The following is a 44,595-nucleotide window of genomic DNA, read 5'->3' on the forward strand; positions in this document are numbered from 1 at the left end:
CGTGATGACCACGCTGCGGCAGCGGTCGAGCAACGCCGTCGCCGCGGTCGCCGCCTCGGCGGGCGTGCCGATCGTGAGGCCCGTCAGGTCGTGCGCCTCGGCCTCGTTGACGATGAGCGGGTCGCACAGGGCGAGCAGCGCATCCGGAACCTCACGGCTGGGGGAGAGGTTGAGCACCGTGCGCCCGCCGAGCTCGTCGATCGTCTCGGCCGCCGTCACGACCGCCGCGAGCGGGATCTCGAGCTGCGCGAGCAGCACGGTGCCTCGCCCGGCGATCGCGCGGATGCCGGCCTCGACCTCGTGGGCGTTGACGCGTGCGTTCGCTCCCGCCGCGACCACGATCGTGTTCTCGCCGTCGCGCGAGACGGTGATGAGGGCGATGCCCGTGGGAGCGTCGTCGACGACCGCGACGCTCGAGACGTCGACACCGCCCGCGCCCAAGGCGTCGAGCATCGAGCGGCCGTTGCCGTCGTCGCCGACCGCGCCGAGGAACACGGGCATCGCGCCGGCGCGCGCCGCCGCGAGCGCCTGGTTCGCGCCCTTGCCGCCCGTCGCGATGACGAGCTCGTCGCCCAGCAGCGTCTCGCCCGGCAGCGGGTGCCGGTCGACGAGCACGGTGTAGTCGGTGTTGGCCGACCCGAGAACGATGAGCGAAGCGGTCATGCCTCCATCGTGGCAGAGCGCCCGGGCCGGGCACCCGCCTAGGCTGGCAATCGTGAGCACCGCATCCGTCGCCGCGTCTATCGCCGTCGCCCAGTTCGGGCCTGTCGCCGACCGCGCCGCGAACCTGACCGCGATGCGCAGCCTTGCGCTGCACGCCGTCGAGCAAGGCGCGGGTCTCGTCGTGTTCCCCGAGTACTCGTCGTACTTCTCGCCCACGATGGGCCCCGACTGGCTCGCCGCCGCCGAACCGCTCGACGGCACCTTCGTCGAGGGCCTCGGCGATCTCGCGAGCGAGACGGGGGCGATCCTTGTCGCCGGGCTCATCGAGGTCGGCGCGACCAGAACCGACCGCTTTCGCAACACCGTCGTCGCCGTCGCGCCCGGCGGCGCGCTGCTCGCTGTCTCGCGCAAGTTGCACCTCTACGACGCGTTCGGCGCGACCGAGTCGGCGTGGGCCGAGGCGGGCGCGCTCGAGCCGCCGCAGCTGTTCGATGCGGTGGGGCTGCGCGTGGGCATCCAGACCTGTTACGACCTGCGGTTTCCCGAAGTGACCCGCCGCCTCGTCGACGCGGGCGCCGAGCTCGTGCTCGTACCGAGCGAGTGGGTCGCCGGCCTCGGCAAGGTGCACGCCTGGACGACTCTGCTCACCGCGCGGGCGATCGAGAACACCATGTACGTCGCGGCCGCCGACCACACTCCGCCCATCGGCGTCGGTCACAGCATGATCATCGACGCCCGCGGCGAGGTGCTCGCCTCGATCGAGACGGCGACGGATGCGGTGGTCGCCCCGGTCTCGCGCGATCACCTCGACGAGGTGCGCCGCATCAATCCCGCCCTGCAGCTGCGCCGGTTCGGAGTCGTGCCCCTCTAGCGGCGCAGCCCCTGCAGCCGCCGCACGCCCTCGGCGATCACGGCGTCGGGCTTGCAGAACGCGAAGCGCAGGGCGCTCGCGCTGACCGCGCTGCCGAAGGCGCTCAGCGGAATGGCCACGACGCCCGGATCGACCGCGAGGGCGCGAGCGCTCTCGGCGGCATCGCCGAGGCCGAGCGCAGCGCCGTCGACGACGATGAAGTACGAGCCCGCGGTCGGGGCGATCGTGAAGCCCGCGTCGACGAGCCCGGTTGCGAGCAGGTCGCGCCGGCGCTGCATCGTCGACCGCAGCCCGTCGAAGAAGTCGTCATCGAGCCGCAGGCCGCGGGCCACCGCGCCCTGGAAGGGTGCTCCGTTGACGTAGGTGAGCCACTGCTTCACGCCGAGCACGGCCTCGATGAGCGCGGCGGGGCCGGTGACCCAGCCGATCTTCCACCCGGTCACGCTAAAGGTCTTCGCGGCGCTCGACACCGTGAGCGTGCGCTCGGCCGCCCCGGCGAACGACGCCGTCGGCCGATGGCGTGCTCCGTCGTAGACGAGGTGCTCGTAGACCTCGTCGCTCACGATCACGGCGTCGTGGCGCACGGCCGCGGCCACGATGCGCTCGACATGCTCGGGGGCGAGGATCGACCCGGTGGGGTTGTGCGGCGAATTGAGCACGATCACGCGCGTTCGGTCGGTGATCGCCGCGTCGATCGCCGCGGCGCTCGGCTGAAAGCCGGGCTCGCTCAGCGGGATGGTCACGTGCCGCGCCCCGCTTAGCCCGATGACGGCCGCGTAGGCGTCGTAGAACGGCTCGAGCGTCACGACCTCGTCGCCCGGGCCGGCCAGGGCGAGAAGGCTCGCGGCGATGGCTTCGGTCGCCCCCGCCGTGACGAGCACCTGCGTCGCCGGGTCGAGCGACAAGCCGTAGAAGCGCTGCTGGTGCTCGGCGATCGCTGCCCGCAGCTCGGCCGTGCCGCGCCCCGGCGGGTACTGGTTGACGCCCGCGCGGATCGCCTCGACGGCGGCCTCGAGCACGACACTCGGTCCGTCGTCGTCAGGAAAGGCCTGCCCCAGGTTGACGGCGTCGTGCTCGAGCGCAAGCGCCGACATCTCGGCGAAGATCGTGGGGCGCACCGTGCCGTCGGCACCGATGAGGCCGGCCGAGCGCGCAGTGCGCATCCACGGGGCGTCGGTGCTCACGGGGCCAGCGTACCGGCGGCCGTCGACCGATCGAACGGGCTCAGTCGTCTTCGCGCGGCACGGTGAGCTTTGTCGCCCAGTCGAAGAACACGGCCTTGCCCGGCGAGGTGTCGACCACGTCGGTGTCGACGCCGCGCGACAGCAGAGTGGCGAGACCCTCGATGATGATGCCGAGATCGTCGTGCGGCGCCGTCAGGGCGAGCCCGGCCGAGCAGGCCGAGAGCACGCTCGACACCGTGCGGGCATCCACGTCGTCGCGCACCATGCCGGCCGCCTGCAATGCCTCGATGAGCTCGCCGCGAATGCCGATCGTGGGTGTGTAGGCGAAGCTGTGCGAGTTGCGCATGATCGAGTTGAGCGCTTCGCGGTCGATCACGAACAGTGTCTTCGCCAGGGGGCGCTCGTAGACCGCGCTGAGAATGTAGGTGTACATGCGCGAGAGCAGGCCGCCGCGCGGGTCGCGATCGATGTTCTGCACGATGAGCCCGTACATGCCCTGAAACTCGCGGTTGAGCATGGCGACCATCGCGTCGTTCGCGGTCGGGAACATCTCGGCGACCTCGTCGAGCGTCGTGCCGCAGCGCGAAGCGATCGAGGCGAGCGTGACGGCTGCGTAGCCGTCGTTCATGATGATGTCGCCGGCGGCATCGAGGATGGCCGTGACATCGGTCACAGGGGGCTGCGTCATTCGGGAGCCCTCGGGATCGGTGGTCGTCGGTCTCTCTGCGAGTCTATGTGGCGGACAGACGAATCTGTGTACCCCCTTCGGGGCCCACGCTCGGCAGCGTCGATGTGGAGAAACGGCACGGGATGCGGCGCGCATGCCTACCGTGACGGGCATGATCCGACGCCTCGCCCTCGTCGCGCTGCCGCTCGCCCTCGTCGCCGGCGCCCTGACTGCCTGCACCGAGTCGACCCGCATCCCGCCCGCCGAGCCGACCGCCGACGTCGCGCCGCTCTTCGCGACGGACGAGGAGGCCCTCGCCGCGGCGACGGCGGCGTACGAGGAGTTTCTTCGAGTGTCGAGCATGATCCTCCAAGATGGCGGCGCTGATCCTGAACGCTTGCGCCCGCTCGTGTCTGATGAAGTGTTCGAGTCCGAAGCGGAGGGCTTCGAGGTCTTCGCTACCAACGGCTATAGAGCCATCGGCGAATCGACGCTGGTGGATGTCCGCCTCCAGCAGCACATCAGTGGAGCACCAGGGTCGGCAGAAGTTCAGATCTACGCGTGCGTATTTGTCGGCGATGTCGAGGTCGTCGACGAGTCCGGAGCCAACGTCGTCAGCAGTGACCGCGTGGACTACTTGGCATATGAGGCAATTCTTGTTTCAGAGCCGGCGGGCAACTTGATCGTCGAGGACGAATTGACCTGGCCCGTTGGTGACCTATGCGACGCCTAACACTCCTTGTCGTGATGGTCTTGGGATTGAGCATTGCGGGACCTTCGGCTCCAGCATTCGCTGCAGACTCCTGCGACAAAGGGTCGGCGGTGCTCGGCGGGTGCCCCGACGTGCGCGGCGAGGTCGGCGACGGGGCGGCGATCATCGATGGAGAGCTCACCAACGGCGGCGGCCCAGGCTCGGGCAGCGGGGGTGGGGGAGGCGGAGCATCCGGACCCCCCGGATCGGTCGAGATGCCGATGCCCTGCGACGAGGTCTTTGCCGGCTACTGCTACGGCGAGGGCCAGCCGAAGCCCGTCGACGCCGAGCCGGGCGTGCCCGCCGTGACCTGGAGCGACATCGCGATCTTCCGCCCGCGACCCCCGACGCAGTTCATGCAGCCGGACGGCTGGATGGTCGTCGGGTTGCCCACGAACTTCGTGGCCCGCACCGAGCCGCACATCGTGTCGGGCACGCTGCTCGGCGCCCCGGCCGACGTGCGTTTCACTCCCGTCGGCTATCGCTGGAGGTACGGCGACGGATCAGCGGTGCGGCGCACGACCACCGGAGCGACGTGGGCGGCGCTGGGGCTGCGCGAGTTCGACGCGACACCCACGAGCCATGTGTACGACGCGCCGGGCACCTACGTCATCGAGCTCGACGTCGAGTTCACTGCTGAGTACCGCTTCGCGGGCGGGGCGTGGCGGTCGCTCGCGGGGGTCATCGTGCTGCCCGCCAACGACCTGATCGCGACCGCGGGAGACGCGGTGACGGTGCTCGTCGATCGCGACTGCACGGAAGGGGCGGTAGGCCCCGGCTGCTGAACGCCGAGTCGGCGACCGACCGAGAGAGGCTTGGGCGAAGCGTCGGGCCGCGCTCAGGCGGGGCAAATAGAATGCACAGGTTTGCGGAGGACGCTGACAGCGCCGAAAGGAGCACCTCCCGATGACCACCACGCCTGAGAACCACGAGGCCCCCGAGACCACCCCGCTCGACAGCGCGCCCGCGCCCGAGCCGGCAGCGGCACAGGCCGAGCCAGCGGCCCCGCATGCGGAGCCCGCGCCGCCCGCGCCGAGCCCGCAGGCCGCCGCCCCGCGCGCCAAGAGCTCGATGGCTCCGCTGCTCGGCATGCTCACCGTCGGCGCCCTCATCGGCGGGGTCGCGGGCGGCGGAGTCGTCGCGGCCGTGCTCGCGAGCGACGCCGCGCCCGTCGTCGGCACCCCCGCCGCGCCGACCTCGATCACCGTCAACGACCCCGACGACGCCACGCTCGTCACGGGCGTCGTCGCCAAGGCCATGCCGGCCGTCGTGACCCTCACGGTCGCGGGCGGCGGGTCGTCGGGCAACGGCTCAGGCGTGATCCTGAGCGACGACGGCTACGTGCTGACCAACAACCACGTCGCGACGCTCGAAGGCGCCACGAGCAGCCCGAGCATTCGCGTCACCCTCGCCGACGGCCGCATCTTCGATGCCGAGCTCGTCGGCAGCGACCCCATCGCCGACCTCGCGGTCGTCAAGCTCGAGGGTGCCGAAGGCCTGCCGACCATCGAGTTCGCCGACTCCGACGCGCTCAACGTGGGCGACCGCACGGTCGTCATCGGCGCGCCGCTCGGTCTCGCCGGCTCGGTGTCGAACGGCATCGTCTCGGCGCTCAACCGCTCGATCACGGTGCGCTCATCGGCCGTGCCCGACCAGCAGGTCGAGCAGCAGCCCGACGACAGCACCGATGCCCCCTTCGACTTCTGGGACTTCGACGTTCCGGGCGCCGAGGGCACCGACCCGCGGCCCATCTCGAGCGGCACGGTCTCGCTGCCCGTGATCCAGACCGACGCGGCGATCAACCCCGGCAACTCGGGCGGTGCCCTGCTCGACGACGAGGGCCGACTGATCGGCATCGTCGTCGCCATCGCGACGGCGGGCGGCAGCGGCGGCCAGTCGGGCAGCATCGGCGTCGGCTTCTCGATTCCGTCGAACTTCGCCCAGCGCGTCGCCACCGAGCTCATCGAGAACGGCACGGCCTCGCACGGCCTGCTCGGCGCGACCGTCACCGACTCGATCAACGACGCCGAGAGCACCGTCGTGGGCGCCCTCATCGACAGCGTCGTGCCGGGGGGTGCCGCCGAGCAGGCGGGCCTGCGCTCGGGCGACGTCATCACCGTCTTCAACGGCGTGCCGATCGCCGGCAGCGTCGACCTCACCGCGCAGGTGCGCGTGCTGCCCGCGGGCGCGAGCGCGACCCTCACCTACGTGCGGGGCGGCTCGGCGCAAGACGTCACGGTCTCGCTCGGCGAGCTGCAGTAGCGCCCCGGCCCATACCTGCCAGGCGCTAGCCTCGCAGGTATGGGCCAGCCTGCACCGACGCACCCCGGCGTCAGCTTCGTCATGCCGGTGTACAACGAGGCGGCCTACATCGACGACGCGATCGCCAGCGTGCTCGCCCAGCAGTACACCGGCGAGCGCGAGCTCGTCGTCGTGCTCGGCCCCTCGACCGATGGCACGACCGAACGGGTGCAGGCGCGGGCGGTGCAGGATGCCCGCATCCGCATCGTCGAGAACCCCCAGCTGTCGATTCCGCTGGGCCTCAATCTCGGCATCCGTGCCGCTGCCCACGACGTGATCGTGCGGGTCGACGCGCACACCGAGCTCGAACCGCACTACACGGCGACAGGGGTCGCGACACTGCTGCGCACCGGTGCCGCGAGCGTCGGCGGCCTCATGGTCGCCACGGGTCGGGGGCGGCTGCAGTCTGCGGTCGCGCGGGCCTACAACCACCGCCTCGGGCTGGGGGGCGGCGCGTACCATGGCGCAGCATCCGAGGGCCCCGCCGAGAGCGCGTACCTGGGCATCATGCGGCGCGAGGCGCTCGTGGCGGTGGGGCTCTACGACGAAGGGCTCAAGCGCGGCGAAGACTGGGAGCTCAACCTGCGCCTGCGCGACGCCGGGCACCTGGTGTGGCTCGACCCGGCGCTGCGCGTGACCTACTGGCCGCGATCGACCTGGGCGAGGCTCGCCCGCCAGTTTCGTGCCACCGGCATCTGGCGCGGCGAGCTCGTTCGGCGGCTCGGCGGGCGCAACCCGGTGCGCTACTTCGCCCCGCCCGCCCTCGTCGTCTCGCTCGCGCTCAGCGCCGTGCTGCTGGTGCTGCAGCTGACGGGCATCGTCGCGGGCCTGCCGAGCTTGCTGCTGTCGGTCGTGCACCTCGGCCCCGCGCTTTACCTGCTCGTGCTGCTCGCCCTGCTCGTGGTGCCGTCGAGCGGGCAGCGGTTCGCCGACCGTCTCACGTTCGCGGGAGTCATCGCCGTCATGCACTTGAGCTGGGGCACGGGGTTCGTGCGCGGCTTCGTGCTCGGCGCGCGCGACGCCGTCGACACCTCGCGCATCGAGTCGTAGGGCGGGTCAGCCCCCCTCGAGCTTCCCCTCGGCGATGATGCGCGCGACCACCCGCTCGGCGGCCCGACCGTCGTCGAGCGCCGTGAAGCGCTGCCGCCAGGCCGCGAGCGCGGGGGATTGCGCCGCCGTATCCGGCGCGGCGGCACGCCGGGCGAGTTCGGCGATGAGCCCCGCGCGACTGTCGGTCACCGGCACGGGTGCCTCGGCGAGCAGGTCGAAGTAGAAGCCGCGCAGCTCGCGCTCGTAGTGCTCGCGGTCGGGCGCGAAGAGCACGAGCGGCGTATCGGTGGCCGTGATGTCGAACATGAGCGAGCTGTAGTCGGTCACGACGACGTCGGCGGCCAGCAGCAGCTCGGCCATGTCGGGGTAGGTCGTCACATCGATGAGACCGTCGACGGCGAGGTTGCGACCGTGCCGCAGCGTGCGGCTGTGCCCGCGCACGAGCACGACGTGCTCGCCGGGCAGTTCGGCGAGCGCGCTCGGCAGGCTCGGCAGGTCGAGGTAGTCGACGATCTCGCGGGCATCGTCGCGCCACGTCGGCGCGTAGAGCACGGCGCGCTGCTCGGGCCGCAGCCCCAGGCGCGCACGCACCGCCCGGCGCATCGCCGGGTCTGCCCAGACCAGCACGTCGTTGCGCGGGTAGCCCTCCACCCACAGCGCACCCCGGAACGCGTAGGCGCGGCGCAGAATCTTCGCCGCGTAGTCGTTCTGCGCCAGCAGCACCGTCCACCGGCGGCTCTCGCGACGCACGGCGATGCGCGTGCGCAGGCCCACGCCCTCGCGGTCGAGCGCGAGCCGCTTGAGCATCGTGCCATGCCAGGTCTGCAGCACGGTCTGGTGGGGGCGAGGCATCCACCGCTTGCGCAGCCAGTCGTTCACGACGAGCAGGCGGGCATCGGCTCGCACGCGCCACCACTCGGCCGAGCCTTCAACGATCGCGATTGCGCCCTCCGGCACGGCGATCGAGCGGTCGACGACCGACCAGTAGCGGGTGACATCGGGACGCACGCGCGCGAGTTCGCGGTCGATCGCGAGCGGGTTGCACGCGACCGTCTGGCTGTAGAAGCTCTCGAAGAACACTGCGTTCTCAGGGGTTGCCGGGCGGCGGCGGTACTCGGCTTCGAGGCGCTTCTGGGCGGATGCTCCGCGCTCGTCGTCGGCCAGTGGGGCCGCGACGCGCAGCACGAGGGTGCCCGCGTCGGCGCGCAGCTCGGCCCGCAGCAGCGGCGAGCGGAACCCGGGGTCGAGCTCGGCCGCCACCACCGCGCGTGCGCTCGCGTTCACGTCGCCCTCGAGGGTCACCTCGAGCCGGTAGTCGTCGCTGCGCGGCGGCAGCCCCTCGGCCCCCCAGCGGTCGTCGAACAGCGAGGCGCCCGCCGTGAACTCGTCGCGCGCCTGCGAGACGTCGAGCTCGATCGTCTGCCGCGGGCCCACGAGTGCGAGGTGCGCGATGCGGGCGGGTGCGGTGCCGCGCAGGCTGACGGCGTGATCGTCGAGCTCGGCGGCGGTGATGACGAGGCGTCGCCGGGCGGCCGGGGGCGCAAGGACGGCGGGCGCGGTCGGTGCCTCGCCGAGCAGCCCGAGCACGGCGTCGAGCACGCGGTCGGTCGCGCGCCCGTCGAGGTGGTCGACGACCTCGTCGCGCAGCCAGGTGGCGTGCGCGAGCGCCTCCGCACGCGCCGGGCCGTCGACGAGCACGGCGTCGAGCCGGTCGAGCGTCTCGGCCCAGGTGCGCGCGGGCTCGCCGCCGCTGAACGTGCGGTAGGGCTGGTACAGCCCGCGGGTCGCGAGGTACTGCGCCAGGTCGGGAGCGAAGAACACGCTCGGCACCCCGGCGATGGCGGCGTCGAACGCGATCGAGCTGTAGTCGGTGACGAGGGCGTCGAGCGCCGGCAGCGCTGGGGTCACGTCGGTCAGGGCATCGCGGCCGAGCAGGTGGATGCGGGCCGAGCCCGCGGCGCCCTCCGCGTACGAGCCCGCGCCGAGCGGGTGCGAGCGGATCAGCAGCGTCGCGCCCGCGCGGTCGGCCCAGGCGGAGATCGCCTGCCACTCGGCGGGTGTCGGGATCGCGGCATCCACCGCCCCGTCGCGCCAGGTGGGGGCGTAGAGCACGACCGGGCCGGCATCCGGGAGCGGGGCCCCGCCCGCGGCGACGAGCGCCGCCGATACGAGTGCGCGCGCCGTCGAGCGCCGGGCCTCGGGCGTGCCCGCGAGCAGCACGTCGTCGCGCGGGTCGCCCGTCACGATGACGCGGTCGGCCGGCAGCCCGAACGCCGAGCGGATGCGCGCCGCCACGAGCTCGGACGCCACGGGGAACAGCGCGATCTGCGCCCCCGCCCGCCGGTACAGCCCCGCCATGAGCCGGCCGACGCCCGGCAGCGAGCCGATGAGGGGCAGGCGCAGCGCGGCGCCCGTGTCGAGGTGCAGTCGCTTGAGCGGGATGCCGTGCCAGAGCTGCACCACGCGCGCGCCGCTCACCCCGAAGCGGTTGACGTCGCCGAACCCGTGCGTCACAACGACCACGCCGGCGCGCAGCGTCGCCCACAGGCCGCGCGATCCGCGCTTCGGCAGTGCCCGCAGGCCGCGCGCCCGCGCGGCGGCGAGCTCGGCGCGGTCGGAGGCCAGCCACGTGAGGTGGCGGTCGGGCTCGCGCTCGGCCGCGCGCTCGAGCAGCACGAGTGCCCCCTCGCCGAGCCCGATGCCCGATCCGAAGACCCAGCGGCGGGGGCTGCGCGGCACGAGCACGGCGGCGAGCGCCCCGAGCGCGTAGAGCGGGGCGCGGGCGAGAACGCGCGCGTTGCCGGCGCTGAACGTGAAGCGGGCCATCGCGCCCGATTCTGTCACGCCTGCCGTGTTCGCAACTCAGGCTGAGCGGCCGATTCGTGCGCGCGACGAACGGGCTCGGCCCGCTCAGCCTGAATTGCGAACAAGTGGATAACAGTGTGGTCGTTTGGCGGGTCGGCCCGGGCGCCCGCTGGGAGAATCGTGATCGTGAAGCTCATGAGCCAGTACAAGACCGCGCGCCGGATCGTGCGCGACCTGCTGCGCTCGCGCCGCAACCGCAACGCCCTCGCGGTGCGGCTCGAGACCGAGACGCCGCCGACCCCCGGCACGATCGAGATCGCGGTCTACTTCGCCGACACCCGTGTGAACCTGTACCAGATCCGGCAGTGGTACGCGCCACTCGCCGAGCTCGCGCGCGAGCATCCGGTCGCCATCATCAGCCGCAGCCCTGGAACGATGATGACCCTGCTCGACGAGGCCCCCGTGCCCGCGGTCTACCTGCGCAAGGTCACCGACCTCGAGCGCTTCGTCGCCGAGCAGCCGCTGCGCATCGTGTTCTACGTCAACCAGAACACCAAGAACTTCCAGATGTTCCGCTACGGCCGCATGTGGCACGTCTTCATCAACCACGGCGAGTCCGACAAGATGTACATGACCACCAACCAGTACAAGGCCTACGACTACGCGTTCATCGCGGGCGACGCGGCGCGCGAGCGCCTGGCGCGCAAGCTCTGGGACTACGACCTCGACCGCAAGACGCTGCAGATCGGCCGCCCGCAGGCCGACCACTTCGCCGGCGAGACCCCCTACACGCCCGACGACCGCACCGTGGTGCTCTACGCGCCGACCTGGGAGGGCGACCGCCCCGCGGCGGCCTACGGCTCGATCGCGAGCCACGGCGAGGCCCTGGTGGATGCCCTGCTCGCGACCGGCCGCCACCGCGTGGTCTACCGCCCGCACCCGCGCAGCGGGGTGGTGAGCCGCGCGTACGGTGCGGCCAATCGGCGCATCATCGCGGCTCTGGAGCGCGCCAACGCCGCCGACCCCGCGGCCCAGCACGTGCACGACACCGGGTCGGCGCTGGGCTGGCAGCTCGCCGCCGCCGACGTGGCGATCACCGACATCTCGGCGATGGTCTACGACCGCCTCGCGACGGGTCGGCCCCTCATCATCGCGCGGCCGGCCTCGCCCGAGGCCGAGATCGACGACACGGGCTATCTGAGCGCGTGCGAGTGGGTGACGGCCGAGCAGGCCGCCGAGGTGGTGCCGCTGGTCGACCGGGTGCTCACGAGCACCGAGGCGCACGAGACCCTCACGCACTGGGTGACGCGCTACTTCGGCGACACGGCTCCGGGGGCGGCGACGGCGCGGTTCCACGCGGCGGTTGACGCGCTGTATGCCGAGTGGGATCGTGTGGCGGCCATCCACGCCCTCGATCCGATCACGTCGGAGTCGAACCCTTTCGACGACGAAGACGACGAGGACGAGGCTCCTTCGGGGGACTGACTGCGTCGAGCTCGGCGGGCCAGCGCGTCGGGGCCGGGCCGAACGCCTGCTGCGCCGTGCGCACGACTTTGCCGCCGATGATGCGGTTGCCCGCCCCGCCGATGACCGCTCCGATGCCGAAGGGCACGAGCCGCCCGGCCATGCTGCCGCCCTGCTTGACGGCCATGTTCTTCACGAGCTCGTCGCGCAGCCGCTTGTTGAGCAGGCCCACCAGGGCTTTGGGCATTCCGGCCGTGATCGATTCGCCCCAGTACTGCGTGCGGTCGGGACCCGAGCCGGTGGCCTGACCCACGAACTGCTGCACGAGGTCTTTGCCGGGCCCGCCGAGCATGAGGGCCATGACGAGGTTGTGGGCGCGCTCTTCGTCGTCGACGACGATGCCGTGGATCTCGGCGACCGACTGCGCGAAGAGCGCCGTCATCTCGAAGAAGGCCACGGTCTCGACGCCGATGACCGTCAGGCCCACGGCCGTGCCGACACCGGGGATGAGCGCGGCGGCGCCGCTGCCCGCGCCCGTGAGGGTGACGCTGTTGAGAAACCGGCGCTCGAGGATCATGATGACCTGCTCGGGCGTCGCCGCGGGGTACTGCCGCCGGATCGAGAGGATGTGCAGCAGCACGGCGGGCCGCTGCGCCGACATCGCCGCGCGCAGCCCGCGCACGAGCAGCGGGTCGACGGCGGGCGGCGCGATCGCGGTCGGCGGCGTCTCGAGCGCATCGTCGATCGGGATGCCCCGCAGAGGCTCGCGCTCGACGGCGCCGTCGTTCTCGCTCGGGATCAGGGTCACCGGGGTCCTCCTGCTGTCGCCGCCAGTCTACGAGCCGCCGCTGTGCGGGGGTCGGGTGCGGATCAGACCGCGGTACCGCCGTGGTCGCGGTTGTACGCCGCGAGCACCTCGCCGATCGGCGCGTCGAGCACGAGCGATCCGCCGTCGAGGTACAGGCCGCGCGTGCAGAAGCGCTTGAGGTCGCGCTCGTTGTGCGAGACGAAGAAGAGCGTGCGCCCGCCGGCGAGCAGCTCGTCGATGCGCTGGTAGCACTTATCGCGAAAACCCTTGTCGCCCACCGCGAGCACCTCGTCGACGAGCAGGATGGGCTCTTCGAGGCGCGAGATCACCGAGAACGCGAGCCGAACCTTCATGCCGCTCGAAAGGTGCTTGTAGGGGGTGCCGACGAAGTCGCGCAGCTCGGCGAAGTCGATGATCTCGTCGTAGCGCGCGTCGATCTCGGCCTTCGACATGCCGTGCAGCCCGGCCGTGAGGTAGAGGTTCTCGCGCACCGTGAGGTCGTCGACGAATCCGCCCGTGATCTCGATGAGCGGAGCGACCCCGCCGTGCACCTCGACGGTGCCCTCGTCGGGCAGCATGACGCCCGCGACGAGCTTGAGCAGCGTCGACTTGCCCTGGCCGTTGCGCCCGACGACGCCGATCGCCTCACCCGCCCGCACCTCGACGTCGACACCGCGCAGCGCCCAGAACTCGTCGGGGCGCGAGCGACGCTTCGAGCCCGCGAACAGGTCTTTGAACGACCGGCGGCCGCGGCGGTTGCGACGGAACCGGATGCCGGCGTCGGCGACGCGGATGACTGTCTCGGGTTGCATCAGACCTCCTTCAGCACAGCGCGCACCATGCGGCGGAAGACGAGGATGCCGATGCCGAGGATCGCGATGCTCATGGCGGCGGCGATGAGCACGGCGCGTGCATCCAGCTGATCGGGGAAGAAGCTCGCCCGGTAGAGCGAGATGATGCCCGCGAGCGGGTTGAACGATGCCCAGAGGTCGAGGCCCGCCGGCAGGTCGCCGAGCCCGTAGATGATGGGGGATGCGTAGAACAAGAACCGCAGGATGAGCTTGACGGCCCGCTCGAGGTCGCGGAAGAACACGACGAGCGGCGCGATGATGAGCCCGAGGCCCACGGTGAGCACGGCCTGCAGCGCGATCGCGAGCGGCAGCCACAGCACCCCCCATGTGGGCTGCGCGCCGAAGATGACGGCGAAGATGATGATGACGGGGATCGCCGCGATGAACTCGATGCCCTTCGAGAGCACGATGCGGTTGACCCAGACGGTGCGGGGGATGCGCGTGGACCGCACGAGCTTGGCGTCTTTGATGAACGCCCGCGTCGCGTCGCCGACGGCACCGTTGAACCACATCCACGGCAGCAGCCCCGCGAGCAGGAACACGATGTACGGGTCGTTGCCGATCGCGCGGTCGACGATCTGCGTGAAGACGAACCAGTAGATGACCGCCATGACGAGCGGGTCGAGCACCGACCAGAGGTAGCCGAGGGCCGAGGTCGAGTAGCGAACCTTGAGGTCGCGACTCGTCAGCAGCCACAGCGACTGGCGGTACACCTGCGCGGGGCTGCGCGGCGGGCGCGGCGGCAGGTCGGGGGTCACGAACGACAACGCTAGCGCCACGCGTCGCGCTTCGCCCGCGAATCAGGCGTCACGAAGTGCTCGAGCGACGGACGCCCGCGTGAGCTCGTGGCTCAGACGTGCAGGTTGGCGCGCTCGAGGTCTTCGGCGAAGTCGATCTCGACCGCATAGAGGTCGCTGATGTCGACGGGCTCGACCGTGATGCCGTCGTGCTCGATCGCGAGCTCGATGCCGCGCTCGAAGTAGTCCTGGTCGGCGCAGCGGGCGAGGTGGTGCATGAGCACGGCCTTGTCGCGGCTCGAGATGTAGTTGATGCCCACGGCCTCGCCGAGGCCGTCGGCCACCGTCTTCGAGAGCTTCTGGATGAAGCCCTCGGCGTCGACGGTGTACTTGACCTCTTCGTCGCTGACGGTCGAAGTGTTGACGCTCACGAACGAGCGGTCGGCGTGCACGAGGCCCGCGACGCGCACGAGAACCTGCGGGTCGAAGACGACGTCGCCGTTCATCCACAGCACGCCGTGCTTGCCGGTGGCCTTGAGGGCGCGCAGCAGGCTCTTCGAGGTGTTGGTCTGGTCGTACTGCTCGTTGTAGACGTACTCGACCTCGGGGAACGCGTCGATGATGTGCTCGAGCTTGTAGCCGACGACGGTCGTGATGGTCACGTCGGCGCCGAACGCGGCGGCGATGTTGTCGTGCTGCTGGCGCATGATGGTGCGCCCGTCGCTGAGCTCGGTGAGCGGCTTCGGAAGGTCGCGGCCGAGACGGCTGCCCATTCCGGCGGCGAGAATGACGACCTGAGTGGTCATGTGGTGGCTCCTGATGTGTCGTGTGAACGTTTGAGGGACACATCGTTGTGCCCGACCAGGTTAGCCGGGAGGCCTCCGACTCGTCATCTGCTGTTTACCCATTGTTTCCGAACTGTGACCCGGGCACCAGGGTCTGTGGCCGCGGGTCGAGGCGCGCTCACGCTGGTTGGTAGCGTGGTGTCGTGGAATCCTCGTCAGCGTCTCCGAAGCGAACGGGGAAGCCCGCTCGGCCGTCGAAGCCTGCCCGCCGGCCCACGGCCAAGCCGACCCCGCCCCGCCCCGCTTCGCCCGCGCCCGTCGTGCTCGAGGTCACCGGGCTGCGCAAGTCGTTCTCGTCGGCGCTCGCCGTCGACGACGTCGACCTCACGGTGCGGCGCGGATCCATCTTCGGCTTCGTCGGCCCGAACGGCGCTGGCAAGACCACGACGCTCTCGATGATCACGGGGCTGCTACGACCGGATGCCGGCACCGTGCTCGTGGCCGGCACCGACGTGTGGGCGGCACCCACCGCCGCCAAGCGAAAGATCGGCGTACTGCCCGACCGCATGCGCCTGTTCGACCGGCTCACGGGCGCCCAGATGCTCTACTACGCCGCCGTGCTGCACGGGCTCGACCGGTCGGCCGCGCGGTCGCGCAGCGACGACCTCGCCCTCGCCCTCGGCCTCGACGGCTCGCTCGACCGGCCCGTGCGCGACTACTCGGTCGGCATGATCAAGAAGATCTCGCTCGCCGCGGCGCTCATCCACTCGCCCTCGGTGCTCGTGCTCGACGAGCCCTTCGAGTCGGTCGACCCGGTCTCGACGGCGCAGGCCGTCGACCTGCTGCAGCGCTTCGCGGGGGCGGGCGGCACCGTCGTGCTCTCGAGCCACAACATGGACCTCGTCGAGCGCGTCTGCGACAGCGTGGCCGTGATCGTCGAGGGGCGCATCCTGGCCGCGGGCACCCTCGATCAGGTGCGCGACGGCGAGAGCCTCGAAGAGCGCTTCGTCGAGCTCGCGGGCGGACGCGTCGCGGTGGAGGGGCTGGAGTGGTTGACCACGTTCTCCGACTGAAGCTCGCGCTGCTCGGCTCGGCCTTCCGGCCCGGGGTGACGCTCGCGCGCACCCTCGCCGTCGTCGTGCTGGGGCTCGCGATCGGGATCGCGATCATCCTGCTCGCGGCCGAGGCCGACGTGCGCCTCGCGAGCCACCGCGCGGGCCTCGTGATCGTCGCGAGCGCCCTCTCGGTCGCCATCGCCGTCGCGCCGCTCAGTGCGGGCCTCGGCTCGGCGCTCGAGCCGCGGCGGTTCGCCTCGTACCCGCTTGAGCCGCGCCGGCTCGCCGTCACCCTCGCCGCCGCGGCCGCGGTCGGGCTGCCGGGGCTGCTCGCCGCCGCGCTCGGCATCGGCCTCGAGCTGGCCTGGTCGGGCACCGCGACGGCCGGCGCCGCGATCGCCGCGGGGGTGCTCGCGGCCGCCGCGATCATCCTCATGACCCAGTATCTCGTCGCGATCGGCGCCCAGCTGGCCGTGTCGCCCGCCGCGCGCCGGCTCGTCACGGCCGTGGCCCGCACCGTCATCGTCGTCGCCATCGCCGCGGCTGCGACGACAGTGCTCATCGTTCGCTCCGCGGCCGACGACGACGCCCTGGTCGCGATCGCCCGCACTCTCGCCAACACTCCGGTCGGCATGCTGTGGGCGGTGCCGGCGAGCGACACGGGCCCCTTGTTCGCGCGGCTGCTGGGCGGCGTGATCATGCTCGCCGTGCTCGCCTTCGGCTGGCTCTGGGTCGTGACCCGCCTGCTCGAAGCCCCGCAGCGCTCGCGCGACACCGCATCGGTGTCGGGTCTCGGCTGGTTCGACCTCGTTCCCGCGACCCCCTCGGGCGTCATCGCCGCCCGCAGCCTGCTCTACTGGACACGCGATTCGCGGTACCGCGCGGTGATCCTCGCGCTGCCCGTCGCGCCCATCATCATGATGCTCGCCTTCGCGATCGCCGGGGCTCCGCTGCCGCCCCTCTGGCTCGTGCCGCTGCCCGTGCTCGCGCTCTTCCTCGGCTGGTTCAGCCACAATGACGTCGCGTACGACCACACCGCGGTGTGGATGCATGTGGCAGCCCCCGTGCCGGGCGCCGCCGACCGCTGGGGGCGCTGCGTGCCCCCGCTGCTGCTCGGGGTTCCCCTCGTGCTCGTGCTCGCCCCGGTGCTCGCCCTGTGGTCGGGGGTCGACGGCGTGCTTGCCGCGCTCATCGGCATCAGCATCGGCCTGCTGCTGACCGGGCTCGGGGTGTCGAGCGTCAGCTCGGTTGTCGGCGCCTACCCCGCCGCCCGCCCCGGGGCCGGACCCTTCGACCAGCCACCCACGCTCGGTGCCCGCGCCGGCTGGTCGCAGTCGATGGCGCTGCTCGCGATCCTCGTCTTCATGGCCCCCTCGCTCGTCGTGGCGAGCTGGGGCTTCGCCGAGCCCTCGTGGTTCGCGGTCTCCGGCATCGCCGGGGCGGCGACGGGGTTCGGGATGCTGCTGCTGGGTATCGTCGCGGGCGGCCGGGCGTTCCGGCGCCGGGCTCCCGAGCTGCTCGATCTCGTGATGCGCACCTAGCAGCGCCGCGACGCTCGGCGGGCGCCTCGCCTCGTGCGAGCATCCACGCCGGTCGTAGACTGGCGGCATGGCGACACTGGACGAACCGGGCGGGGCGGGGCAGGGCGGGGGCACCGACGTGCTCGACCGCGAGCTCGAGAAGCTGCTGAACGAGGAGCAGCTGGAGGACGGCGACCACGAGCGCTTCTCGCACTACGTGCCCAAGAACAAGATCATCGAGTCGGCCCTCACCGGCAAGCCCGTGCGCGCGCTGTGCGGCAAGAAGTGGACCCCGGGGCGCGACCCCGAGAAGTTCCCGATCTGCCCCGACTGCCAGAAGATCTACGAGCGCATGCGCGACGAGTAGCCCCGACTTTCTCCAGATCTGGGGCGTAAGGGCGCTATTCCCTCACAGTTCAGGCTCCTTGGGGTAAATCTGACCGAGTTCGAGGCCCTCCGGCGTGAGGCCCCGCGTGCACGGGATTCTCTCGGACATGTCCAGAGCCCCGAACCCGCTCCCGTTCGTTGTCCTCGGCGAGTCGCTCTCGACTGCTGAAGCGATTCGTCTCGGTGTACCTCCCGATCGACTGCGCCGAGCGGATGTTCACCATCCGTTCCGAGGAGTCGCGACTTTCTCCGTTCCTCCACAGACACCGGCTGACCGCGCATGGGCCTATGCGCAGGTCATGCAGCAGCCGGCGTGGTTCTCGAACACGACTGCGGCGGGGCTCCGGGGGCTTCCGCTTCCGCGTGCGGTCGAGAACGGCCCCCTGCATGTCACGGTCCCGCGCGGTGCGCACACGCCTCGCGCTCAGGGCATCATCGGGCACCAGCGCGATATCGCAGAACCCGCCTACGAGCAGTTGCTAGTGCCTTGCTCGACGGGAGAGCTCGTGCCTCTACCGGTGGCGACGATTGGCGCGACGCTGCTGACGGCGGCGACCGATCTCGAGTTGCCTGATCTCGTCGCCCTTGTCGACGCGGCGCGCTTCTCCGACGAACTCGCGACCCTCGCCGACATTGACAGGATGCTCGCGCGTAGCGCCCGTCGCGCCGGCGCCGCAGCTCTTCGTCGGGCGGTTGATCGTTCTCGGCCCGGCGTCCGTTCCCGACCAGAGTCGCACCTCAGGCTGCTACTGACCCAAGCCGGCTTCCCCGAGCCAGAGGTAGCGCCCGAGGTCTCGACGCCGCTCGGGCTGCTCCACCCCGACCTTGCGTGGCCGTTCTATCGAGTGCTCATTGAGTACGAAGGTGACGGTCACCGCACCGACAATCGGGTGTTTGCGCGCGATCTGCGTCGCTTCGATGCGTTCACCGACGCCGAGTGGAGCGCAATCCGGTGCTCGCGGGAGGACCTGTACTCGGACCCGAGTCGAGTGCTCGGCTCTGTCGCGCGGCGCTTGCGCGCGCGCGGCTGGCGCACGCGGACGCGGCTGCGGTTGGCCATCCCGCCCATGGCGAGGCCTTGAGAACCGCGTTTGCCCAACCTGACGCGGTGGGCCCCAGATTCTCCCCTTCTCGGCGAAACTGCTCCACCGATACGCCCGTTTGCCCCAGATCTGACGAAAGTGGCGCGAGGGGTGCACACGACTAGGCTGGAGGCATGGCTGAAGGGTGGAGGCTGGGCGGCGCGCTGCGCGGCCTGTTCACGAGCCCGACCATCGATGACGACACCTGGGACGACCTCGAGACCGCGCTGCTCGGCGCGGATTTCGGCCCCGACATCACCGAGTCGCTGCTCGACGAGCTGCGCGCCAAGGTCGCCAAGTACAAGACGACCGACCCGCGCGATCTCACGCGCATGCTGCGCGAGGCCCTCGAAGAGCGGCTCGCCGCGCACGACCCGACTCTGACGCTCAGCAACCGCCCCGCCGTCGTGCTCGTGGTCGGCGTCAACGGGGTCGGCAAGACGACGACGATCGGCAAGTTCGCGAAGTTCTTGACCGGATACGGGCGCACGGTTGTCGTCGGCGCTGCCGACACGTTCCGCGCCGCGGCGGTCGACCAGCTCGCGACCTGGGCCGGGCGCGCAGGAGCGCAGGTCGTGCGCCCCCAGCACCCGGGGCAAGACCCCGCGAGCGTCGCCTACCAGACGGTGCAGTTCGCGATCGACAACGGCATCGAGATCGCCATCATCGACACCGCCGGGCGGCTGCAGACGAAGTCGGGCCTCATGGATGAACTGGGCAAGGTCACGCGCGTCATCGAGAAGCTCGCGCCGATCGCCGAGGTGCTGCTGGTGCTCGACGGCACGACGGGTCAGAACGGTCTCGCACAGGCCGAGGCGTTCATCGAGAGCGCGGGGGTGACGGGGCTCGTCGTCACGAAGCTCGACGGCTCGGCCAAGGGCGGCTTCGTGCTGCGCGTGCAGCAGCAGACGGGCATCCCGATCAAGCTCATCGGGCAGGGCGAGGGCATCGGCGACCTGACGGGCTTCACGCCGCACGTCTTCGCCGCGAGCCTCGTCCCCTGACCACGCTTCAGGTGCCAGATCTGGGCCACAGCGGCGTATCAGCGTCGACCTAGCGCCGTTCTGCCCCAGATCTGGGGCCGAGAGCGGCTAGTCGAGGGCGGCGTGCTCGGCGGCGAGCATGCGGTACGTCTCGGCGTTGCGGCGGATGCCCGCCACCTCGTCGTCGGTCAGCTCGCGCCGCACCTTCGCCGGCACGCCGGCGACGAGCGACCGGGGCGGCACGATCGTGCCCTCCAGCACGACGGCGCCCGCGGCGACGAGCGACTCGCGCCCGATGACGGCGCCGTTGAGCACGGTCGCGCTCATGCCGATGAGGCAGTCGTCCTCGATCGTGCAGCCGTGCAGCATCGCCGCGTGCCCGACGCTGACCCCGCGGCCGACGATCGTGGGCTTGCCCGGGTCGCCGTGCACGGTCACGTTGTCTTGCAGGTTCGAGCCCTCGCCGAGCTCGATGGCGTCGCGGTCGCCGCGCAGCACGGATCCGTAGAACACCGAGGCGCGCGGGTGGATGCGCACCTGGCCGATGAGGGTGGCGTTCGGGGCGACCCAGGCCTGCGCATCCACCTGGGGTTCATGACCGAAGATCGCACGACGCATGGTTCCTCCTCGAAAGCCGGTGGGCCCAGTCAACCAGAGCACGCCGCCTAGAATGGGGCCACTATGGCGACCTTCGGCACTCTCTCCGACCGGCTCACAGCGACCTTCAGCGCCCTGCGCACGAAGGGCAAGCTCAGCCCGGCCGATGTCGACGGCACCGTGCGCGAGATCCGCCGCGCGCTGCTCGATGCCGACGTCGCCCTGCCCGTGGTGAAAGACTTCACGGCCGCGGTGCGCGAGCGCGCGCTCGGCGACGAGGTCAACAAGGCGCTCAACCCCGCCCAGCAGGTCGTGCAGATCGTCAACGACGAGCTCATCACGATCCTCGGCGGTCAGCAGCGCCGGCTCGAGTTCGCGAAGACCCCGCCGACCGTCATCATGCTCGCGGGCCTGCAGGGCGCCGGAAAGACGACGCTCGCCGGCAAGCTGGCGAAATGGCTGAAGGCGGATGGCCACACGCCGCTGCTCGTCGCCGCCGACCTGCAGCGCCCCAACGCGGTGCAGCAGCTGCAGGTCGTGGCCGAGCAGGCCGGGGTCGCGGTGTTCGCGCCCGAGCCCGGCAATGGTGTTGGCAACCCCGTGAAGGTCGCCAAAGACGCCATCAAGCACGCGCGTGATCGTCAGCACGACGTCGTGATCGTCGACACGGCCGGCCGCCTCGGTGTCGACGCCGAGCTCATGAAGCAGGCCGCCGACATCCGGAAGGCTGTCGACCCCGACGAGGTGCTCTTCGTCATCGACGCGATGATCGGTCAAGACGCGGTCGCGACGGCCAAGGCCTTCCAAGACGGCGTCGACTTCACGGGCGTCGTGCTGTCGAAGCTCGATGGCGACGCGCGCGGCGGTGCCGCGCTCAGCGTCGCGAGCATCACGGGCCGGCCGATCATGTTCGCGAGCACGGGTGAGGGCCTCGACGACTTCGAGCCGTTCCACCCCGACCGCATGGCGAGCCGCATCCTCGACCTCGGCGACATCCTGACCCTCATCGAGCAGGCGCAGAAGGCCTTCGATGACGAAGACGCGCGCAAGACCGCCGAGAAGTTCGCGACCGACAGCTTCACGCTCGAAGACTTTCTCGCCCAGATGCAGCAGCTCAAGAACATGGGCTCGATCAAGGGCATGCTCGGTATGCTGCCGGGCGCTCGGGGCATGCGCGAGCAGCTCGACAACTTCGACGAGCGCGAGCTCGTGCGCACCGAGGCGATCATCCAGTCGATGACGCCCGCCGAGCGCCGCGTGCCGAAGCTGCTCAACGGGTCGCGGCGCCTGCGCATCGCGCGCGGCTCGGGCACGACCGTCACCGAGGTGAATTCGCTCGTCACGCGCTTCGAGCAGGCGGCGAAGATGATGAAGACCGTCGCCAAGGGCGGCATGCCGCAGATTCCCGGCATGGGTCCGATGCCCGGCATGGGCGGCGGTGGGGGAGCCGCGACGGCCCGCAAGGCCGCGGCCAAGAAGAAGGGCAAGGGCGCCTCGAAGTCGGGCAACCCGGCGAAGCGCGCGGCCGAGGAGGCCGCTCGCGCGCAAGGGCTGAAGCCCGGGGCGGGTGCGGGCGCATCCGGCGCCGGATTCGGACTCGGCGGGGGAGCACCCGCGGGCGCGCAGCCGAGCGCGGAGGACCTCGCGACCATCCAGAAGCTGCTCGGCCGCTGATCTCCGCGTGCCCCGAGCGCGCGACGTAGGGTGATGCCATGAGCTCGCCCGACGCCGTGCACGCACCCGCTCTGACCGCTGTCGACACCGCCGCCGCCGTGCGCGCCGGCACCACGACGGCCGTCGCCGAAACCCAGGCGGCCCTAGCCCGTATCGCCGAACTCGACCCGGCCCTCGGCGCCTTTCAGCTCGTGCGCGCCGAGCGGGCGCTCGCCGAGGCCGCAGCGCTCGATTCGACGCTGGATGCGCGCGTCGCCGCGGGCGAGCACCTGCCGCTTGCTGGCGTGCCGATCGCGATCAAAGACAACATCCCCGTCGCGGGCGAGCCGATGCGCGAGGGCAGCGCGGCCACGAGCGCCGAGCCGCGACCGGCCGACCACGAGGTCGTCGCGCGGCTGCGCGCCGCCGGGGCCATCGTCGTCGGCCTCACGCGCGTGCCCGAGCTGTGCGTCTTCGGCACGACCGACTCGGTCTACGGCACGACGCGCAACCCGCACAACCCCGACCGCACCTCGGGCGGCTCGTCGGGCGGCTCGGCCGCCGCGGTCGCGAGCGGCATGGTCGCCGTCGCGCACGCCGCCGACGGCATGGGGTCGATCCGTATCCCCGCCGCCAACTGCGGGCTCGTGGGCCTCAAACCCGGCTCGGGGCTCGTGCCCGCCGACATGGGCGCGCACAGCTGGTTCGGCATGAGCGAGAACGGCCCGCTCGCGACCACGGTGGCGGATGCCGCGCTCATGCTCTCGGTCATGGCGGGTCGCCCGGCGCTCGCCGAGGTGGCGGCCCCGCGCGCGCTGCGCATCGGGCTTGCGACGGGCATCCCGACGCCGCTGGCGACACTCGACCCCGCGTGGAGGGCGGCTGCCGATCGCGCTGCCGAGACCCTGCGGGCCGCCGGCCACCAGGTCGTGGAGTTGCGCATCCCGTACCCGGCCGACCCGCTGCCCGTGCTCGCCCGCTGGTTCGCCGGTGCCGCCGACGATGCCGCGCACGACGGGCTCGACGTGCGCCGCCTCGAACCGCGCGTGCGAGCCCACGTGCGGGCGGGCCGCGTGCTGCGGCGCCTCGGCGGGCTGCGCCCCGGGCCCGTGAACCGCCTGCGCGCGCGGGTCGAGGCCGCCACCGCCGGCGTCGACGTCATCCTCACCCCGGGCCTTGCGCAGTCCGGCCCGCTCGCCGAGGGCTGGCACCGGCGCGGCTGGGTCGCCAACCTGCGCGCCAACATCGGCTACGCGCCCTACGCGGCGCTGTGGAACCTGCTCGGGTGGCCGGCCGCCGCGGTTCCGGCCGGGTGGCACGACGGCGCGCAGGTGCCGCTGAGCGTGCAGCTCGTGGCGCATCCCGCTGCCGACGGCGCGGGGGAGGCGCTGCTGCTCGGCGTCGCGGCGCAGCTCGAGGCCGTGAGCCCCTGGGCCCGCACCGCCGCCGCGTCTGCGACCGTAGGCTGAGCGGCATGACAACTCGACCCGTGCGCCTCGGCGTGCAGCTGCGGCCCCAGCACACCTCGTACGAGCGGATCCGCGATGCGGCCGCCGAGCTCGACGCCCTCGGCGTCGACGTCATCTTCAACTGGGACCACTTCTTTCCGCTCTACGGCGAGCCCGACGGCCAGCACTTCGAGTCGTGGACGATGCTCGCGGCGATCGCGGAGCAGACGACGCACGCCGAGCTCGGCGCGCTCGTCAACTGCAACAGCTACCGCAACGCCAACCTGCAGGCCGACATGGCCCGCACGATCGACCACATCAGCGCCAAGGGCGGCACCGGGCGGTTCATCTTCGGCACGGGTTCGGGCTGGTTCGAGCGCGACTACGACGAGTACGGCTACGAGTTCGGCACCGTTGGGGGGCGGCTGGATGCCCTGGCCGATGCCCTGCCGATCATCCGTGACCGCTGGTCGCGCCTCAATCCCGCCCCCACCCGCGACATCCCCATCCTCATCGGGGGCGGCGGCGAGAAGAAGACGCTGCGCATCGTCGCCCAGCACGCCGACATCTGGCACTCGTTCGCCGATGTGCCGACGCTCGAGCACAAGCTCGGCGTGCTCGCGGCGCACGGCGAGGCGGTCGGACGCGACGTGAGCGAGGTCGAGATCTCGGTCGAGATCCGCGAGCGCACGATGCAGCAGGCCGACGAGCTGCACGCCGTCGGCGCGACCCTGTTCACGCTGGGCCTGGACGGCCCCGAGTTCGACATGGCGCCCGTGCGCGAGTGGCTGAGCTGGCGCGACGGGCACCGCTGAGCCCTCTCATCGGTCTGCGGCGGCGACCTCGCCGAAAATCTGCCAGAATAGGGGGTCGAGTGCTCGCGCGCCCGACCCTCTAATCAGGCGGCGCGAGCATCCATCACGAGCTTTCGCGCCGAGTGTGCCCCACGCAGCCGGTCGCAACTCATCCCTTCACACATTTCGGAGAAACGTGGCTGTCAAGATCCGTCTCAAGCGCATGGGCAAGATCCGTGCACCGTACTACCGCATCGTCGTCGCCGACTCGCGCACCAAGCGCGACGGTCGCGCGATCGAGGAGATCGGCAAGTACCACCCCACGGAGGAGCCCTCGGTCATCGAGGTCAACTCCGAGCGCGCCCAGTATTGGCTGAGCGTCGGCGCGCAGCCGAGCCCCCAGGTGCTCGCGCTGCTCAAGCTCACGGGCGACTGGGGCATGTTCAAGGGCGAGAAGGGTGCCAAGAGCACCGTCAAGTTCGCCGAGCCCAAGGCCGCGTTCGTCATGGACGAGAAGAAGAAGCCGGTGCTCAAGCCCAAGGCCGAGAAGCCGGCTGCCGCCGAGAAGGCCCCCGTGGCCGAGGAGGCGCCTGTCGCTGACGAGGCCGCTGAGGCTCCCGCTGCCGAGGTCGTCGAGGAGGCCGCTGAGGCTCCCGTCGAGGCCCCCGCGGACGAGGCTGCCGCCGAGGCGCCTGCTGAGGCCGCCGCTGAGGCTCCCGCCGCTGACGACACCGAGGCCGAGAAGGCCTGACGACAGTGCTCGCTGACACGCTCGAACATCTCGTCAAGGGGATCGTCGATCACCCCGACGATGTCGCCGTCGTCGCGCAGAGCTCTGCTCGCGGCGAGGTCCTCGAGGTGCGCGTGCACCCCGAGGACCTCGGCCGCGTGATCGGCCGCGGCGGGCGCACCGCCAAAGCCCTCCGCACGGTCATCTCGTCGCTCGCCGACGGGCGACGCGTGCGCGTCGACGTCGTCGACACCGATCAGCTTTGAGCGCCCCCGCGCAGCAGCTGCGGGTCGGCCGTCTCACGAAGGCGCACGGCCTCAAGGGCGCCCTCAAGCTCGAGCTCTTCACCGACGACCCCGATAAGCGGTTCACGCCCGGGGCGGTCTTCACCCTGCAGGTGCCGACGAGCTCGCCGTGGCACGGCAAGACGCTCACGCTCGCCGAGCTGCGCTGGTACAACGGCCAGCCCGTCGGGTTCTTCGAGGGCGTCGCCGATCGCACCGGGGCCGAGAGCCTCGTGAAGGCGATCCTCTGGATCGACCAAGACGCCGACGAGGCCGACGAGCCCGACGCCTGGTACGACTTTCAGCTCGTGGGCCTGCGCGCGCTGCGCGACGGCGTCGAGGTCGGCACGGTCGCCCGCGTCGAGCACTTCCCCGCGCAAGACCTGCTGGTCATCTCCTCTGGTGAGCGCGAGGTGCTCGTGCCCTTCGTCAGTGCGATCGTGCCCGCCGTCGACATCGCCGCGGGCACCGTGACGATCACCCCGCCGGCGGGGCTCTTCGAAGAGCTACCCGACGACGAGCAGCCCGCCGCCGAGCCCGAGGCCGACGTCGCCCCCTCTGCCTAGACTGCAGAGCGTGCGCCTCGACATCGTCACGATCTTCCCCGAGTTCTTCGGGGTGCTCGATGTCTCGCTGCTCGGGCGCGCGCGTACTGCGGGCGTCATCGAGGTCGGCGTGCACGACCTGCGCGACCACACCCACGATCGCCATCGCACGGTCGACGACACGCCCTACGGGGGCGGGGCAGGCATGGTCATGAAGCCCGAGCCCTGGGGCGAGGCGCTGGATGCCCTGCTCACCCCGCGCAGCGTGCTCATCGTGCCCAGCCCCGCCGGGCATCCGTTCACGCAGCGGAAGGCTCGCGAGCTCGCCGAGCACGAGCACCTCGTGTTCGCGTGCGGTCGCTACGAGGGCATCGACCAGCGCGTCGTCGACCACTACTCTGAGCGCACGGAGGTTCGCGTGCTCAGCATCGGCGACTACGTGCTCAACGGCGGGGAGGTGGCGACGATGGCGATGATCGAGGCGATCGCGCGGCTCGTTCCCGGCGTCATCGGCAACCCCGAGAGCCTCACCGAAGAGAGCCACGAAGACGGCCTGCTCGAGTACCCGAGCTACACGAAGCCCGCCGTCTGGCGCGACCTCGCGGTGCCGCCCGTGCTGCTGAGCGGCAACCACGGCGCCGTCGCCGCGTGGCGCCACGAGCAGCAGCTCGAGCGCACGCGGGCGATCCGTCCCGACCTGATCGAGAAGCCATGACCGCCGGCGAGCGCATGTGGCTGTGGTCGCAGCCGCTCGTGGCGGTGCTCGCCGGTGTCGCGGGGGTCGCGGCGTGGTACCTGCAGCTCACGGGCGACCTCAGTGCGCTGCCCACACTGCAGGCCCTCATCACGGGCTCGTTCGTGCTGCCGGGCCTCGCGCTCTCGCTCACCATCAATCACGCGGCGGTGATGCTGCGGCGACCTCCGATGCTCACCGTGGGCGAGAAGCTGCTGCTCATCGTCGAGTTCGCGCTCGTCGTCGCGATCCTCGCCATCTCGCCCAGCCCCGATCTGCTTTTTCTCGGCTACCTGCTGTGGCCCCTGCTGATCGCCGCGGCCGCGACGGCGTTCGCCGCGATGGCGTCGACGACCATCCGGTCGCGCCGCCCCCGCCCCGACGAAGGGTCGACCGATGAACTGGCTCTCGAATCTTCTGGGGTCTCCTGACGACAGCCTGCTGACCGCGGGCGGGCCGTCGGCCGCGGCCTGCTAGTCGCGCGCGGTCAGCACGACCGGGCCATCGGCCGTGATGGCGACCGTGTGCTCGGCGTGGGCGGCGCGGCTGCCCGTGCGGCTGCGCAGGGTCCAGCCGTCGGCGTCGGTGTAGATCTCATCGGTGTCGGGAATGAACCACGGCTCGATCGCGAGCACCAGCCCGGGCTTGAGCTTGAGCCCCCGCCCTGGGCGGCCGTCGTTCGGCACGTGCGGATCGCCGTGCATCGTGCGGCCCACGCCGTGCCCGCCGAAATCGAGATTGACGGGGTACCCGGCGTCGGCGGCGACATCGCCGATCGCCGCCGAGATGTCGCCCATGCGGTGGCCGGGGCGTGCCTGCTGGATGCCCGCCGCGAGCGCGGCCTCGACCGTGCTGATCATCGCCAGGTCGTCGGGTCGCGGCGTGCCGACGACGATCGTGAGCGCCGAGTCGCACACCCACCCGTCGACCGAGGCCGCGAAGTCGAGCGAGAGCACATCGCCATCGCGCAGCCGGTAGTCGTGCGGCAGCCCGTGCAGGGCGGCGTCGTTGACCGAGGTGCAGATGACCTTGCCGAACGGCGAGCCGCCGAACGAGGGGTGGTAGTCGATGTAGCAGCTCTCGGCGCCCTCGGCGCGGATCATCTCGTGCGCGAGCGCGTCGAGCTCGAGCAGGTTGACCCCCACGTCAGCAGCCGCGCTCGTGGCGCTGAGCACGCTCGCGACGAAGCGGCCCGCCGGTCGCATCTCGTCGATCTCGGTGGGCGTGAGCAGCTCGATCATCTACGTCCTCGGCAGGGGGATGCGGGTGCGCAGGTAAGTGCCGCACAGGTCGCGCGTCGCTTCGATGAAGCGCGCATCCCCATTCTTGTCGAGCTGGAACGCCCGCGTGAGCAGCCCGCTCGCGATCTCGATCGCCACTTCGAGGTGGAAGACGATGTCGTCGTCGGGCTCGAAGTCGTAGGTGCGGCCCACTTGCAAGGCGAACTCGCGGGCGAGGATCGCGTTGTTGCTGAGCTCGGGACTGATGAAGCGCTGGTCGATGACGTCGCCGAAGCGCAGGGCGCGGAAACCCGGCTCGTGGCGCGTCATGTCGATGAAGGCGTCGAGGGTCGCATCGAACGACGACCACGGCTCGGGCGGCGAGTTCTCGACGCCCTGCCAGACGCGCTCGAGGTAGCGCTCCATGTTGCGTGCGGCGAGCGCTCGCAGCAGCGACTGGATGTTCGGGAAGTAGCGGTAGACGACGCCGACCGATGACCTCGATCGCTTCGCCACCGCGCTCGTCGTGACGCCGTCGATGCCGGAGTCGTCGATGAGCGTGGCTGCCGCATCGAGCAGCAGCGTGATGCGTTCTGCGCTGCGCTGCTGGATGGGCTCGGTGCGCATGACGACCTTGTCGGTCGCGAGTGCTGGTTGTGCATTCATGGTGTACCCCCTGGATCGTCCCCCGACGGTCCTTCCTTGCCTATCCGACCATCCTTTCATTGATTGGGCGCGAGCCGCACGATGTGGCATGATTTCTCTTTGTGCCTCGGCACGGCTCTGCCACAGGGGAGCCGTGGATCTGCGAGTGCCGTGCGTTTCTTCGAATTTCCCCGGAACCGCGATCGACCTGTGGCGGTTGCAGAGAGCGAATCACCATGCACATCCTCGACCACGTCGACGCCGCCTCGCTGCGCACCGACATCCCCGACTTCCGCCCCGGCGACACCGTCAAGGTGCACGTCAACATCGTCGAAGGCAGCCGCTCGCGCATCCAGGTGTTCCAGGGTGTCGTTATCGGCCGCTCGAACGAGGGCATCCGCGAGACCTTCACGGTGCGCAAGGTGAGCTTCCAGGTCGGCGTCGAGCGCACGTTCCCCGTGCACTCCCCGGTCATCGACCACATCGAGATCGTCACCCGCGGCGACGTGCGCCGCGCCAAGCTCTACTACCTGCGCAACCTGCGCGGCAAGAAGGCCAAGATCAAAGAGAAGCGCGACGCGTAGTCCGCGTCCTGCAGCACTCTCGAGGGCCTCGTCGATTCGTCGGCGAGGCCCTCGGTCGTTCCCGTCGGCAGCCGCCTAGACTGGCGGGGAGCACCTGGGGAGTCATGACAGAGCAGAATCCGCCCGCCGCGGGCACAGCATCCATCGCGGCGCCGTCGCACCGTGCGACGACCTCGCGGGGCCGCAGCGTTCTGCTGTTCCTGCGCGACGTGCTCGTCATCGTCGCCGCCGCCCTCGTCATCTCGTTCCTCATCAAGACCTTCCTCATCCGGTCGTTCTACATCCCCTCCGAGTCGATGCAAGACACGCTGCTCGTGAACGACCGCATCATCGTCAACCAGCTCGTGCCCGACGTCGTGCCGATCGAGCGTGGCGACGTCGTCGTCTTCGCCGACCCGGGCGGGTGGCTGCCCTCGGCCCCCGAGGCGCCGCAGCCCCCGCTCGCCGCGGCGGGCGACTGGGTGCTGTCGCTGATCGGGCTCAGCGCCTCCGACAGCGACGAGCACCTCGTCAAGCGCGTCATCGGGCTGCCGGGCGACCGCATCACGTGCTGCAACGACCTCGGTCAGTTGAGCATCAACGGCGTTCCCCTCGACGAGCCGTATGTGACGCTGCCGAACGGCACGACCGACGTGAGCGGGCAAGACTTTCAAGAAGACGTGCCCGACGGCACGCTCTGGGTCATGGGCGATAACCGCTACGACTCGGCCGACTCGCGGTTCAACGGCGTCGTGCCGATCGCCGACGTCGTCGGCCGCGCGTTCGTCATCAGCTGGCCGATCGACCGCTGGCAGTGGATCGACAGCTACCCAATCGTGTTCGACGGGGTCGAGCGCACCGAGTGAGCCGCACCGCATGAGCGCGGCCCCGACGCTCGAGGTCGAGCTCGCACTGTTCGCCGCCGGAGCCCCCGTTGTGATCGGGGTCGATGAGGTGGGCCGCGGGGCCATCGCGGGCGTCGTCGCGGTGGGCGTCTGCGCGATCATGCCCGGGGTGGATGCTGCGCCCGAGCGCCTTCGCGACAGCAAGCTGCTCAGCCCCGCGCGTCGCGCCGAGGTCGAGCCCCTCGTGCACGCCTGGGCGGCTGCGGTCGCGGTGGGGGAGGCGGAGCCGGCCGAGATCGACGAGCACGGCATCGTCGCCGCGCTCGGCATGGCCGCGCGGCGCGGCCTCATCGCCCTCCACGCGGCGGGCATCGATGTCGGCGCCTCGACGGTGCTGCTCGACGGAAGCCACGATTGGCTGACGCCCGCGCTCACGTCGCCCCCGCGCATCCTGACCCGCGTGAAGGCCGACCGCGACTGCGCCTCGGTCGCGGGCGCCTCGGTCGTGGCGAAGCAGTACCGCGACGCGCTCATGGTGGCCGATGACGAGCGCTGGCCGGTCTACGGCTGGAGCGGCAACAAGGGCTACGGCAGCCCCGATCACCTGGCGGCCGTCGCGCAGCACGGGGCATCGCCCCGGCACCGCGTCACGTGGTTGCGCCAGCCCTCGCTGCTCGAGGGGCTCGACTCGGCCCCGGGCGCGACGGTCTAGACTCGACTAGCCATGGACGACGAAGAATTCGACGACTACGACCGCGAGGTCGAGCTCGCCCTCTACCGCGAGTACCGCGATGTCGTTTCGCAGTTTCAGTACGTCGTCGAGACCGAGCGACGCTTCTACCTCGCCAACGAGGTCGAGCAGGTCGTGCGCGACATGGGCGGCGACTTCTACTTCGAGCTCACCCTCACCGACGTGTGGGTGTGGGATGTCTACCGCGCCGACCGCTTCGTGAAGAGCGTCAAGGTGCTGACCTTCAAAGACGTGAATGTCGAAGAGCTCGGCAAGAAAGAACTCAAGCTGCCGAAAGAGCTCGCGCTCGACGAGTAGACCGACAGTTTCGTCACACGTTCGAAACGTCTTCGGGTTAGCCTGATGGTTGGCGTGCCCCCGCGCGCCGCGTTTCTCTCACCCGAGGCAGGAATCCCGTGTCGCTTTCGCGCCGTTCACCCCGTCGACCCTGGGCGGCAGCCCTCGCCGCGCTCGCGATCGTGGCCTCGTCGTTCGCCGTCGGTGCGACGGCGGCCAACGCCGCCCCTGGCGCGCCGTCGATCACTACGCCTGTCGACGGGTTCGAGACCGTTGCGACCACCTTCACCGTCTCGGGTGATCTGGCCGACAGCATCGACCAGGTGGTCACGGTCTCTGCTCGCGTCAACGGCGTGCTCTCGACGACCTGCAGCGTGTCCGTCGCCTACTTCGACACCACGTACAGCTGTGACATCACCGTGGCAGGCCCCGGTCGGTACGTGCTGACCGCGACCTCGTACGACGCCTTCGACGCCGAGCAGGTCTCTAGCCCGGTGAGCAACGCCGTCACCGTGACCGTCGGGGGCACGGCGCCGGCTCTGCTGGGCTACTCCGAGTCGGGCACCGCGTGGTCGAGCGTGTCGCCGGCGCTCTCAGGCACCGGCCCGGCCTTCGGCACGGTCGAGGTCGAGATCCTCGCGAGTGAGGGCTCCACCACGTACTGCGTGGTCGAGGTGCCGGCATCGGGCCAGTGGTCGTGCTCGCCGACCGGGAATCCCTTCTGGACCTGGGGCGACGTGGAGTTTCGGGCATACGGCTACGACGTCACCGGGGCGTCGACCGCCGACGACCAGATCGTCGGCGAATTCGTGCCGCCGGCCCCGACGAGCGGTCTGACGCTCGGCCCCGCTCGCGTCTCGTTCACGGCGCAGGGCAGCCCCGACACCTTCTTCGAGACCCGTGTCTACCGGGCGGTGCTCAACGGCGAGGGCTCCAGCTTCACGCTGCGCGAAGAGTGCTCGGCCGAGGGGCAGCCGCCGGTCATCGAGTGCAGCGTCACCGGGTTGCCGGCTGGCATCTGGAACTTCTACACGGTGCAAGACTTCGAAGAGCGCTACGTCTCGACCCTCGATGAATACGTGCGCATCCCGTCGACGCCGACAGGCTTCGCCGCGACCGTGCTCACCGACCAGCAGGTGCGATTCTCTGGCGAGGGCCAGCCGGGCTTTCGGGCGATCGTGCGCGATGCCGACGGCGGCGGGGTGTGCTCTGCGACCGTGGGCCAGAGCGGTGCGTGGCAGTGCGTCGTGGCTTTGCCGGTGGGCACCCAGAGCTTTCGTGCACTGCAGCAGTCCGTCGGGTTCGACACCGCCGACTTCTTCGTCAGCTCGGACCGCTCGCTCAACGGGTTCTCGGCCTACACGTCATCGCGCACCGTGACGATCGCCGCGCCCGTGCCGCCGGCGCCGCCCGTGGCCGAGCCGACCCCGCTGCCCTGGGTGCTCGAAGGCTACGACGGTCAGCCGCTCACTCCCGGCCAGCAGTTGAGCCTGACCGCATCGGGGCTTCCGGTCGGCACGGATGTCGTCGTCGAGATCCGCTCGACGCCGCAGGTGCTCGGCTCGACCGTGGTCGGCGAGACCGGCGCCTTCGCGCTCGATGTCGTCGTTCCCGCCGACCTCGAGCCCGGTGACCACACCCTCGTGGCGATCGCGACGCCGCCCGAGGGCGTCGCCTCGCCCGTCTCGATCCCCGTCTCGGTGCTCTCCGCTCCGGCCATCGATCCGGCGAAAGAGACCGTCGACTCCATCGCCCCCGCGAAGAGCGACGCTGCCGTCTCGGGCGACGGAGGATCAACCGGTGGTGCGACCGATCGCTCCGATCCCGCGGCTCCCTCGGCGATCAGCGACAGCATCCCGACGATCGATCGCATCGTGCGCACGCCCCTGCTCGCGATCGCGGCGGGCGGCATCGCGCTCGCGATCCTGCTGCTCGTCGCCTTCCCTGCCGAGCTGCTCAACAGCACGCTCGCCTCGAACTCGCGCCGCCTCGGCCGCTGGTACGCGGCGATCGAGAACCGGGTCGAGCGCGCGACCGAGTGGTTCGCCGCCGTCACTCGCACGCGGGCGCTCGCGGCCGCCGTGCTCGTCGTGCTCACGGCCCTGATCTTCGGGTTCGTCGACCCCGAGTACGGCTTCGACGCCGTGTCGGTGCGCATGACCCTGTCGCTCGCGATCGGTCTGTTCATCGTCACCTACGGGGCTTCGTGGATCAGCGGGGTCATCATCCAGCGGGTCTGGAGCATCCCGACCCGCGTCAGCCTGCAGCCCGCGGCGCTCGTCTTCGCCGTCGTGGGTGTCATCGTGGCGAGACTGCTCGAGTTCTCGCCCGGGTTCTTGATCGGCCTCGTGATCGGGCTCGATCTGCTCACGCGGGTCGGGGCGCCGCACCGGGTGCGCGCCACGCTCACCAACATCGGCGTCATCGTCGGTCTCGCGCTGCTGGCCTGGGTGGGCTTCTCGATCATGGCGGCCTTCTCGTCGGGCGACCCGACCGTCGTCGGCCTGCTCGTGAGCGACGCGCTCGTCGCGACGACCGCCGAGGGCCTCACGGCCGCGCTCGCCGCGCTCATGCCGCTCGGCTTCTTGCAGGGTCACGAGATCTTCCGACGCTCGAAGCCGCTGTGGGCCGCGGTGTTCGCGGGGGTCGCCGCACTCTTCGCGCTCATCGTGCTGCCGACGGCGGCGGGTGAGCAGGGCGAGGTCGCCGATGTCGGGTTCTGGATGCTCGTGATGGTGATCTTCGCGATCGTCGCGTTGTCGCTGTGGGCCCTCTTGCACTTCACCGACCGGGATCGCGGCGACGACGACGACGCGCTGCTCGAGCCTCAGGAGGCTGCCACGCGGTGACCCGGCGGAACTGCCGGGGACGCGTGAAGATTTCCTCATGCGTTCCCGGGTTTCCCGGGTTATCCTGACCGCGTCGGCGCCGACCCGAAAGCGCCCCCGTCTTCGAGGCTGATACGCATGTCGGTTTCCCCCCTCTCGGTGCGGCGCGCGCTCGCGGCGGCCGCGGTCGTCGTTCTCGCCGCGACCGGCGCCCTCGTCGCCACGTCGGCGGCGCCGGCCTTGGCCGCGCCGCCCACCATCCAGGGCCCGCTCGACGACACGCAGGGCATCTTTTCGGTCGACGTCATCCCCGTCGACAACGGGCTCGAGCAGACCATTCGGGTCTACTACCGCTCTGTCGAGACCGGCGTGACGACCGAGGGGTGCGTCGTGGTCGTCACGACCGACCCCGATTCGTGCACCGTGCTCGTGCCCGAGGGCGCCTACGGCTTCTACGACCTGTTCGCGATCGCGACCGACGTCAATGGCGACAGCCCGGCGAGCAACACCATCAGTTCGCTGCGCTACGGGGCCGCGGCGTCGCCGACCTCGCTCGATCTCGCAGCGCCCCTCGACAGCGCGGCCGACCCGATCCCGGTCGCGAGCGACGGCACCGTGGTGATTTCGGGGCTCGCGCCCGCCCTCGGCACCGTCGAGGTGCTGGGCTACCGCGTCGACCTCGGGGTGGGCACCGAGTCGTCGCTCTGCCTGACCTCGGCGCCCGTCGCCGGCACCTTCTCGTGCCCGACGACCTTTCCCACCTTCGGCGAGTGGGAGCTGCGGGTCGTCGCGACCGACGTTCAGGGCGGCACGGTCGAGCTGCCGGGGGGCGGAGCGACCATCAGCGTCGCGACCACTCCGACCGAGCCCGATGTGACGCTCACCCCCGGCGCGGCCTCGGTGACCACCCAGATCGACGGGCTCGCGAGCGCGACCGTCGGCGGGCGGCTCGTGCTCGACGCCTTCGGTGCCGCGGTCGCGGGGGGCACCTGCCCCGCGAGCTGGGACGGCACGACGGGCAACCCCTCGGTCGAAGGGCCGAGCGTGTCGTGCGGGTTCGCGGGGCTCGTGCCGGGCATCCACCGCGTCGAGGCGCTGCAGTTCGCCGACGGTGTCACGAGCGTGACGCGCGACGACGTGGTGCTCGTTCCCGCGACCCCGACGCTCGTCGTCGACCCGTTCCCGGGCGGGGCGTTCCTCAGCGGCACGACCGACACCCTGCAGACCGAGCTCGCGGCCGCGGGCGCGCGCGTCGACGGCATCGACGTCGTTGTTCGCGATGGCGCGGCGCAGCCCGTGTGCGTCGCCACCGTCACCCTCGGCACGGGCGAGTGGTCGTGCATCGCCGAGGTCGAGTCGGGCACCGAGCTCTTCACCGCGACGACCGAGGTCTCGGGCTTCGCCGACGACCCCGGCGTCGCCGGGGCCGCCTCCGGGTACGCCGCGGCCGTCTCGACCACCTCGGCGGGGGTGCCGACGACGATCCCCGCGCGCGTCGTGCCGCCGGCCCCCTCGATGTCGTACGGGCTCGGGCCGGCGTCGATCGACGTGACCGCCGTGGGTCAGGCCGACTCGGCGGTGGGGGTGCGGCTCTACCGGGTCGCCCAGTTCCCCGGCGATGCGTACCTCTACGGTGAGCCCGTCGACTCGTGCGGCGTCATCATCGACAGCAACTGGGAGGGTCCGCCCGTCGTGACCGAGCCGTCGATCATCGACGACTGCCGCTTCAGCGGTCTCTCGGCCGGCATCTGGAACGTGTACTCCTCGCAGTACTACTACTTCGACGAGAGCGCCTACCGCGACCACTACGTGCTGATCCCGCCCGTGCCGACGATCTCGGAGGTCGCGGCGCAGGGCGGCCAGATCGTCTCGAGCGGGCAGGGCGAACCCGGCTACCGCGTCACCGTGCGCCAGCTCGGTGCCAGCGCGTCGTGCGATGCGACCGTGGCGGCGGACGGAGCCTGGAGCTGCACGATCCCGAACGCCGGGGGAGAGGTGCTGCTGCGGGCCCAGCAGCGTTCGCAGGGATTCGTCGCGACCCCGCCCGCTCCGGGGCTCGTCGAGTCGTACGACGGATTCTCGGCTTTCACCGCGCCCGTCTCGGTGCCGGTTCCCGTCGTCGCGGCGCCCGAGCCCCTGGTCTGGACGCTCGAGGGCTACGACGGCAGCCCGGTGCTGCCCGGTCAGGTGCTCTCGCTCTCGGCGCAGGGTCTGCCTGCCCAGACCTCGGTCGACGTCGAGATCCGCTCGACCCCGCAGCAGCTCGGCGCGGGCGCCGCCGACGATCTCGGGCTCTTCGCGCTCGACGTCACGATCCCGCTCGACCTCGAGCCGGGCGAGCACACGCTCGTGGCCACCGCGACGCCGCCGGGCGGCGTCGCCTCGGTCGTCTCGATCCCCATCACTGTGCTTCCCGCCGAGACCGATGACGACGGCACCCCCGTGCCACCCGCCGCCGCGCCCAGCGAGGGCTCGGGCGGGTCGGGGTCGGCGGTCGACCGCTCGGATCCGGCGGCCGCCTCGGCGCTCAGCGACAGCATCCCCACGATCGATCGCATCTTCCGCACGCCGCTGATCGCCCTCACCGCCGGGGGCCTCGCGCTCGCGATCCTGCTGCTCGTCGCCTTCCCGGCCGAGCTGCTCAACAGCACGGTCGCGGCCAACTCGCGGCGGTTGGGTCGCTGGTACGCCGCGATCGACGACCGCGTCGAGCGGGCCACCGAGTGGTTCGCGGCGATCACCCGCACGCGGGCGCTCGCGGCCGCGGTGCTCGTCGTGCTCACCGCGCTCATCTTCGGCTTCGCCGACCCCGACTACGGCGTCGACCCCGTCTCGCTGCGCATGACGGTCTCGCTCGCGATCGGCCTGTTCGTCATCACCTACGTATCGGCCTGGATCAGCGGGGCGATCATCCAGCGCGTGTGGAGCATCCCGACGCGCGTGAGCCTGCAGCCCGCGGCCCTGCTCTTCGCGGTCGTCGGTGTCGTCATCGCGCGCCTGCTCGAGTTCTCGCCCGGGTTCCTCGTCGGCCTCGTGATCGGCCTCGACCTGCTCACGCGCGTCGGCGCGCAGTACCGCGTGCGGGCGACGCTCACGAGCATCGGCGTGACCGTGGGGCTCGCCCTGCTCGGCTGGGTCGGGTACTCGATCGTGACGGCCCTCGCGACGGGCGAGCCGACCGTGCTCGGCATGCTCGCGACCGACGCGCTCGTCGCGATCGCGGCCGAAGGCCTCACGGCGGCGCTCGCGTCGATGCTGCCGCTCGGCTTCTTGCAGGGGCACGAGATCTTCCGCCGGTCGAAGGGCCTGTGGGCGGGCACGTTCCTTGTCGTCGCTACCCTCTTCGCGCTCGTCGTGCTGCCGACCGCGTCGACGACCGAGGGCGAGGTCGCCGATGTGGGCTTCTGGATGCTCGTCATGGTGATCTTCGCCGCCGTCACCCTCACCCTGTGGGCGGTGCTGCAGTTCACCGGCCGCGACGACGCCGAGGCCGACGACGAGCCCGTCGAGCAGCCGACGGCTGCCGCCCGCTAGAACGCCCTCCCTCACACCCGGCCCCCGCCTCCGCCCTACCGTCACGCCGGGCGGGCGGGGGCCGAATCGCCCCGCGCCTGCGCCATGCTCCTCGGCGGGAGGCGACATGGCACGCAAAGACGAGCTCGGCCGCAGGGGCGAGCAGCTCGCGGTCGAGCATCTGAGCAGCGAGGGCTACACCATCCTCGATCGCAACTGGCGGTGCGCGATCGGCGAGATCGACATCATCGCGCAGCACGGCCCGACGACGGTCGTGGTCGAGGTCAAGACGCGGTCGGGGCTCGGCTTCGGGCACCCGCTCGACGCGGTCACGCCGCGCAAGCTCGCACGGCTTCGGCGCCTCGCCGGGGCGTGGTGCGCGGCGACGGGGCGGGGCGCATCCGCGCTGCGCATCGACGTCATCGGCGTCACCGCCTCTCGTGAGGGCACCGTCATCGATCACGTGCGGCAGGCCGGCTGATGGCCGTCGCGCGCACGCTCGCCGTCGCCTTGCACGGCGTCGACGGCGCCCTCGTCGAGATCGAGGCCGACCTCGCGAACGGGTTGCCGGCCTTCACGATCATCGGGCTTCCCGACACCTCGCTCGGCGAGGCGAAAGACCGCGTGCGGTCGGCCGCTGCCAACTCGGGGTGCGACCTGCCGAGCCGCAAGCTCACGGTCAACCTGTCTCCCGCATCGCTGCCCAAGCACGGTTCGGGCTTCGACCTCGGCATCGCGGTGGCGGCGCTCGCCACGACCGGCGTCGTGAGCCCCGCGGCGATCAGCGAGGTCGTGCACCTCGGCGAGCTGTCGCTCGATGGGCGGCTGCGTCCGGTGGCGGGCGTGCTGCCCGCGGTGCTCGCGGCGCGCCGAGCGGGGGCCCGCGCGGTCGTCGTGCCGAGCGGCAACGCCGACGAGGCGGGGCTCGTGCCGGGCATCCGGGTCATCGGGGCCGCCTCGCTGCGCGACGTGCTCATTCGGCATGGGGCGATGCTCGACTCCGTGCCGGTCGAGCCGCTTGGCTCGCCCGAGCCGCCGACCGCAGCGATCGAGTCGGGCGATCTCGCCGATGTCGTCGGCCATCCCGAGGCGGTCGAGGCCCTGCAGGTCGCTGCAGCGGGCGGTCACCACATGCTCATGCTCGGCCCGCCGGGAGCGGGCAAGACGCTGCTCGCCTCACGGCTGCCGGGGCTGCTGCCCGATCTCGAACCCGACGCGGCGGTCGAGGTGTCGTCGATCCGCTCGCTCGCGGGCCTGCCCCTCGGGTCGTCGCTCGTCACGCGTCCGCCACTCGAAGCCCCGCACCACAGCGCCACTATGGCCTCGCTCGTGGGCGGCGGAAGCGGGCTCGTGCGCCCCGGTGCGATCTCGCGGGCGGCGCATGGCGTGCTCTTTCTCGATGAGGCGCCCGAGTTCTCCGGGGCCGTGCTCGACGCCCTGCGGCAGCCGCTCGAGACCGGCGAGATCACGATCCATCGCGCGCGAACGGTCGCCCGGTTCCCGGCGCGGTTCCAGCTCGTGCTCGCCGCCAACCCGTGCCCCTGCGGGCAGGGCGGTGGTGACGAGTGCACGTGCACCCCGATCATGCGCCGTCGCTACCTCGGCCGGCTATCGGGCCCCCTGCTCGATCGCATCGACCTGCACCTCACCGTGCGCCGCGTCTCGGTCGCCCAGATGACCGAGGGCGGCCAGGGCGGCATCACGACCTCGGTGGCGCGCGCCCGCGTGATCGACGCCCGGCTGCGTGCCCGCGACCGATGGGGCGAACACGGCTGGTCGCTCACGGCACACGTGCCCGGGCCCGCGCTGCGATCCCCGCGCTGGAGGCTCGCGGCGGCCGACCGCGCCGCCCTCGACCGCGCGCTCGAGCGCGGCGCTCTGACCATGCGCGGCTACGACCGCGTGCTGCGGGTGGCGTGGACACTCTGCGACCTCGACGGGGCCGACCGTCCGAGCGCCGATCACCTCGGTCGAGCGCTCTACTTGCGAAAGGGGATCTGAATGAGCATCTGGGGCATCGACGAACACCGCATCGCGGCGGCGGTCGCCGCCGTCCGTCCGGGCGGCGACGCCGAGTGGGCCGAGGCGGCTGACGAGCGGCAGGTCGAGTGCAGAGGTCCAGGCGATCCGGAGATCGAGACCGGCCAGGGCAGCGAACCCGATGAGCTCGACGAGCCGAGCGTGCTCGACGCCCTCTTCGCGCGCGCGATCTGGAGCGTGCTGGCCGAACCGGGAGACACCGTCGCCGGAGCGCTGATCGCGGCGGTCGGGCCGGTCGCGGCAGCACGCCTCGTGATCGACCGCGTCGCGCCCCTGACCATCACCGAGGCGACGCGCGGCGAGATCGACGTCGATCGGGCGCGCGACGGGTTGCTGCGCTGGACAGAGCGCTTGCGGGCCGCCGACGTGCTGCGCAGCCTCGAGAGCGCTGCCCGGTGCGGCGCCCGCATGCTCGTCCCCGGTGACCCGCACTGGCCCGAGGGCGTCGATCGGCTCGGCGATGGGGCGCCGGTGCTGCTGTGGACCCGAGGCGATGTCGAGCTCTTGCGTCGCCCGGGCGTCGCGATCGTGGGGGCGCGTGCCGCCACCGGCTACGGCGAGCACGTCGCGATGGAGCTCGCGGCAGGGCTGTGCGCGCGAGACGTCGTTGTCGTGTCGGGCGGCGCGTACGGCATCGATGGCATGGCGCACCGCGCCGCCCTCGCGAGCGGGGGAGCCACAATCGCCGTGCTCGCGGGCGGTATCGACCGCTTCTACCCGAGCGGGCACGAAGCCCTGCTCACGCGCGTCGTCGATCAGGGCTTGCTCGTCGCCGAGGTGCCGTGCGGCACCCCGCCGACGAAGTGGCGCTTTCTGCAGCGCAATCGACTGATCGCCGCGCTCTCTGCCGCGACGGTCGTCGTCGAGGCGGGCCGCCGCTCGGGTTCTCTCAACACGGCGAACCACGCTCTCGAACTGGGTGTGCCGGTCGGCATGGTCCCCGGGCCGATCACGAGCGCCGCGAGTGCCGGATGCCACGCCTTCCTGCGCTCCGAGCCCACGACGTGCGTCACGAGCGTCGCCGAGATCATGCAGCTCGCCTTCGGCGACGACGGCGTGCTGCCGGTGCCCGAGCCCGTGCACGCCATCGGGGCGGGTGGGGCGGGTGGGGCGGGCGACGTCGGTGATGCAGACGATGGGCAGCGCGACGGCGCCGCACCCCGTGCACGGCGAGACGACCCGATGCAGGTGCGCGTTCTTGATGCGCTCCGACCCCGGCGCGGCCAAGAACCCGCCGAGATCGCGCGGTCCGTCGGCGAGAGCACCGCGCGCATCCGGGCGGCGCTCGGGGTGCTCGAGCTCGACGGCCGGGCGTCGCTCGGTGACGACGGGCTCTGGCGCCGCACACCGCCCGTGCGCGTGCAGCCGTCGCGCCGCGTCACGGCCGACGTTTCCTGAACCCCGTCGAGCGGGCGCGGGTAGCCTGGAGGCATGACGCAGATGGGGCAGTATCCACCGGCCGGGCATGTGCTCGTGCACATCTCCGACACGCACCTGCTCGGCGGTGGTCGCGCACTGTACGGCACGGTGCCCGTCGAAGAACGACTCGCGTCGGCGCTGCGGCGGCTCGAAGCGAGCCAGGTGCGCCCCGACGCGCTCGTCTTCACGGGCGACCTCGCCGATCTCGGCGAGCCCGACGCCTACGTTCGGCTTCGCGCGGCGGTCGAGCCGGTCGCGGCTCGCCTCGGCGCCGAGATCATCTGGGTCATGGGCAATCACGATGAGCGGGCTCCCTACGCGTCGCTGCTGTTCGACGAGCCCGAGAGCGATGCGCCGCAAGACCGCGTCCACGACATCCGCGGCCTGCGCGTGATCTCGCTCGACACGACCGTTCCCGGATACCACCACGGCGAGATCTCGCGTGAGCAGCTCGAGTGGCTCGCGGGCGTGCTGGCCAAGCCCGCGCCGCACGGCTCGGTGCTCGCCGTGCATCACCCTCCTGTGCCGACCCCGCTCGAGGTCATGGCGGTGCTCGAGCTTCATGACCAGCCGGCGCTCGCGGAGGTCGTGCGCGGCACCGATGTGCGGCTCATCCTGGGCGGGCACCTGCACTACTCGACGCACAGCACGTTCGCCGGCATCCCCGTGTCGGTCGCGGCCGCCACGTGCTACACGCTTGACCTCGGCGCCGATGCCGCCCGACTGCTCAGCGGCGTCGACGGGGGTCAGTCGTTCGACCTCGTGCACGTGTACGACGCGCAGGTCGTCACCTCGACCATCCCGCTCGACGCGTTCCCCGAGGTCACCGGCTTCTCGGTCGAGTACCGGCCCATGATCGACGCGATGGCGCCGGATGTCCGGCTCGAGCAGCTCTCGAGCAAGTCCTCGCACCTCAACCTCAACGAGGCCGCGGCGAGCGACGTCTAGCGCGGTGGCGCGTCGGGCCGCCACCCGCGCGCCCGCTCCGTCGACCCCGCGTGATCGCGGTAGGCGCCGACGACCCGCTCCAGGTAACGCGTGATCGTGGCGCGCTCATCCTCGTCGAAGTCGTGGATCGCGCGGTCGACCGCCGTGATCATGGGGATGAGCCGGCCCATCGCCCGTCCGACCGATGCCGGTTCCGGCACGACGATCGTGCCGCGTCGATCCGCGGGGTTCGGGGTGCGATGCACGTGCCCGAGCGACTCCAGCCGGTCGATGACGGACGTGACGGCCGCCGACGACAGCTCGAGCCGCTCGGCGAGGGCCGTCGGGCTCATGGGCCCCGCAGCGATCAGGTGCTGCATGGCCGTGAGGTCGGTGGCGTTGACGGCGAGCTCGTTACCGAGCGAGCGCTCGAAGTCGCTCGTCACGTCGAGGAACTCGCGCAGCAGCAGCGTCGCGGCGTGGGATTCGCCGAAGCTGGGAGTCTGCTGATCCGATTGGCTCACCGCCTCAGTCTACCGCTATCTTCTTCGAGAGTCGAATATCTCGATGATCGAGGTAAATGCTTCCACCCCTTCCCCGCACACCCCGCATCCTCAGGAGCCCCCATTGATCGCGATCACGCGCTTCATCACCGCCGCTCGAACGTCGTGGATCGTCCTGGTCGTCGGCATCGCCGCGACCGCGGCGCTCTTCGTCGCCGCCGGCTACCAGAGCGCTGACTCCGCGCCTCCCGTCGGCCTGCCCGACACGGCCGAGTCGGTGCAGGCGGCGGCGCTGCAAGAGCAGTTCGCCGACGACGACGCCACGAGCGGCATCTTGGTGTTCGGGCGTGAGAGCGGCGAGCTGAGCGACGACGACCTCGCGGCGATCACCGAGCGCACCGTCGAGCTCGGCGAGATCGCGCTCGACGGCTTCGTACCGCCGCCGACGGTGTCGGACGACGGCACGACCGCCCTCGTCGTCGTGCCGCTGTCGATCGAAGAGAGCGTGTCGACCCAGTCCGAGCGCGCCGACGAGATCCGGGCGATCGCGTCCGACGGCCTGCCCGACGGCGTCGTGGTCTGGTTCACCGGCGCCGAAGGGTTCCTCGTCGACATCTCGGCGGTGTTCGAGGGCGCTAACTTCGTGCTGCTCGGGGTGACCGCCCTGGTCGTGGCACTGCTGCTCATCATCACCTACCGCAGCCCCGTGCTCTGGATCGTTCCCCTCGCCGTCGTGGGCGTGGCTGACTTCATCGCCGGGATCGTTGCTCGCCTCGTCGCCGACGCCGCCGGCATCACCCTCGACGGCTCGGTGACCGGGATCCTCTCGGTGCTCGTCTTCGGTGCCGGTACCAACTACGCCCTGCTGCTCATCGCGCGCTACCGCGACGAGCTGCGGCTGCACAGCGACCGCCGCGAGGCCATGGCCATCGCGCTGCGGGGTGCCGGCCCCGCGATCATCGCGAGCGGCTCGACCGTCGCGCTCGCCCTCGCCACGCTGCTGCTCGGCGAGCTCTCGGGCAACCGTTCGCTCGGTCTCGCCGGCGCGGTAGGAATCGTCGTCGCCATGGCCTACGCGCTCATCGTGCTGCCGGCGGCGCTCGTCGTCTTCGGCCGCTGGCTGTTCTGGCCCATCGTGCCGCGCTTCGGCTCGCCCGACACGGTCTCGCGCAGCCCCTGGGGCAAGCTCGGCCGCGCGGTCAGCCGGCGCCCGGTGCTCGTCGCCATCGCGGGCTTCGCGGTGCTCGGAGCGCTCGCCTCGGGCCTCACGACCCTCAACGTCGGCCTCTCGCAGAACGATCGCTTCATCGTCAAGCCCGAGGCCGTGCTCGGCCAGGAGCGCATCGCTGAGGCCTTCTCGGCCGGCAGCACGGCGCCCGCGGCGGTCATCGTTCCCGTCGGCGATCTCGACGAGGTGCTCGATGGCGTGCTCGAGGTCGAAGGCGTCGTCGAGTCGCGCCCCGGCCCGGCCAACGACGACATCGCGCAGATCGACGTGGTGCTCGACGCCGACCCCGAGAGCCAGCGCGCGTTCGAGATCATCGCCGAGCTGCGGCTCGCGCTCGACGAGCTCGGTGACGGCTCGGGCCTCGTGGGCGGCATTGACGCCGAGGGCCTCGACCTGCGCGACGCCCAGCAGCGCGATCAGAACCTCGTCATCCCGCTCATCCTCGTGCTCGTGCTCGCGGTGCTCATCGTGCTGCTGCGCGCGCTGCTAGCCCCGCTGCTGCTGCTCGTCGCGGTCGTCGCGAGCTACTTCAGCGCCGTCGGCATCGGCTCGATCCTGTTCGCGACAGTCTTCGGGTTCCCCGGCGTCGACACGACGGTGCTGCTGTTCAGCTTCTTGTTCCTCGTGGCGCTCGGAGTCGACTACTCGATCTTCCTCGTGACGCGGGCTAAGGAGGAGGTGCCCACGCTCGGCACGACCGAGGGCATGGTGCGTGCGCTCGCCGCGACGGGCGGCGTCATCACGAGCGCCGGAATCCTGCTCGCCGCCGTGTTCGCCGTGCTCGGGGTTCTGCCGCTCATCACGCTGACCCAGATCGGCGTCATCGTGTGCATCGGTGTGCTCATCGACACCCTGCTCGTGCGCACCGTGATCGTGCCAGCGATGGCGTTCATTGCGAAAGACCGCTTCTGGTGGCCGCGCCGACCCGAGCTCACCGATGCCGAGGCGGCCGAGCGCGGCGCCGACGGGCGTGCGGCGCGCATGCCCGAACCGGCCGAGAGCGGGGCGGACTCCTCGACGCGGCAGCCCACGACGCCGGCCGCGGTCTAAGCCCGCGGCGAGCATCCGGCATCGCGACCGTGCGCGTCA

At 71.2% G+C, this 44,595-nt stretch carries 42 protein-coding genes; 30 read left to right on the forward strand and 12 right to left on the reverse strand.

Features of this window, described 5'->3' with window-relative positions; translation table 11 throughout:
* Positions 1 to 663, reverse strand: a 663-nt coding sequence (locus ACK4HH_RS08990; RefSeq protein WP_409650901.1) for a PfkB family carbohydrate kinase, incomplete at its 3' end; no start/stop codon positions are given.
* Positions 664 to 715: 52 nt separating this feature from the next.
* Between ACK4HH_RS08990 and ACK4HH_RS08995 the strand changes: the two genes are divergently transcribed.
* Positions 716 to 1,534 carry a carbon-nitrogen hydrolase family protein gene (locus tag ACK4HH_RS08995; RefSeq protein ID WP_409650903.1) on the forward strand — a complete coding sequence of 273 codons (819 nt, stop codon included), beginning with the start codon at positions 716 to 718 and terminating at the stop codon, positions 1,532 to 1,534.
* Here ACK4HH_RS08995 and ACK4HH_RS09000 read toward each other — a convergent pair.
* Both ACK4HH_RS09000 and ACK4HH_RS09005 read right to left on the reverse strand, forming a co-directional pair.
* The gene (locus ACK4HH_RS09000; RefSeq protein WP_409650905.1) at positions 1,531 to 2,718 is read right to left on the reverse strand and encodes an aminotransferase class I/II-fold pyridoxal phosphate-dependent enzyme; all 1,188 of its coding nucleotides are present in this window, start codon (positions 2,716 to 2,718) and stop codon (positions 1,531 to 1,533) included. The genes ACK4HH_RS08995 and ACK4HH_RS09000 overlap by 4 nt on opposite strands.
* A 40-nt stretch (positions 2,719 to 2,758) precedes the next feature.
* A complete protein-coding gene (locus tag ACK4HH_RS09005) occupies positions 2,759 to 3,406 on the reverse strand; it encodes a TetR/AcrR family transcriptional regulator (RefSeq protein WP_409650907.1) in 648 nt (215 codons plus the stop codon).
* A gap of 133 nt (positions 3,407 to 3,539) precedes the next feature.
* Here ACK4HH_RS09005 and ACK4HH_RS09010 point away from each other — a divergent pair, with 133 nt between their 5' ends.
* The 4 genes from ACK4HH_RS09010 (at position 3,540) to ACK4HH_RS09025 (ending at position 7,487) form a co-directional block, all read left to right on the forward strand.
* Complete coding sequence (locus ACK4HH_RS09010; RefSeq protein ID WP_409650909.1) at positions 3,540 to 4,118, forward strand: hypothetical protein; 579 nt, start codon at positions 3,540 to 3,542, stop codon at positions 4,116 to 4,118.
* An 89-nt stretch (positions 4,119 to 4,207) separates the two neighbouring features.
* Positions 4,208 to 4,921 (forward strand): hypothetical protein, encoded by a 714-nt coding sequence (locus ACK4HH_RS09015; RefSeq protein ID WP_409650911.1) that lies wholly within the window; start codon positions 4,208 to 4,210, stop codon positions 4,919 to 4,921.
* 121 nt (positions 4,922 to 5,042) lie between these two features.
* Entirely contained in the window at positions 5,043 to 6,398 is a 1,356-nt protein-coding gene (locus ACK4HH_RS09020) for a S1C family serine protease (RefSeq protein ID WP_409650913.1), read from the forward strand.
* 39 nt (positions 6,399 to 6,437) lie between these two features.
* Positions 6,438 to 7,487 (forward strand): glycosyltransferase family 2 protein, encoded by a 1,050-nt coding sequence (locus ACK4HH_RS09025; protein WP_409650915.1) that lies wholly within the window; start codon positions 6,438 to 6,440, stop codon positions 7,485 to 7,487.
* Positions 7,488 to 7,493: 6 nt separating this feature from the next.
* Here ACK4HH_RS09025 and ACK4HH_RS09030 read toward each other — a convergent pair whose 3' ends face one another.
* Positions 7,494 to 10,313 (reverse strand): CDP-glycerol glycerophosphotransferase family protein, encoded by a 2,820-nt coding sequence (locus tag ACK4HH_RS09030; protein WP_409650917.1) that lies wholly within the window; start codon positions 10,311 to 10,313, stop codon positions 7,494 to 7,496.
* A 165-nt stretch (positions 10,314 to 10,478) separates the two neighbouring features.
* Between ACK4HH_RS09030 and ACK4HH_RS09035 the strand changes: the two genes are divergently transcribed.
* Positions 10,479 to 11,777: a CDP-glycerol glycerophosphotransferase family protein gene (locus ACK4HH_RS09035; RefSeq protein ID WP_409650919.1), complete on the forward strand. Its 1,299-nt coding sequence runs from the start codon at positions 10,479 to 10,481 to the stop codon at positions 11,775 to 11,777.
* Here the strand turns inward: ACK4HH_RS09035 and ACK4HH_RS09040 are convergent.
* The 4 genes from ACK4HH_RS09040 to ACK4HH_RS09055 all read right to left on the reverse strand — a co-directional run bounded on the left by ACK4HH_RS09040 (position 11,713) and on the right by ACK4HH_RS09055 (position 14,958).
* Positions 11,713 to 12,564 carry a hypothetical protein gene (locus ACK4HH_RS09040; RefSeq protein ID WP_409650921.1) on the reverse strand — a complete coding sequence of 284 codons (852 nt, stop codon included), beginning with the start codon at positions 12,562 to 12,564 and terminating at the stop codon, positions 11,713 to 11,715. The genes ACK4HH_RS09035 and ACK4HH_RS09040 overlap by 65 nt on opposite strands.
* A gap of 62 nt (positions 12,565 to 12,626) precedes the next feature.
* Positions 12,627 to 13,376 (reverse strand): ABC transporter ATP-binding protein, encoded by a 750-nt coding sequence (locus ACK4HH_RS09045; protein ID WP_409650923.1) that lies wholly within the window; start codon positions 13,374 to 13,376, stop codon positions 12,627 to 12,629.
* The gene (locus ACK4HH_RS09050) at positions 13,376 to 14,173 is read right to left on the reverse strand and encodes an ABC transporter permease (RefSeq protein WP_409650925.1); all 798 of its coding nucleotides are present in this window, start codon (positions 14,171 to 14,173) and stop codon (positions 13,376 to 13,378) included. Before ACK4HH_RS09050 ends, ACK4HH_RS09045 begins: the two co-directional genes overlap by 1 nt.
* A 92-nt stretch (positions 14,174 to 14,265) precedes the next feature.
* On the reverse strand, positions 14,266 to 14,958 hold the full coding sequence (locus tag ACK4HH_RS09055) for an NTP transferase domain-containing protein (protein ID WP_409650927.1): 693 nt from the start codon (positions 14,956 to 14,958) through the stop codon (positions 14,266 to 14,268).
* 182 nt (positions 14,959 to 15,140) lie between these two features.
* Between ACK4HH_RS09055 and ACK4HH_RS09060 the strand changes: the two genes are divergently transcribed.
* The 5 genes from ACK4HH_RS09060 (at position 15,141) to ftsY (ending at position 19,985) form a co-directional block, all read left to right on the forward strand.
* Positions 15,141 to 16,010 carry an ABC transporter ATP-binding protein gene (locus ACK4HH_RS09060; RefSeq protein ID WP_409650929.1) on the forward strand — a complete coding sequence of 290 codons (870 nt, stop codon included), beginning with the start codon at positions 15,141 to 15,143 and terminating at the stop codon, positions 16,008 to 16,010.
* Positions 15,986 to 17,533: a hypothetical protein gene (locus tag ACK4HH_RS09065; protein WP_409650931.1), complete on the forward strand. Its 1,548-nt coding sequence runs from the start codon at positions 15,986 to 15,988 to the stop codon at positions 17,531 to 17,533. The genes ACK4HH_RS09060 and ACK4HH_RS09065 overlap by 25 nt, the downstream gene beginning before the upstream one ends.
* 67 nt (positions 17,534 to 17,600) lie before the next feature.
* Positions 17,601 to 17,879: a DUF3039 domain-containing protein gene (locus tag ACK4HH_RS09070; RefSeq protein ID WP_409650932.1), complete on the forward strand. Its 279-nt coding sequence runs from the start codon at positions 17,601 to 17,603 to the stop codon at positions 17,877 to 17,879.
* 319 nt (positions 17,880 to 18,198) lie between these two features.
* Positions 18,199 to 18,981, forward strand: coding sequence for a hypothetical protein (locus tag ACK4HH_RS09075; protein WP_409650934.1), 783 nt, complete (start codon positions 18,199 to 18,201; stop codon positions 18,979 to 18,981).
* Positions 18,982 to 19,115: 134 nt separating this feature from the next.
* Positions 19,116 to 19,985: a signal recognition particle-docking protein FtsY gene (ftsY, locus tag ACK4HH_RS09080; protein WP_409650936.1), complete on the forward strand. Its 870-nt coding sequence runs from the start codon at positions 19,116 to 19,118 to the stop codon at positions 19,983 to 19,985.
* A gap of 87 nt (positions 19,986 to 20,072) precedes the next feature.
* Here the strand turns inward: ftsY and ACK4HH_RS09085 are convergent, their stop codons facing one another.
* Positions 20,073 to 20,582, reverse strand: a complete 510-nt coding sequence (locus ACK4HH_RS09085) for a gamma carbonic anhydrase family protein (RefSeq protein ID WP_409650939.1) — start codon at positions 20,580 to 20,582, stop codon at positions 20,073 to 20,075.
* A gap of 63 nt (positions 20,583 to 20,645) precedes the next feature.
* Between ACK4HH_RS09085 and ffh the strand changes: the two genes are divergently transcribed.
* The 8 genes from ffh to ACK4HH_RS09125 all read left to right on the forward strand — a co-directional run bounded on the left by ffh (position 20,646) and on the right by ACK4HH_RS09125 (position 27,179).
* A complete protein-coding gene (gene ffh, locus ACK4HH_RS09090) occupies positions 20,646 to 22,235 on the forward strand; it encodes a signal recognition particle protein (protein ID WP_409650941.1) in 1,590 nt (529 codons plus the stop codon).
* Positions 22,236 to 22,273: 38 nt separating this feature from the next.
* On the forward strand, positions 22,274 to 23,683 hold the full coding sequence (locus ACK4HH_RS09095) for an amidase (protein WP_409650943.1): 1,410 nt from the start codon (positions 22,274 to 22,276) through the stop codon (positions 23,681 to 23,683).
* Positions 23,684 to 23,688: 5 nt separating this feature from the next.
* On the forward strand, positions 23,689 to 24,477 hold the full coding sequence (locus ACK4HH_RS09100; protein ID WP_409650945.1) for an LLM class F420-dependent oxidoreductase: 789 nt from the start codon (positions 23,689 to 23,691) through the stop codon (positions 24,475 to 24,477).
* 175 nt (positions 24,478 to 24,652) lie between these two features.
* Positions 24,653 to 25,207: a 30S ribosomal protein S16 gene (gene rpsP / locus ACK4HH_RS09105; RefSeq protein ID WP_409650947.1), complete on the forward strand. Its 555-nt coding sequence runs from the start codon at positions 24,653 to 24,655 to the stop codon at positions 25,205 to 25,207.
* A gap of 5 nt (positions 25,208 to 25,212) precedes the next feature.
* The gene (locus ACK4HH_RS09110; protein ID WP_255158931.1) at positions 25,213 to 25,452 is read left to right on the forward strand and encodes an RNA-binding protein; all 240 of its coding nucleotides are present in this window, start codon (positions 25,213 to 25,215) and stop codon (positions 25,450 to 25,452) included.
* The gene (rimM, locus tag ACK4HH_RS09115) at positions 25,449 to 26,036 is read left to right on the forward strand and encodes a ribosome maturation factor RimM (RefSeq protein WP_409650949.1); all 588 of its coding nucleotides are present in this window, start codon (positions 25,449 to 25,451) and stop codon (positions 26,034 to 26,036) included. The genes ACK4HH_RS09110 and rimM overlap by 4 nt, the downstream gene beginning before the upstream one ends.
* A gap of 10 nt (positions 26,037 to 26,046) precedes the next feature.
* On the forward strand, positions 26,047 to 26,730 hold the full coding sequence (trmD, locus tag ACK4HH_RS09120) for a tRNA (guanosine(37)-N1)-methyltransferase TrmD (RefSeq protein WP_409650951.1): 684 nt from the start codon (positions 26,047 to 26,049) through the stop codon (positions 26,728 to 26,730).
* A complete protein-coding gene (locus ACK4HH_RS09125; protein WP_409650953.1) occupies positions 26,727 to 27,179 on the forward strand; it encodes a hypothetical protein in 453 nt (150 codons plus the stop codon). Before trmD ends, ACK4HH_RS09125 begins: the two co-directional genes overlap by 4 nt.
* Before the next feature lie 42 nt (positions 27,180 to 27,221).
* Here the strand turns inward: ACK4HH_RS09125 and map are convergent, their stop codons facing one another.
* Together map and ACK4HH_RS09135 are read right to left on the reverse strand one after the other, a co-directional pair.
* A complete protein-coding gene (gene map, locus ACK4HH_RS09130; protein WP_409650955.1) occupies positions 27,222 to 27,989 on the reverse strand; it encodes a type I methionyl aminopeptidase in 768 nt (255 codons plus the stop codon).
* The gene (locus tag ACK4HH_RS09135) at positions 27,990 to 28,634 is read right to left on the reverse strand and encodes a TetR family transcriptional regulator (protein WP_409650957.1); all 645 of its coding nucleotides are present in this window, start codon (positions 28,632 to 28,634) and stop codon (positions 27,990 to 27,992) included.
* Positions 28,635 to 28,849: 215 nt separating this feature from the next.
* Here ACK4HH_RS09135 and rplS point away from each other — a divergent pair, with 215 nt between their 5' ends.
* From rplS to ACK4HH_RS09185, 10 genes are all read left to right on the forward strand, one after another.
* Positions 28,850 to 29,197 (forward strand): 50S ribosomal protein L19, encoded by a 348-nt coding sequence (rplS, locus tag ACK4HH_RS09140; RefSeq protein WP_255158938.1) that lies wholly within the window; start codon positions 28,850 to 28,852, stop codon positions 29,195 to 29,197.
* Between the two features lie 104 nt (positions 29,198 to 29,301).
* Complete coding sequence (gene lepB, locus ACK4HH_RS09145; RefSeq protein WP_409650959.1) at positions 29,302 to 30,042, forward strand: signal peptidase I; 741 nt, start codon at positions 29,302 to 29,304, stop codon at positions 30,040 to 30,042.
* Between the two features lie 10 nt (positions 30,043 to 30,052).
* Positions 30,053 to 30,733, forward strand: coding sequence for a ribonuclease HII (locus tag ACK4HH_RS09150; RefSeq protein WP_409650961.1), 681 nt, complete (start codon positions 30,053 to 30,055; stop codon positions 30,731 to 30,733).
* Between the two features lie 12 nt (positions 30,734 to 30,745).
* A complete protein-coding gene (locus ACK4HH_RS09155) occupies positions 30,746 to 31,069 on the forward strand; it encodes a DUF2469 domain-containing protein (protein WP_319015241.1) in 324 nt (107 codons plus the stop codon).
* 98 nt (positions 31,070 to 31,167) lie between these two features.
* Positions 31,168 to 33,897, forward strand: a complete 2,730-nt coding sequence (locus ACK4HH_RS09160; protein ID WP_409650963.1) for a hypothetical protein — start codon at positions 31,168 to 31,170, stop codon at positions 33,895 to 33,897.
* A gap of 117 nt (positions 33,898 to 34,014) precedes the next feature.
* Positions 34,015 to 37,410 carry a hypothetical protein gene (locus ACK4HH_RS09165; protein WP_409650965.1) on the forward strand — a complete coding sequence of 1,132 codons (3,396 nt, stop codon included), beginning with the start codon at positions 34,015 to 34,017 and terminating at the stop codon, positions 37,408 to 37,410.
* Between the two features lie 106 nt (positions 37,411 to 37,516).
* Positions 37,517 to 37,870, forward strand: coding sequence for a YraN family protein (locus ACK4HH_RS09170; protein WP_409650967.1), 354 nt, complete (start codon positions 37,517 to 37,519; stop codon positions 37,868 to 37,870).
* Positions 37,870 to 39,390, forward strand: coding sequence for a YifB family Mg chelatase-like AAA ATPase (locus ACK4HH_RS09175; RefSeq protein WP_409650969.1), 1,521 nt, complete (start codon positions 37,870 to 37,872; stop codon positions 39,388 to 39,390). The genes ACK4HH_RS09170 and ACK4HH_RS09175 overlap by 1 nt, the downstream gene beginning before the upstream one ends.
* Positions 39,391 to 40,827 (forward strand): DNA-processing protein DprA, encoded by a 1,437-nt coding sequence (gene dprA, locus ACK4HH_RS09180; protein ID WP_409650971.1) that lies wholly within the window; start codon positions 39,391 to 39,393, stop codon positions 40,825 to 40,827.
* 33 nt (positions 40,828 to 40,860) lie between these two features.
* Complete coding sequence (locus tag ACK4HH_RS09185) at positions 40,861 to 41,796, forward strand: phosphodiesterase (protein WP_409650973.1); 936 nt, start codon at positions 40,861 to 40,863, stop codon at positions 41,794 to 41,796.
* Here ACK4HH_RS09185 and ACK4HH_RS09190 read toward each other — a convergent pair.
* A complete protein-coding gene (locus ACK4HH_RS09190; protein ID WP_409650975.1) occupies positions 41,793 to 42,299 on the reverse strand; it encodes a MarR family winged helix-turn-helix transcriptional regulator in 507 nt (168 codons plus the stop codon). The genes ACK4HH_RS09185 and ACK4HH_RS09190 overlap by 4 nt on opposite strands.
* 103 nt (positions 42,300 to 42,402) lie before the next feature.
* Here ACK4HH_RS09190 and ACK4HH_RS09195 point away from each other — a divergent pair, with 103 nt between their 5' ends.
* On the forward strand, positions 42,403 to 44,556 hold the full coding sequence (locus ACK4HH_RS09195; RefSeq protein WP_409650977.1) for an MMPL family transporter: 2,154 nt from the start codon (positions 42,403 to 42,405) through the stop codon (positions 44,554 to 44,556).
* Positions 44,557 to 44,595 lie beyond the last annotated feature (39 nt).

Source organism: Microcella sp., assembly GCF_046296455.1.
In the GTDB taxonomy this organism is placed as follows: domain Bacteria; phylum Actinomycetota; class Actinomycetes; order Actinomycetales; family Microbacteriaceae; genus Microcella.

What these genes read in the sequence shown, in the direction of transcription:
- ACK4HH_RS09025 (WP_409650915.1), top strand. Translation starts at nt 6,438, where the DNA reads ATGGGCCAGCCTGCACCGACGCACCCCGGCGTCAGCTTCGTCATGCCG.
- ACK4HH_RS09055 (WP_409650927.1), bottom strand. Translation starts at nt 14,958, where the DNA reads ATGACCACTCAGGTCGTCATTCTCGCCGCCGGAATGGGCAGCCGTCTC.
- ACK4HH_RS09075 (WP_409650934.1), top strand. Translation starts at nt 18,199, where the DNA reads ATGCAGCAGCCGGCGTGGTTCTCGAACACGACTGCGGCGGGGCTCCGG.
- ftsY (WP_409650936.1), top strand. Translation starts at nt 19,116, where the DNA reads ATGGCTGAAGGGTGGAGGCTGGGCGGCGCGCTGCGCGGCCTGTTCACG.
- ACK4HH_RS09070 (WP_409650932.1), top strand. Translation starts at nt 17,601, where the DNA reads ATGGCGACACTGGACGAACCGGGCGGGGCGGGGCAGGGCGGGGGCACC.
- ACK4HH_RS09185 (WP_409650973.1), top strand. Translation starts at nt 40,861, where the DNA reads ATGACGCAGATGGGGCAGTATCCACCGGCCGGGCATGTGCTCGTGCAC.
- ACK4HH_RS09175 (WP_409650969.1), top strand. Translation starts at nt 37,870, where the DNA reads ATGGCCGTCGCGCGCACGCTCGCCGTCGCCTTGCACGGCGTCGACGGC.
- ACK4HH_RS09125 (WP_409650953.1), top strand. Translation starts at nt 26,727, where the DNA reads ATGACCGCCGGCGAGCGCATGTGGCTGTGGTCGCAGCCGCTCGTGGCG.
- dprA (WP_409650971.1), top strand. Translation starts at nt 39,391, where the DNA reads ATGAGCATCTGGGGCATCGACGAACACCGCATCGCGGCGGCGGTCGCC.
- ffh (WP_409650941.1), top strand. Translation starts at nt 20,646, where the DNA reads ATGGCGACCTTCGGCACTCTCTCCGACCGGCTCACAGCGACCTTCAGC.
- map (WP_409650955.1), bottom strand. Translation starts at nt 27,989, where the DNA reads ATGATCGAGCTGCTCACGCCCACCGAGATCGACGAGATGCGACCGGCG.
- ACK4HH_RS09165 (WP_409650965.1), top strand. Translation starts at nt 34,015, where the DNA reads ATGTCGGTTTCCCCCCTCTCGGTGCGGCGCGCGCTCGCGGCGGCCGCG.
- ACK4HH_RS09005 (WP_409650907.1), bottom strand. Translation starts at nt 3,406, where the DNA reads ATGACGCAGCCCCCTGTGACCGATGTCACGGCCATCCTCGATGCCGCC.
- ACK4HH_RS09095 (WP_409650943.1), top strand. Translation starts at nt 22,274, where the DNA reads ATGAGCTCGCCCGACGCCGTGCACGCACCCGCTCTGACCGCTGTCGAC.
- ACK4HH_RS09020 (WP_409650913.1), top strand. Translation starts at nt 5,043, where the DNA reads ATGACCACCACGCCTGAGAACCACGAGGCCCCCGAGACCACCCCGCTC.
- ACK4HH_RS09155 (WP_319015241.1), top strand. Translation starts at nt 30,746, where the DNA reads ATGGACGACGAAGAATTCGACGACTACGACCGCGAGGTCGAGCTCGCC.
- ACK4HH_RS09045 (WP_409650923.1), bottom strand. Translation starts at nt 13,376, where the DNA reads ATGCAACCCGAGACAGTCATCCGCGTCGCCGACGCCGGCATCCGGTTC.
- ACK4HH_RS09170 (WP_409650967.1), top strand. Translation starts at nt 37,517, where the DNA reads ATGGCACGCAAAGACGAGCTCGGCCGCAGGGGCGAGCAGCTCGCGGTC.
- ACK4HH_RS09100 (WP_409650945.1), top strand. Translation starts at nt 23,689, where the DNA reads ATGACAACTCGACCCGTGCGCCTCGGCGTGCAGCTGCGGCCCCAGCAC.
- ACK4HH_RS09010 (WP_409650909.1), top strand. Translation starts at nt 3,540, where the DNA reads ATGCCTACCGTGACGGGCATGATCCGACGCCTCGCCCTCGTCGCGCTG.
- rplS (WP_255158938.1), top strand. Translation starts at nt 28,850, where the DNA reads ATGCACATCCTCGACCACGTCGACGCCGCCTCGCTGCGCACCGACATC.
- ACK4HH_RS09135 (WP_409650957.1), bottom strand. Translation starts at nt 28,634, where the DNA reads ATGAATGCACAACCAGCACTCGCGACCGACAAGGTCGTCATGCGCACC.
- lepB (WP_409650959.1), top strand. Translation starts at nt 29,302, where the DNA reads ATGACAGAGCAGAATCCGCCCGCCGCGGGCACAGCATCCATCGCGGCG.
- ACK4HH_RS09085 (WP_409650939.1), bottom strand. Translation starts at nt 20,582, where the DNA reads ATGCGTCGTGCGATCTTCGGTCATGAACCCCAGGTGGATGCGCAGGCC.
- ACK4HH_RS09150 (WP_409650961.1), top strand. Translation starts at nt 30,053, where the DNA reads ATGAGCGCGGCCCCGACGCTCGAGGTCGAGCTCGCACTGTTCGCCGCC.
- ACK4HH_RS09030 (WP_409650917.1), bottom strand. Translation starts at nt 10,313, where the DNA reads ATGGCCCGCTTCACGTTCAGCGCCGGCAACGCGCGCGTTCTCGCCCGC.